The organism is Streptomyces sp. NPDC057616 (genome assembly GCF_042800575.1).
Classification (GTDB): Bacteria; Actinomycetota; Actinomycetes; order Streptomycetales; family Streptomycetaceae; genus Streptomyces.
This window is the reverse complement of the sequence record NZ_JBHVGU010000059.1, coordinates 1-48,878: the sequence shown is the minus strand read 5'-3', so window position 1 is coordinate 48,878 and position 48,878 is coordinate 1. Positions and strand designations below refer to the sequence as shown.

Sequence of the window (48,878 nt, the reverse complement as noted above, 5' to 3'; positions counted from 1 at the left end):
CCTGCTTCCGTCATGCTGCGGCTAGCGGCGGCGTCCCGCCGGGTCGTGGTCGAGCGCGTCCGCGCCCTGGCCCGCGGAGACCGGGCCGGAACCGCCCGATCCCGCACCCGCACCGGCCGGTGCCTCCGCCCGGTCGGCGTGCCCGGGCCACCAGGCCGCGTGGCCGATGAGCGCGGTGAGGCTGGGCGTGAAGAACATCGCCATCACGAACGCGGCGACCGCGATGCCGAAGGAGACGGCGAAGCCCATCTCCGTGAGCAGCGCGTTGCCGGCCAGCATCATCGTGGCGAAGGTGGCCGCCAGGATGAAGCCCGCCGCGGCCACGGTGGGGCCCGCGTGCCGCAGTGCCATGCCCGCCGCCTCGCGCGGTTCGCGGCCCTCGCGGGCCTCCTCGCGGAGCCGGGCGATCATGAGGATGTTGTAGTCGGTGCCGATGGCGACCACGAACAGATACATGATCACAGGGAGCATGAACATCAGGCCCGAGTGCCCCTGCCCCTCCTGGAAGATCCACACGGTGGCGCCGAGGGTGGCACCGAAACCGAGTCCCACCGATGCCATCAGGTACCAGGGGGCGACCACGCTGCGCAGCAGCAGGCCCAGGATCACCATGATCAGCAGGGCGGCGACGGGGAAGACGGTGCGGTAGTCGTGGTTCACCGCGGTGTCGATGTCCTTGTAGATGGAGGACATGCCCCCGACGAGGGCCTCGGTGCCGTCCGGGGCGTTGGAGTGCGCGACGTCGCGCACCCGGCCCACGGTCTCGATCGCCTTGTCCGTGGACGCCTCGTACTTGAGCGTGACGGTGAAGTCCGCGGTGGTGCCCGCCTTGTTGACCTGTGTCATACGGGCGTTCGCGACACCGTCAACGGCCCCGAGCTTCTGCGCGTAGGCGCCGAAGGCCGACTTGTCGAGCGGCTTGCCGTCACTGCTGGAGAGGTAGACGTCGGTCGGCGCGGCCGCACCCGCCGAGTACGCCTTCTGCATCTCGTCCTGGACGACCATCGACTCCTTGGTCTTGGGCATGGAGCCGGACGCCAGGTCGAAGGTGGCGTTGTAGCCGAAGATGCCCAGCGAGAGCGCGACCAGGACCAGCCCGGACACCCCCGCGGTCAGGGCGGGGCGCCGCTGCACCCCGCGGCCGAGGGCGGCGAAACGGGCGTTCTCCGGCTCCCGCTGCCAGCTCTTGGAGGGCCAGAACACCTTCGGGCCGATCAGCGAGACCACGGCCGGGATCAGGGTCAGTCCCGCGATCAGGGTCACCGTGACCGCGATGGCCAGCGCCGGACCCATCTGCTTCAGGAAGCCCAGCGTGGACAGCACCAGCGCGAGGAAGGCGATGATGACCGCGCCGGCCGCCGAGGCGATGGCCTCACCGACCCTGCCGACCGCGTTGATCATGGCCAGCTTGGGTTCGTCGCCGGCGCGCAGGCGTTCCCGATATCGGAAGATCAGGAACAGGAAGTAGTCCGTGCCCACGCCGAACAGCACGACGATCAGGATCGACGAGATCGAGCTGTTGGCCTGGAGGTCGAACAGCTTGGTGGCGTAGGCGATCAGTCCGTTGGCGATCGCCGAGACCACGCCGATCAGGATCAGCGGGAGGATGGCCAGGATCGGCGCACGGAAGATGATCAGCAGCGTGATCAGGATGATCGCGAAGGTACCGATACCGATCAGGGCCTGACCGCGCTTGGACGAATCCTGCTGGTCCAGGGCCTGGGCGGCCGATCCGCCGAGTTTGGCCTCCAGATCGGTGCCCTTGGTCAGCTGCTTGACGTCGTCGCGCAGCACCTTGGCCGCGTCGGCCTGTTTGGGCTGGCCGGCGTTCTTGCTGTCCATCTGAACCAGGGTCATGGAGTACCTGCCGTCCTTGGACGGCTGGCCGGGGACGACCTTCTGCACCTGGTCGATGTGCTTGTCGCCCAGTTCGGTGGTGATCCGGGCGATGTCCTTCTTGTCGGCGGCGGTCAGCTTTCCGCCGTCGGTGCGCTGGTAGAGCGCGATCGCGGACGGGGTGAAGGCGCTGGGGAACGCCTTCGCCTGGAGGTCGGCCGCTTTGATGGACTCGTAACTCTTGGGAAGGAAACTGCTCTCGTCGCTGTTCGAGGGCAGACTCGGAGCGGTGGCGACGATCGCCACCGCGGCGATCAGCCATGCCACGATCGTCCAGACGGGATGTCTGACGACCGTGCTGCCAATTCGTCGGAACATGCGGAAGGTCCTCCTGGGAAGGAAGATCACCGCAGCCCGGGGAGCGGACCCTGGCATCGGCGACCCCGACCGGCACGCACCGCACGTCCCGGTCGAACGGTTGTCTTGGCTCAGATGGTAGTGACCTTGAAAAAAATCGCTCAGGGGAGGTCCGGATATGGCGTGGCGCGCCTCGATCCGTCGCACCCTTGGTGCCCGGCGGCCGCGGACCTCACGTCATGACGTCATGCCGGGTGGCCGGGCGTGATGTCCATGGCGTCGTCGAGCCGCAGCAGGGGGCCGTCGGTGCGATCGCCCCATTCGACGGGGCTGAGGACGAAACCGACGTGATCACCACCGTCGACGCGGTCTTCGACGGTGCCCACGAACCAGGCGGCCGCGTCCTCCAGGACGATCGAGCCGTCGTAACCCCGTTTCCACGGCACCTCCGCGAACTTGTCGGTCCGGTCACCCGTCTCGCCGCCGAAGAGGGCCGCCAGCCCGTGCTGCTCACGGGTCAGCAGATGCACGGCCAGGCAGTCGGCTGCGCGTGCGACTCCGTACGTGTGGTTGGCCTTGGAGATCCACACCACGTACCGCACGGGGTCGATGGAGCACTGGCAGGAGAAGCCGACCAGACACCCCGACCGCTCCGGACCGGCCACGGCCGTCACCACGCACATGTCGGGGTTCAGTCGGTCCATGACCGCGTCGACGTCGTCCGTCATGTCCCCTCGCTCCGGGTCCCGCTGCTCCTCGCAGGCCGCACGAGTCCCCCTTCTGCCGCGACTCATGAGCCAAAGATGCCGCAATCGGCCCGGGGCTGCCGAGATTTATGGTCCCGCCCGGCCCGCAGGCCCGGGATCGAGGGGGCCGCGACCACCACGGCGCCGGCCCCTGCGGGCTATCGGACATGCCCGTGAAACCGGCGCCGGCCACTCAGCCACACCTCAGTCGCGCTGTGCCTCACCGCCGATGACGTCCAGTTCGGCGCGTGCGTCCGACGAGAGGTCCAGGGCCGCGCCCGTGATGTTCGCGCGCAGGTGGTCCTCCGACGACGTGCCGGGGATCAGGAGCATGTTGGGCGAGCGGTGCAGGAGCCAGGCCAGGGCCACGGACATGGGGGTGGAGTCCAAGCGGGCGGCGACCTTGGCGAGGGTGTCGGACTGGAGCGGCGACATGCCGCCCAGCGGCCAGTACGGCACATAGGCGATGCCCTGGCGGGCGGTGCTGTCGAGCAGCTCGTCGTCCTGCCGGTTGGCGATGTTGTAGAAGTTCTGCACGCACACGACCGGCGCGATCGTCTGCGCCTCGGCGAGCTGGTCCGCGCTCACCGTGCTGAGTCCAAGGTGCCGGATCAGGCCCTGCTCGCGCAGCTCGGCGAGCGCGCCGAACTGGTCGGCGATCGAGCCGGGTTCGGGTGCGTCGAGGCCGCCGACGCGGAGGTTCACCACGTCGAGCACATCAAGGCCGAGGCGCCGCAGGTTGTCGTGGACCTGCTGCACCAGCTCCGCCGGGGTGCGGGCGTGCAGCCAGTTGCCCTGGTCGTCGCGGCGGGCGCCCACCTTGGTGACGATGTGCAGACCGTCCGGGTACGGCGCGAGCGCCTCGCGGATGATCTCGTTGGTGACGTACGGGCCGTAGAAGTCGGCCGTGTCGATGTGCCGGATGCCGAGCTCGACGGCCGTGCGCAGTACGGCGATCGCGGCGTCGCGGTCCTCGGGCGGGCCGAACACTCCCGGTCCCGCCAGCTGCATGGCGCCGTAGCCGAACCGGGTGAGGGTCAGGTCGCCCACGCGGTAGGTGCCGCCGGGCAGCTCGTTGCCTGTCATGTTTCCTTTCCGCTCACCGGCGTCTCCGGGAGCTGGTCCGACCGTACGAAGCCGCCGCGGGGATAGCCTGTGCCCCGGTCATCCTGGGGGTGACAGGACCAGGCACGGGCCCGGCCGGGCTCGTAGGATCGAGGGCATGAGCAGGCCGAACGCACTCGGCGAGTACCTGCGGGCCCGCCGTGAACTGACCGATCCGGCAGACGCGGGACTGCGGGTGGTGGGCGTACGCCGCACCCCCGGGCTGCGCCGCGAGGAAGTCGCCATGCTGGCCGGCATCAGCGCCGACTACTACCTCCGCCTCGAGCAGGGCCGGGACCGCAATCCGTCGCCGCAGGTGCTGGAAGCACTGGCGCGGGTGTTCCGGCTGGACCCGATCGCCACCGAGCATCTGCTGAGCCTGTCCACCGCGCGCCCGGCCGCGCGCCGGCGGCCGCGCCGTGAGGTGGTGCCCGCCGGGATCCTCCAGCTCCTGGAGGTGATCAACCTCCCGGCGTTCGTGGAGAGCCGGACGTTCGACGTGCTCGCAGCGAACCGGCTGGCCACGGCCGTGTCGCCCAACCTCCGGCCCGGCGTCAACCGGCTGCGGACGATCTTCCTCGACCCCGCCGAGCAGGAGCTCTACCCGGACTGGGAGAAGACGGCCGGCGGCCTGGTCGCCGGGTTCCGGATCTCCGTGGGCGGCGACGTGGACGATCCGCGCATCGTGCAGCTGGTCGGCGAACTCTCCCTGGGCAGCGAGAAGTTCCGGCGGCTGTGGGCCCGGCACGACGTCACCGCACTGGCCGGAGGCTCGCTGCGGCTGCGTCACCCGCGGCTCGGCCCGCTCGAACTGGGCCGGGAGAAACTGCCGATCGCCGACTCCGGCGGCCAGATCCTGGCGATCTACCACGCCGAGCCGGGCTCGGAGTCGGCCCGTGCGCTCGACACGCTGCGGTCGTCGGTCGACGCCGAGGCGCACCGGCCGTCGGCGGCCGACGCCGGGTAGGGAGCACGGCCGTACGGGCCCCGTCCGCCGCCGGACAGGGCCCGCGCCCGGATCACAGCGCCGTCTTCTCCCTGGCCGTGCGGGCCGCCTTCGCCAGGTCCAGGTCCGTGGTCTCGGGGGCCAGGATCTGGGAGACCAGGCCGCCGACGGCGAGGACGCCTGCGCCGACCAGGAGGACGAACCGGGCGCCGTAGTGGTCCAGGCCCATCGGGAGCAGGAAGGTGCCGATCGCGGCGCCGACCCTGCTCATTGCGGTGGCGAAACCGACGCCCGTGGCCCGCAGCGAGGTCGGGAAGACCTCCAGCGGGTAGACCGCGGTGAGGGCGCTGGAGGCCGCGTTGAGGAAGATGAAGAAGAGGAAGCCGCAGACGATGACGGGCGTCGAGGACGGCCACACCGCGACCAGCGCGAGACACCCGGCCGTGATCCAGAACGGCGGGATCAGCAGCCTGCGGCGGCCGATGCGGTCCACGACCAGGCAGCCGGCCGTGACACCGGCGACCGCGGTGAAGGAGTAGACCAGGAGCGCGGCGACCGCGTTGTCCCCCATGTTCAGCGCCTCGAAGACCTGCGTCCAGTACGTGCCGATGGCGAAGTACGGCAGGACGAGCGCGGCCCAGAAGACGCTCGCGAACACCGTGCTGCGGAGGTGCTCCCGGCTGAACAGCGCACGGAATCCGCCCTGTTGGACCGCGGCGCGCTCGTCGAGCTCCGCGGTGACGTCGATCTCGATGCCGTACTTCTCGATCAGCGCCTCGGCCTCCTCGCGGCGGCCCTTGCTCAGCAGCCAGCGCGCCGACTCGGGGATGCCGCCGCGCAGGGACACGCACACGACGGCGAGGACCGCGCTGCTGGCCAGGGACCAGCGCCAGCCGCCGTCGACGTTCTCGAACAGGGCGCCGACGACCGTGGCGAGCGCGTAGCCGACGTACCAGCTGATCTCCAGGCTGGCCAGCAGCCGGCCCCGGCCCTGCTTGGGGGCGTACTCCGACAGCAGCGGGGCGCCGATGGCGTACTCGCCGCCGATCGCCACGCCCATCACCAGCCGGATGAGGAAGAGTTGGAGCCCGTCGGCGACGAAGAACTGGAGCACCGAGCCGACCAGGAAGATCACCATGTCGGCGAGGAACACCGGGCGCCGGCCGTAGCGGTCGGCGAGGCGGCCGAAGAGCGGGCCGCCGACGAAGATGCCGATGAGCGGGGACGCGCCGACCAGGCCCTCCATGAGGGTGGACAGGTGCAGGTCGGTGGTGAGGGCGGCCATGGCCATGCCGATGCCGCCGATGACGTAACCGTCGATGCCCTCGCCGATCTGGGTGGCGAGCTTCAACTTGGTGTGCAGACGGCGGCGTTCACGCACATGGTCGGGGGCTTGGATGGTGCTGGGCGGTGTCGCAGGCGTCGTTGCCATGTGCGGTCCTTGTCGTGAGCGGCGGGGCGGGTCGGGGACGGGGACGAGTATGGGGATGGGGACCCAGCTGGAGTTGGGATGCGAACGGCCAACCGGCGAAGCTCAGTTGGGCCAGTCCAGGGCGATGTACTGCGTCTCCAGGAAGGCTTCGATGCCCTCACGGCCGCCTTCCCGGCCGAGTCCGGACTGCTTGACGCCGCCGAAGGGGGCCGCGGGGTCGGACAGCAGGCCGCGGTTGACGCCGACCATGCCCGCCTCCAGGCGTTCGGCGAGGCGCAGCGCGCGGCCGACATCGCGGGAGCAGACGTACGAAGCCAGGCCGTGGACCGTGGCGTTGGCGCGGATCAGCACCTCGTCCTCGTCGGTGAAGGTGCAGATCGGCGCGACGGGGCCGAAGACCTCCTCGTGGAGGATGCGGGCGTCGTCGGGGACGTCGACGAGGACGGTCGCGGGGTGGAAGTGGCCGGGCTCGTCAGGGACCGTGCCCTGCGCGGCGATGCGTGCGCCGCGGCAGACCGCGTCGTCGACGAGGGAGCGGATCTTGTCGACGGCCGCCGCGTTGATCATGGGGCCGAGGGTCACGCCGTCCTCCAGGCCGGGCCCGGTGCGGACGGCGGACATCGCGGCGCCGAACTTCTCGGTGAACTCGGCGGCGACGTCGGCGTGGACGTAGAACCGGTTGGCGGCGACGCAGACCTCGCCGCCTCCGCGCATCTTGGCGTCCATCGCGCTCTGTACGGCCGCGTCGACGTCGGCGTCCGCGCAGACGACGAACGGGGCGTTGCCACCGAGCTCCATGGTCACGTTGACGACGTTCGCGGCGGCCTGCTCCAGCAGCAGTTTGCCGGTGGCGGTGGAGCCGGTGAAGGAGAACTTGCGGACGCGCTCGTCGCCGAGCCAGGCCGGGACGACCTCGGGTGCGCGGTCGGTGGGCAGGACGTTCAGCAGTCCCGCGGGCAGGCCGGCCTCGGTGAGCAGGACGGCGACCGCGAGAGCGGTGAGCGGGGTCTCGGGGGCGGGCTTGAGCAGGACGGGGCAGCCGGCCGCGAGCGCGGGGGCGATCTTGCGGGTGGCCATCGCGGCGGGGAAGTTCCACGGCGTCACGAAGGCGGTGACGCCGACCGGGTGCCGGCGGACGACGTGCCGGAAGCCGCCGCCCGGTGCGTCGCCGAAGGACGAGCCGATGCGGACGGCCTCCTCGGCGAACCAGCGGAAGAACTCGGCCGCGTAGCCGACCTCGGCCTGCGCGTCCCGGAGGGCCTTGCCGTTCTCCAGCACGATGAGGCGGGCGAGCGTGTCCTGGTGCCGGCGCATCAGCGCGAAGGTGTCGTGGAGGATCTCCGAACGGCGGCGGGCGGGCGTGGCCCGCCACTCGGCCGCGGCGGACTGCGCCGCCTCGATCGCCGCGCGGGCGTCCAGCGATCCAGCCGAGGAGACCTCCCGGATCGCCTCACCGGTGGCCGGGTCGTGCACGGGGTAGGTGCGTCCGTCGGCGGCCGGGAGCCAGCGGCCGCCGACGAGGAGATCGCCGTCCGCGAGCGGGGCCTTGGCCAACAGGTCGATGCCGGCGAGGTTCATGAGCTGCTCTTTTCTCCGTTCCGGACGAAGGCTCGTCCGATGCGCGGTGAATTTACGAGCGCGCCATGGGCCCGACAAGGCCACTCCTGCGGATCGCAACGCGGGTTGCTGTGAGGGCAACTCAGGGATCACGCGGGGCGTTACGGCGGTGGGGTCGGCTCGGCCCATGGCGTGTGGTCGGCAGCCCCAGCCAGCCTGGCCGCAACGTCAGGACCGGCCTGAACACCGCGCCTTCAGGTCGACCTCGCCCCCGAGATCAATCGGCCCCGCCCCCGAGACCAACGGGCGAGCGCTCACGTCATCCGTGCCCGCACCGTCGGCCGGCGTCGGGGCTCCCAGCCCAGCAGCATCGACACGCGCGCCGCCGCCCGGGCCGTCGTGCGGCCCGCCTCGTCCAGGCGGTCGCCCAGTCTCGACTTCGGGGCGGAGATGTTGATGGCGGCGACGACCCGGCCACGGAAGTCCCGTACCGGCGCGGACACGCCCACCAGGCCCTCCTCGAACTCCTCGCTCACGCGGACGTAGCCCTGCCGTCTGCCGTCCTGGATGAGGGCCCAGAGGTCCTGCACCGGCATCTCGCTGCTGGTGCCGAAGCGGACGTAGAGCTCGTCGGGGGTCGCGTCGGACAGCAGGACGCGGCCCGCGGACAGCTGCCAGGCGGGTACGCCGCGCCCCTCCCAGCCGTGGACGCGGAAGGAGTGGCCGGAGACCGACAGCAGGGTCAGCACCTCGCGGTCGCTGAGCACGCACAGGTGGCTGGTCTCCTCCAGGTCCGCCGACAGGGTGTGCATGACCGGCTCGGCGACGCGCACCAGGCGGCTCTCGGAGGTCCGGGCCACGAGGGAGAACAGACGCCAGCCGAGCCGGTACTCCAGGGTGTCCGGGTCGCGCTCGACGATGCCCTCGGCGGCCAGGGCCTTCAGCGCCCGCGAGACCTGGGTCTTCTCCCGGCCCACCAGCTGCGCGAGACGGACCACTCCGAGGCCGCCCGCCTCCTGCGCCTCGTCGGAGGCGAGGGCTTCCAGCAGGTCGATGTCACGGCGGAGGCCGTGGCCGCGCGCGGCGGCGGAGGAGTCGGTCACGGCCGTCATCGTAAGCCTCGGATCGCGACGAGGAACCACCAGGTCAGAGGGGAAGTTGTCAGCAGAGCAACCGGCATTTCGATTCCCGTGACCGCCTTGCGGGCGAGGTGCGCCAGACCTAGATTCGCCGCATCGGGCCGGATGAACTGCACCGAATGCGAGGTTCATCCCGCTCCCGCCGTACCCCCATGAATCACGCTTCCCAGGTCCAGGAGTTCCGATGCCCCCCTTTGCCGCGACCGCGCTGATCGGCGAGTCCTTCGTCGGTGACGGTGCGAACGCCGCGCACACGAACGTCGTGATCGGCCGCAAGGGCGGCCCGGTCGAGACGGCCTGGGCGACCGCGCTGGCCACGCCGAGCTCGGGGCACGTGCCGTTCATGACGGTCGTCCGGCCGTCGGTGCCGGTGAAGCCGCTGACCCTGTTCGTGAACAAGGCCGCCGCCGCGGGTGAGCTGCACGAGCGCGCCACCTGGGGGTCCGCCCAGGCCGGCCTCGCCCAGGGCGTCCTGGACGCCGTCGCCGAGGACCTGATCCCGGCCGGCCAGGCCGACGACCTGCTGATCATCGCCGCGGTGTGGGTCAACCCGGGCGTCGACGACCTCGACGTGTCCTTCCGCAACCAGCGTGAGGCGGCGTACGGCGCGATCCGGGCCGCCGTGACGGGCACGCCGTCCGTGGCCGACGCCCTGGACGCGGCGAAGGCCGGGCCCGCCAACCCCTTCTACGCCCCCTCCCCGGAGGCCCTGGTCCGATGAAGATCACCGACATCACGCTCGACCGCCTCCGCCTCGAACTGGACCCGCCGTTCCGCGCGGCCTGGGACCCCGAGCCGCGCCGCCACTTCGACGCCACGATCGTCCGCGTGCACACCGACGAGGGGATCACCGGCATCGGCTCCGGTGACCTCATGGACGGCTTCGACACCTACAAGCACCTGTTCGTCGGCGAGGACCCCCTCGACATCACGCGGCACGTCCGCGCGATCGAGACCGCCAACTTCCACGGCGCCCACTACTGGCCCCTGGAGGCGGCCCTGTGGGACGTGATCGGCAAGGTGCACGGCCGTCCGGTGGCGGAGCTGTTCGGCAACGCGGCCAAGAAGCTGCCCGCCTACGCCTCCTCCGGCGAGCTCAAGTCCCCCGAGGAGCGCGTCGCGACGGCGCTCAAGGTGCGCGAGGCGGGCTTTCGCGCGATGAAGATCCGCATCGACCGCGACCATGTCGACGAGGGCGTGGCGGCGGTGCGGGCCGTGCGCGAAGAACTCGGCGACGGCTTCGAGATCATGGTCGACCTCAACCAGTCCTGGCGGATGGCGGGCGACACCGCGCCCGCCTCCGACCTCGCCAGGACCCGCAGGACCATCGCCCGGCTCGCCGAACTCGACGTGTTCTGGGTCGAGGAGCCGCTGCCGTACGCCGATCTGGAGGGCTTCAAGCGGCTGCGCGCGGAGAACCCGGGCGTGCGCATCGCGGCCGGCGAGATGCACCACTCCCCCACCGAGCTGCTGCGCTACCTGGAGGAGGACGCGCTCGACATCTACCAGATGGACGTGGTGCTCGCGATCGGCATGCAGCGCGCCCGCACCTTGGCTGAGCTGGCACATCTGAAACACCGTCAGTTCACTCCGCACAGCTGGACCAACGGCATCGGCGTGCTCGCCAACCTGCACGTCGCCGCGGGCGTCGGCGGCGGCCCCTTCTTCGAGTTCCCCTACGACCCGCCCGGCTGGACCCCCGAGCGCCGGGACTTCATGCTCGCCGAGCCGGTCCGGGTCAACGCCGACGGCTGCCTGGAAGTGCCCGACCGGCCGGGCCTCGGCGTCGAACTGGACGAGGACGCGATCGACCGCTGGAGGATCAAGTGACGCACACCATCGACGAGTTGCTGGGGCGGTCGTACGAGGAGTGGCAGGCCGCGGCCGACAAACTCACCTTCGAGACCCGCCCGTTCGTCGACGGCGCCTTCGCCGACGCCACGTCCGGCGACAGCTTCCCCAGCGTCTCGCCGCGCGACGGCAAGGTGCTCGCCGAGGTGCAGGCGGCCTCCGCCGAGGACGTCGACCGGGCCGTACGGTCCGCCCGTGCCGCCTTCGAGGACGGGCGCTGGCGCGACCTCGCGCCCAAGGAGCGCAAGCGGATCCTGCTGCGCTGGGCCGAGTTGATCCTCGCCGACGCCGAGGAGCTGGCGCTGCTCGACACCCTGGAGATGGGCAAGCCCATCACCGAGTCGGTGCGGGTGGACGTGGCCAAGGCGGCCGAGACCATCGCCTGGTACGCGGAGGCGATCGACAAGTCCTACGACGAGATCGCGCCGACGCCGGGCGACGCGCTGGCCCTGATCACCCGGGAGCCGTTGGGGGTCGTGGGCGCGGTCGTGCCCTGGAACTACGCGCTGCTGATCGCCAGTTGGAAGCTCGGACCGGCGCTCGCCACCGGCAACAGCGTCGTGCTGAAGCCCGCCGAGCAGACCTCCCTCGCCGCGCTGCGGCTGGCCGCCCTGGCCACCGAGGCGGGACTGCCGGACGGGGTCCTGAACGTGGTGCCCGGCCGCGGCGAGGTCGCCGGGCAGGCGCTGGGCCGCCACCCGGAGGTGGACAAGATCGCCTTCACCGGCTCGGCGGAGGTCGCCCGGCTGTTCCAGGTGTACGCGGGCGAGTCCAACGGCAAGCAGGTCGCCGTCGAGGCGGGCGGCAAGTCGCCCCAACTGGTGCTGGCGGACGCCGACATCGAGGCCGCCGCCTCCGCCGTGGCGTGGGGCATCTTCTACAACGCCGGGCAGACCTGCAACGCCGGCTCCCGCGTCGTCGTGCACGCCTCCGTGAAGGACCAGCTCATGGACGCCGTACGGCGGATCACGGCCGACACCTTCCGCACCGGCGACCCGCTGGACCCCGCCACGGTGATGGGCCCGATCGTCGACGAGTCCCAACTCGCCAAGATCCTCGGTTACATCGAGCGCGGCCGGGCGGACGGCGCGACCGTGCTGTTCGGCGGCGGGCGCACCCTCGCCGGCACCGGCGGCAGCTTCGTCGAACCCACCGTCCTGGACGGCGTGGAGAACACCTCGGTCGTCGGCCAGGAGGAGATCTTCGGCCCGGTCCTCGCCGTGGTGTCGTACGACGGCGACGTCGACGAAGGCGTACGGCTGGCGAACCAGAGCGACTTCGGGCTGGTCGCCTCGGTGTGGACGCGGGACGTGACCGTCGCCCACCGCACCGCGAAGCGGCTGCGGGCGGGCACCGTATGGATCAACACCTTCGACGCCAGCGACGTCATCACGCCCTTCGGCGGCTTCAAGGCCACCGGCGCCGGCCGCGACAAGTCCCTGCACGCGCTGGACGCGTACACGGCGCTCAAGACCACCTGGATCAACCTGGGCTGAACGGCCCTTGCCCCCACCATCCACCACACCGCCACCTAGCGAGGACATTGATGAGGATCGGTTTCATCGGCCTGGGCAACATGGGACGCCACATGGCCCGCCACCTGATCCACGCGGGACACCTGGTCACCGTGCACGACACCCGGCCCGAGGCCGGCGTCGAGCATCTCGCGCTCGGCGCCCGCTGGGCGGACTCCCCCGCCGACTGCGCCCGGGACGCGGAGTTCCTGATCACGATGCTGCCCAACCCGCGCGTCGTGGAGGACGTGCTGCTGCGCGGCGGCGCCGCCGAGGCCCTTCCGGCGGGTGCGCTCTGGATCGACATGTCGACGTCCACACCGGCCGCGGCCGACCGGGTGGCGGCCGAGGTGCTCGATGCCCGCGCTGTGCGCCGCCTCGACGCGCCGGTCAGCGGCATGGCTCGGGGCGCCGACGCCGGGGCGCTGCAGATCTTCGTCGGCGGGCTCGACGACGACTTCCGGATCGCGCTGCCCGTCCTGGAGGCCATGGGTGACCCGGACCGCATCCTGCACGTCGGCCCGCTCGGCGCCGGCTACACGGTCAAGCTCATGATCAACCTGCTGTGGTTCAGCCACCTGGTCGCGTCCGCCGAGGTGCTCGCCATGGGCGTGAAGGCGGGCGTCGACCTGGGGGTGCTGCGCAGCTCGCTGCTGGCCAGCCCGGCCGCCTCCCACTTCCTGGAGAACGACATCATGTGCGTGCTCGCCGACGGCGACTACGACGACTCGTTCGCCATGGCGCTCGCCTGCAAGGACCTGGGCCTGGCCGTCGACCTCGGCCGCGACCTGGGCGTCTCCACCGAACTGTCCGCCCTGGTCGAGCAGATCTACCGCCGCTCCAAGGCCCAGCACGGCGAACTGTCGGGCGAGATGAGCCCGGTGCGGCTCTACGAGTCACTCGCCGGACAGGAGTTCCGGCTGCCCAACCCGGCCGCGGCACTGGACGACGCGGCCCTGACGGTCTGACATCCGACTTCACTGGAGCCGCACCCATGAACTCCCCCTCTCCCATGAGCATCGACGGCATCTGCCGTGTCGAATTCGGCCCCGGTCGCATCGACCGGCTCCCCGAGCTGATCGCGGCCACCGGACACGGGCGGGCCTTCGTCGTCACCGACCGCGGACTGCGCGCGGCGGGCGTCGCCGACCGCGTCCTCAAGACGCTGGACGCGGTCGGCATCGAGTACGCGGTGTACGACGACGTGGCGCCCAATCCGTCCACCGGCAACGTCGACGCGGGCGCGGCCCGGGCCCGCGCCTTCGGCCCGGCCGCGGTCGTCGCCCTCGGCGGCGGCTCGGTGCTGGACGCGGCGAAGGGCATCTCCCTGCTCGTCGGCAACCCGGACGCGGTGGCCGCCGACGCCGACCACCTCTGGGACGCGTCGGACGGACTGCCGCTCGTCGCGATCCCCACTACCTCGGGAACCGGCGCCGAGACCAACGGCTTCGGTGTCATCGAGGACGCCGAGGCCCACCGCAAGGTCTACCTCGGACACCCTTCGGTACGGCCGCAAGTGGCGCTGCTCGACCCGGAGTTGACGCTCGGGCTGCCCCCTGCCGCGACCGCCGCGACCGGGATCGACGCGCTGGTGCACGGCATCGAGTCGCTCGCCTCGCGCGGTGCGAACCCGTTCTCCGTCGCCTACGCCACGCAGGCCGTCACGCTGGTGAGCCGCGCGCTGCCGGCCGCGTACCGGGACGGTTCGGACCTCGACGCCCGCGCCGAGCTCATGATGGGCGCACATCTCGCCGGGCAGGCCCTCACCCTCTCCGGCCTGGGCCTCGTCCACGGCATCGGCCACGCCCTCACCGCACACACCGGCACTCCGCACGGAGTCGCGCTCGCCGCCGTACTGGAAGAGGTGATGGAGTTCAGCGCGCCCGCGGCCGGAGAGGCGTACGAGCAGGCGGGCCGGGCCATGCGCCTCGACCCGCCGGCCGACGGCGACTGGGCCCGCGCCACCGTGGCCGCCGTCCGGGAGATTTCGGCCGCCCTGGACATCAAGCGCCCGCTGCGCGACCTGGGCGCCGACCGCGCGCTGCTCCCGTCCATCGCGGCGGGCGCGGTCGCGGACGCGGTGACCAGGAACGCACCGCGGATTCCGGACGAGGCTCAGGTGCGGGAGATCCTCGAGCGGACGTACCAGGACGCGGCAGGCCCTTGCTGACGGACCGGCGCACGCTCTCACGCCCGACAGCCGGACGGTGGCGAACTCGTCGTCGCCGTCCGGCTGTCGGGCTTCCCGGTCACAGCAGGCCGATGTTGGTGAGTGGGAAGTTCCAGTCGCTGCTCTCCACGTCGCCGCGGCCGTCATGGGGCACGGCAGGTGCGGCGAACAGCACCAGGCCCGCGACGGCAGCGGCCAGGACGGCGACGACACGACGCTTCACGGTTCCTCCTCGACGACGACAGTCCCGATCACCCTGCGCCGAGCCGGCCGTCCCGCCGGCCCGGACACGCCGCCCGGCCTGCGGATTCAGTCGCCCGGTGGGGCGCGGCGCCGTACCGACGGCGGTCGAAAATCTCTGGCGTGCGGGCGGGCCGGAATGGAGACTCGTCCCATGTCTGACATGGGGTCGTTCCGGGACGCGGTCATCGCCTGGGCGGCCGGTGGGTCCGGCGACGCCGCACGTGAACTGGCGGCGCGGTTGCCCGTCCGGACCGCCGTCCTGCTCGAAGGGCCGAGTGATGTCGCCGCGGTCGGTGCGCTGGCAGCGCGGCGCGGCCGGGACCTGGCGGACGAGGGGGTGTGCGTCCTGCCGATGGGCGGTGCGATGAGCGTCGGGCGCTTCGTCCGGATCCTCGGACCGGCCGGACTCGGCCTCCGCCTCACGGGACTGTGCGACGAACGGGAGCGCCCCTTCTACGCCCGCGCGCTGGCCGAGGCGAGCCCGGCGCGGCAAGGGTTCTTCGTCTGCGCGGCGGACCTGGAGGACGAGCTGATCCGCGCGCTGGGCGTGACGCGGGTCAAGCAACTCGTGCGGGAGGAGGGCGACGAGCGGGCCCTGCAGACGTTCCTGCGCCAGCCGGCCCAGCAAGGCCGTACCTCGCAACAGCAGTTGAGGCGCTTCTTCGGCACGAAGAAGGGCCGCAAGATCCACTACGGCCGCGTCCTCGTCGAGGCCCTCGACGCCGACCGGGTCCCGGCGCCACTGGACGGTCTGCTCGCCGGGGTCTGACCGAAGTCCGACCCGGGCTCACCCTCGCGCCCATACCCATGCCCTTCGGGAGGCGTCGTACGGCGGTTCCGGGGCACACGATGAGGCATCACCGGGCACTGCGGGCCTTCGCGCGGCACGACGCGAGGCGAGGCGGGCCAAGTGCCCGGTGCCGCGGGCCGGCCGGGTGGAACGAGGTGCTGATCGTGAACGAACGGAACGAACCCGACGACACAATTCTCACACCGCACGAACGGCTCACGCTGCGGCACATCGAGGCCGACCTCATCAGCGACCGGCGCCTGGTCCGGCGCATGGGCCAACTGCGCGGGCCTCGCCCATGGCGCCGGCTGGCGCTGTCGGTGGCGATGCTGACCTGCGCCTCGCTGTTCCTCGCGGTGCTGGGCATCCGTACCTCGGACCCGGCCGTCATATGGAGCTTCGCCGCACTGTGGCCCTTCACGGTGCTGCAGGCCTTCCGGCTGCTGTGCCGGATGAGCAGCACCCGGGACCGATTCACCTCGTGGCTGTGAACTCGCCGATTCCGCACCCGCCGCCGTGCCCTCCCGCGGAAGGCGCCCTGCGCCTCATGACGTAGCCCCGCGTGCACCGTCGCGAGACGGGCACTCGGCGCCCATGAACGCCGAGACGAACATCCAGGGGTCGTACTGGCTCGAGACCGCGCAGTACGGCGAGGCCACTTCCCCGCCGTCGGGAGACATCCGTGTCGACGTCGCCGTCATCGGCGGCGGCATCGCGGGGCTGAGCACGGCCTGGGAGCTGGTCCGGCGGGGGCGTGCCGTGGCCGTGCTGGAGGCGGACCGGATCGCCGCCGGGGTCACCGGGCACACCACCGCCAAGCTCAGCGCTCAGCACACGCTCGTCTACGACCGCCTGCGCCGCACCCGCGGCCCCGAGGGCGCTCGGCTCTACGCCCGCTCGCAGACCGCGGCGATCGAGCACGCCGCCGAGATCGTCGACGAGCTCGGCATCGACTGCGAGTGGGAGGAGGCGGCAGCCTTCACCTATGCCGAGGACCGGCGGCACGTGGGACACCTGCGCGCCGAGGCGGAGGCGGCGCGCGAGGCGGGGCTGCCGGCCGACTTCGTCACCGCGTCGGAGCTGCCCTTCCCGATCGCCGGCGCGGTTCGCGTGAGGGACCAGGTCCAGTTCCATCCCTGCAAGTACCTGCTGGCGCTCGCGGAGGACCTGCGCCGACGTGGCGGAGCGATCTACGAGGGCACGCGCGTCGTCGGGCTCTCCGAGGGCGAGCCCTGCGTGCTGAAGACCGACGCGGGCGTGTCGGTGCGCGCCGACGACGTGGTCGTCGCCACGCACTACCCCGTCTTCGACCGCGCCCTGCTCTTCACCCGGCTCTCCCCGCGCCGCGAACTGGTCCTGGCCGGCACCATCGACGAGGAGCAGGCGCCGCGCGGCATGTACATCACGCCGGAGCGGTCCACCCGGTCCGTGCGCAGCGCGCCCTACCGGGACGGCAAGCGCCTGCTGGTCGTCACCGGGGAACACATCACCCCCGGTACGGCCGACGTGGAAGCGCACTTCGCCCGGCTGTCCGCCTGGGCCGCCGACCGGTTCACAGGGTTCACGATCACCCACCGCTGGGCCACGCAGGACAACGACTCCACCGACTCCGTGCCGCTCGTCGGGCCGATGCGCGCCGGCAGCCATCACACGTACGTGGCTACGGGGTTCGGCGGCTGGGGGCTGAGCGGCGGCATCATGGCGGGCCGCCTGATCAGTGACCTCGTCGACCAGCGCGAGGTCGAATGGGCCGGCCTCTACGATCCGCGCCGCCTTGCCCCGGTGGTCCGCGAGGGCACCACCTTCCTGAAGAACCAGGCGAAGGTGGCCCGGCACTTCGTCGGCGACCGTCTGGCGTCCCTGACGGGTCCTACCTCGCCCGAGGACATCGCGCCGGGCGACGGTGCGGTGGTGCGGGTGGGCGCGCGGCAGTGCGCCGTCCACCGGGACGAGAGCGGGGAGCTCCACGCGGTCTCGGCCTGCTGCACCCATCTCGGCTGCCTGGTGGCGTTCAACCGTGCCGAACAGGCGTGGGAGTGCCCGTGCCACGGCTCGCGGTTCGCGCCGGACGGCAGCATTCTGCAGGGCCCCGCCGTTCGGCCGCTGGAGCGGCGCGACATCTGAAGCGCGCCGTACGCACGCGCTCCATCCGTGTCTACGCGCCACCCTCAGGCGCGCCACCCGTCCCCCGCCCCCTCCGAACCCGTGACGTGGAGGATCAGCAGGGCCAGGTCGTCGGGGCAGTCGGCGGCGTGGCGGATCAGGGCGTCGGCCATGACGTCCGGGTCCTCGGGGTCGGTGCGGGCGACCAGGTCGGCGAGTGCGGCGATGGCGTCGTCCAGGTCGACGCCGGGCCGTTCGACGAGTCCGTCCGTGTAGAGCACGAGGACGCAGCCGGGGTGCAGCGGGAACTCGACCGCCGGGTAGTCCGCCTCGCGCTCGATGCCCAGGAGCAGCCCGGGCGGGGGCCGCAGGACGACGGTGCGGCCGTCGGCGTGCCGCAGCACGGCGGGCGGGTGCCCGGCGCTGGACAGACAGGCGGCCTGGCGGGCGAGGTCCAGGTGCGCGTAGAGGCAGCTGGCGAACCGGCCCGCGTCCAGCTCGACGAGCAGGCGGTTGGTCCGCGCGAGCACGTCGCCCGGGGAGGCGCCGGCGGCGGCGTGGCCGTGCACGGCGGTGCGGACCTGTCCCATGAGTGCCGCCGCGTCGATGTCGTGTCCCTGGACGTCACCGATCGCGGCCGCCATGGTGCTGTCGGTCAGGCGGATGAGGTCGTAGAAGTCCCCGCCCACCTCCACCCCGTGCCCGGCCGGCTGGTACCGGGCGGTGACGCGCAGCCCGGGCAGGGAGGGCAGGTGCCGCGGCAACAGGGCGGCCTGGAGCTGGCGGGCGACGGCGAACTGGGTGTCGTAGAGGCGGCCCCGTTCGAGGGCCTGGCCGACGAGCCCCGCCAGCGCCATGAGGGCGGCGCGCTCGGCGGGCGCGAAGTGCTGTGGCCGGTCGTAGGCGAGGACGAGCGAGCCGACGGGCCTGCCGGAGGCGATCAGCGGCAGGAACGCCCAGGACACCTTGTCGTCCAGGTGGACGGCGTCGGGGTACGAGCGCCGCAGCTCCTCGAAGCGGCTGAAGAAGTGCGGGCTGCCGCTCTCCATCACGCGCAGGGCGGGTGTGTCGGCCGTGAGCGGGAGGTTGTCGAAGCGCGCCAAGATGTCGGGGTCGTAGCCGCGGTGGCCGAGGATGCGCAGCCGGCCGTCGCGCGGCGCGTTGACGGCCATGGCCGTCGCGCCGAGGGCGGGCATGAGCTGGTCGGCGGTCTGCTCCACGACGTCCTGGACGCCGACGGCCTCGGTGAGCGTCGCGGCCAGGTGCATCAGGTGGTAGAGGAATCCCGCCCGGCCCGGTCCGCCGGCGGCGGGGGCCGCCCGCCCGGCGATGTCGGCGGTGGGCGCCGCGGAGCCGGCCGGCAGTTCGTCCCGCGGGTCGCGGTCGCTGCGGGTGATCCGCACGCTCATGCCGGAGGCGTCCGGGTAGAGCGCGAAGGCCAGCGGCGTGTCCGGCGGGCGCACGGCACGGAAGGTGGTGGGCCGCTCGCTCACCACCGCGGCCCGGTAGCGGTCCTCGATCTCTGCGACGTCCATCCACGGCAGCGCCTCCCAGGGCAGCGCGCCGAGCAGGGAGCCCGCCTCGGCGCCGAGCAGCCTGGCCGCCTCGGGCGTGACGAAGGTGAAGCGGCCGGTGTCGTCGAGCGCGCACGCGCCTCCCGGCAGCCGGGCGATGAACGCCGCCGCCTCGCCCCCTACGGCCGGCGCGGCCCGGGCGCGCGAGGGGTGGGGCAGGGTCCGCGGCTCACCCGGCGGGCGCGGACCGTCGCGAAGGCCCGCGTCCTCCAGCAGCCCGCCCAGCCGGCGGCAGCCGTTCTCGACGACCGCGCGCTCGGCGCCGCTCAGCCGGGCCGGATGCGCGGCCGGCCACAGCAGCACCAGCCCGCCGACCACCGTGTTCCGGGCGGTGATCGGCGCGGCGGCCAGCGCGAAGGCGTACGGGAGCACGAGGGACGTACGCGGATAGCGGCGGGCCATCTCCTCCATGTCGCCGACCCAGACGAGGCGCCCGGCCCGTACGGCGTCGGCCACCGGGACCGCGTCGGCGAGCCCCACGCGGGTCCAGGGAACGGCCATTTCACGCGGTGTCCCGGTCAGCGCCACCAGCCACAGGGCGTCGCCGTCCTTCGGCAGGACATAGAGCAGGCCGCGGGACGCGCCGCAGTCCCGGACGACGTCCAGCAGCGAGGTGTCGACCGGCTCCGGTGCGACATCCGGCGTGGCCTGCTTCTGGCTCACAACGCCTCCCGGCGCACTGGGGACTCCGCCTTCCGAATCACCGAGTTCCCGGGAAGTGCCACGGGAAGCAGAGAGACGGCGTGCCCCCTCACCGTTAGCTTCGCGCTTCGGCCGGGTACTCGCCAGCGCGTCGCCCGCGTTCCCCGGAACCGCGCAACGCTCCGCAGGAGGCACCGTGCACGCACTCGTCGTGATCGACATGATCAACACCTACGATCACGAGGACGCCGAGCTGCTGCTGCCCTCCGCGGAACGCGTGGTGCCCGTCGTGGCGGACCTGATCGCCCGGGCCCGGGACGCGGACGTGCCGATCGTCTACGCGAACGACAACTTCGGCTCGTGGCGCTCCCATCAGGGCGAGATCGTGGACAAGGCGCTGGCCACGTCGCACCGGCACCTCGTCGAGCCGCTGCGGCCCGACGACGACTCGATGTTCGTGCTCAAGGCGCGGCACTCCGTCTTCTACGAGACCCCGATGTCCTACCTCCTGTGGCGCCTGGGCGTCGATCACGTGGTGCTCAGCGGCCAGGTCACCGAGCAGTGCGTCCTCTACTCCGCCCTGGACGCGCACATCCGCCACCTGGAGGTCACGGTGCCCAAGGACGCCGTCGCCTCCATCCACCCCCGCCTCGGATCCGCGGCCCTGGAAATGATGGAGCGCAACATGGGCGCCCGTGTCGTCGCGGCGAAGGAGATCGACTTCGCCTGAGCACCAGGGGTCTGGGTGGCCGACCACGCGGCCCTCGGCGTCGGCGCCGAGGGTGATCATCGTCATCGCATTCAGCCCCTCACTCCGGGGCACCCGGCCCCTCTGCAAGATTTCGCGCTACTTTCCGCGACACGGAGAAGGCGGGGCCGGAACCGGATGACATGGACGTCGGAGATGACGCGGACCGCGGGCGCGCGATGGTCGGGGGCCGCAGAGGGCGTCCGCCGCGCGTGGCGAGGACCGTGCAGGGAACGGGATCTCGCCGCGCAGGCGCTGAAGGCCGCGTTCGCGGCGTGGCTGTCCTGGGCGGTGGTCGGCTGGTGGCTCCAGGCACCCATGGCCTACATGGCGCCCTGGGTGGCGATCCTGCTCGTCGAGTCGACCGTCTACCAGTCCGTCGCCCACGCGCTGCAGCAGCTGGCGGCGATCGCGGCCGGAACCATGGTGGCCACCGGCCTGATCCTGCTGATGCACAACAGGATCGGCGTCATGGGCCTCGTACTGCCCCTGGTCGTCCTGCTCAGTTCGTGGTCACGCCTCGGCCGGCAGGGGATCTACACGGCCACCGGCGCCCTCTTCGTCCTCACGGACACCCAGGTCAGCCTGTCGGCGTCCGGGTTCCGGATCGCCGAGGCCGCCTTCGGAGCGGTGGTCGGCATCGCCGTCAACGCGCTGATCCGGCCGCCCGTCTATCTGCGTGACGCCCGCGCCTCGCTCGGCGAGGCCGCCCACGAGACGGCGGAGATCCTCGACGCGCCGGCCCGGTGCCTGCTCGACGGGCGGTGGGGCGAGGACGAGGCGAACGACTGGCACCAGCGGGCCCTGCATCTCAAGCACCTGGTGGCGGAGTGCCGGTCGGCCGTCGGCTGGAGCAGGGAGAGCCTGTGGGGCAACGTGCGCCGCCGCACCCTCGCCCAGTCGCTCCCGGGCAAGGACCACGAGGAGGTGATGGTGGTGCTGGAGTACGCCGCCGTGCACACCACGGAACTCACCCGCACCCTGCTCGAGGCCGCCACCGAGGACCGGCAGGAACGGTGGTCCCGGCTGCCCCTGGTCCGCGGTTATGCCGGCTTCCTGACCCGGGCGGCGGAGCTGGTGCGGCTCTACGCGCGCAGCGGCTTCGGCGCCGAGCGGCACGACGATCTCCGGGAGGCCGCCGCGGCGATGCGTGCCGCCGTGGACGATCTGCACGGGCTGGCGCCGGACCCCCTGCGCGACCGGCCTCAGGAAGCCTCCGCGTACTTCGCCCTCCTGCTCCAGGCGCAGCGGCTGGCCGGACACCTCGAATCCGCGGCCCGGCAGGAGCCCGCCGGCGGACGTGTCTGAGCCGGCGGTGGGACACAGCCGTCCACGTCAACGCCTGGGAACGGGAACCGTCGTGGATCCGCACTACGGGTTACACCCGCAGCGCTTCGGGAACCCGGGGGGCACGACAAACGAGACCCCGGCGCCGTTCGACACGGCGGACCTCGGCCTGACCGGCCGAGTGCTTCTGCGGCAGAGAGAAGTTGAAGCGCCATGACCCCGCGCACCACGAGGAAGCAAGCCCTGGGTAGTTCCGAGATCGGCCGGGCGACGTCCCGCCATCTCCACGAGAAGGGCATCCGGACGTGTGTCGCCCGTGTCGAGGACCGCAGCGCCTCGCCCGCGGCACACACGAGCGCCGACTGGAACAGCGCCAGGGGCGAGGGCTGACCCGCCCGTGCCGGGCGATCATGTGTCCCCGCCGGGACAAGGCGCCGGGCCACGGCCGGATCACATGCCTGCGACAGGTATTCGGTCATCGGCGCACGTGAGGAGCTTCTCGTGCCAGGCGCCCGGAACAACCGCACGGCCTCGACGGCACGGTCGACGTGGCGACATCCGAAAACCGTGGGGACCTCCCGCGCGAGCGGCCGCGAAAACGGCCGGGTCCTGCGCGCCGAAGGTACTGCGCGCGACGGGGGGCCCGACGATGCGCTCTGACGTTCCCGGGCGGCCGCACGGCCGTGAGCCGTTCGAACCGGAGGACCGGCTGCGCGTCTCCCAGGCGCTGGCGACCGTGGCCAGGGGTCTCGCCCCCGACCGGATACCCGCGGCACTGTGCCGCGCGTGTGTGGCCCTGCTCCCCGTCACCGGGGCCTCCGTGTCGATCTCGGGCGGCGCGACCGTACGTGCCACCTGGTGCGCGAGCGACACGACCGCGGCGCGCCTGGCGGAAGCGCAGTACACCCTGGGCGACGGCCCCTGCCACTCCGCGATCCAGCAGGCGACGGCCATGCTCGCCGCGGACCTCACCACGGCGCCGGACTCCGGTCGCTGGCCCGTCTTCGCCCATGAGGCCGTCGCACTGGGCGTGCGGGCGGTGTTCTCGCTGCCGCTCGGCGCGGAGGGCGCCGCGATCGGCACCCTCGACCTGTACCGCCGCTCCCCCGGCGAGCTGTCGGAGCGCGAGTTGCGGATCGCGTCGTGGACACGGGACGCCGTCACGTTCGCCCTCACGAACCTGCACGCCTGCGCCCGCGCGGCCGGACAGGCGGCCGCGGAAGAGGAGCGCGCGTCATGGCTGGAGGCCTCCGAGGCCGATCACGGCGAGGTCTACCAAGCGGTCGGCATGGTGATGGTGCAGCTGAACCTGGCCCCCGAAGAGGCCCTGGACCGGTTGCGAGCGCGGGCCTTCACCCAGGGCCGGACGGTCACCGAGGTGGCGCGGGACGTCATCGCCCGCAAACTCCGCTTCGCCTCCGAGCCGGACACCGGCCTGGAGGACGCGGCCCACCGGGACGCCTGCGACGACGGCCGCGAGGACGACCGGTGAGGATCCCCGAACGCATACGGACCGCGCCCGGGCTGCTCGCCGAGAAGCACGCCGTACGGAAGGCCCGTTCCGTACGGCGTCGGCTCCGGTTTCCTGCCATCATCGACGGGAGTGGCTATGTGGAAGCGCAGGAAGAAGACCGCGAACCCCAGGCCGGCCCTCCCCCTGGAGCTCTGCGACCTCTGTGGCCAGGTCTTCCCGGAGCAGGAGGCGGTGCTCTGCCACGTCCCCGACTCCTCCGCCGTCGCCCCCGAGCGCCCCTGGTCCGACGGGCTGCGCCGCCTCACGGCCTGCGGTGAGGCCCATCTCGACACGCTCAGGGAGCGCTATCGCCGGCGCCCCTACGTCCAGGAAGAGCTCTGGGCCGCGAAGATCGACCGCGTGCTGATGCACGGGCCCTCCGCCCTCCCCCTGGAGCAGCTCGCCTGCCGGACCGGCCTGCACGCGCCGGAGATCCGCCGCGCGGTCGCCTGGCACAACGAGCACCTCCCCCCGCTTCCGTAGACAGGCACCAGGCGCGGGCCCTCGCCCGCCGTGGCGTGTCGATCGACCGGTTCTGGGCACTGGGAGACGATGAACCTCCTCGGGCAGCCGGAAACGGGTGGAGGAAGCGGGAGCCGGATGGAGCCGGAGAGCGGGTCGACGACGACGAACGCCGCGCAGCACAGCATGGATGCCGCGTCCGCCGTGCCCGATCACGACGTGCGGCGGCTGATCCCGCGCACCGACGTCCTGCTCCGCGAGCCCCGGCTGGCCGAGGCCGCTCAGCGGCTCGGTGCGCCCGTGGTCAAGGCGGCGGTGCGGGAGGCGCAGCGGCTCGCGCGGGCTGGCCGGCTCGCGCCGGAGGGCGTCGCCGACGAGGCGGTCGCGCTGCTGCCGGATTCCGCGTGCGGGCTGCGTGCGGTGATCAACGCCACCGGAGTGCTGCTGCACACCAACCTCGGCCGCGCCCCGCTCTCGGACACGGCCCGTCGCGCGGTGTGCGAGGCCGCGGGCCCGACCGACGTGGAGCTCGATCTGGCCACGGGCGTACGGGCCCGTCGCGGGCGTACGGCGCTACGGGCGCTGCACGACCGGGTGCCGGCGGCGGGGGCCGTGCACGTCGTCAACAACGGTGCCGCCGCGCTGGTTCTCGCGGCGACCGCGCTCGCGGCCGACAAGGAGATCGTCGTCAGCCGCGGGGAGATGGTGGAGATCGGGGACGGCTTCCGGCTGCCGGATCTGCTGGTCTCCACGGGCGCGCGGCTGCGCGAGGTCGGCACGACCAATCGCACGACCGTCGACGACTACGCCGCGGCGGTCGGGCCGGACACGGGCTTCGTGCTGAAGGTGCACCCGTCCAACTTCCTCATCACCGGTTTCACCCGCGCCGCGGAGGTCGCCGAACTGGCCCGGCTGGACGTGCCGGTCGTCGTCGACATCGGCTCCGGGCTGCTCGCCCCGCACCCGCTGCTCCCGGACGAGCCGGACGCCGAGACGCAGCTGCGTGCCGGCGCCTCGCTGGTCACCGCGAGCGGCGACAAGCTGCTCGGCGGCCCGCAGTGCGGGCTCGTGCTGGGCGACGAGGATCTGGTACGGGCCCTCGCCCGGCACCCCCTCGCCCGCGCCCTGCGCGTGGACAAGCTGACGCTGGCCGCCCTGGAGGCCACCCTCGCCGGTCCGCCCACCCCCACCGCGGCGGGGCTGACCGCCGACCCGGCGGACCTGCGCGCCCGGGCCGACAAGCTCGCCGCCGCGCTCGGTGCGGACGGTGTCGACGTCCGCGTGGTCGAGAGCGACGCGACCGTGGGGGGCGGCGGCGCGCCGGGGGTCACCCTACCGAGCGCCGCACTGTCGCTGCCGGAGCCCTTCGCGGCAGCTCTGCGCACCGGACGGGTCCCGGTCGTCGGGCGGTTGGAGGCGGGCCGCTGTCTGCTCGACCTGCGGGCGGTGCCGCCCGAGGACGACGAGCGGCTGGGCGCAGCGGTGCGCGCGGCGGCGAAGAGGTAGGGGGCGGACGTCATGCGGGTGCTGGCCACCGCCGGGCACGTCGACCACGGGAAGTCGGCCCTGGTCCGGGCGCTGACCGGCATGGAACCGGACCGCTTCGAGGAGGAACGGCGCCGGGGGCTCACCCTCGACTTGGGCTTCGTGTGGACCCGGCTCGGCGTGGACGGCGAGCATCTGGCCTTCGTGGACGTGCCCGGCCACGAGCGGTTCGTGGCGACCATGCTCGCGGGGGTCGGGCCGGTGCCCGCGGTGCTCTTCGCGGTCGCCGCCGACCAGGGCTGGCAGCCCCAGTCCCAGGAGCATCTGGCGATCCTCGACGCGCTCGGCGTGCGGCACGCCGTCCTCGCGGTGACCCGCAGCGATCTGGCCGACCCGGCTCCCGTGCTGGCGGATGCGCTCGAGCGGACGGCCGCCACCTCGCTCGGTGCCGTGCGCGCCGTCGCGGTCAGCTCGGTGACCGGTGCCGGTCTCGACGAACTGCGCTCCGAGCTAAGGAAGTTGGCGGCTTCCCTGCCCGTTCCGCCCGCCGATGCCGATGTACGGCTGTGGCTGGACCGGGCGTTCACGGTGCGCGGCCACGGCACCGTGGTCACCGGCACGCTCGGCTCCGGCACCCTGCGCGTCGGGGACCGGCTGGTCACCGGGGACGGTGCGGCCGTGCTGCGGGTGCGCGGGCTTCAGTCGCTGCACCAGGACCGGGACGCCGTCAGCGGCGTGGCGCGCGTGGCCGTCAATGTGCACGGGACCGGCGCCGACGCCCTCCGGCGCGGAACCGTCCTGCTGGCCCCCGAGCGCTGGCTGCGCACCGGGCTCGTCGACGTCCGGATCACCGGGGAGTCCGCGGCCGACCTGCCGCGTTCCGTCACCCTCCACATCGGCACCGCCGCCGTCCCGGTGGGCGTCCGCCCGCTGGGCGAGGACACGGCCCGGCTGACCCTGAGCCGGGAACTGCCGCTGCGGGTCGGCGACCGCGCGGTGCTGCGCGAGCCCGGAAGCGGGCGGGTGCCCAGCGCCGCGACCGTGCTCGACGTCCGTCCGCCCCGGCTCGCCCGGCGCGGCGCGGGACACGCCCGGGCGGCGGAGCTCACGACCATGACCGGCACACCGGACGGAGCGCAGGAACTGCGGCGGCGCGGGCTGATCCGGCGCTCGGAGCTGCTCGCGATGGGCGTGCCGGTGCCGGCCGCACCCGTCGCCGGTGACTGGCTGGCCGACCCCGCGCACTGGGCACGGCTCGGCGAGCGCCTCGTGGACGAGGTGGAACGGCACGCCAAGGAGCACGCCCTCGATCCCGGGCTGCCCACGGAGGCCGCCCGCCGCCTGCTGGACCTGCCCGACCGGTCGCTGGTCGACGCGCTCGCCGCGGCCACACCCGAACTCCCCGTACGACAGGGCCGGTTGTACGCGGTCGGCAGCCTGCGTCCGTCGCTGCCGCCCGCCGTCGAGGCGGCCGTGGAAGCCGTCCGCGCGGATCTGGCGAGGACGCCGTTCCGTGCGCCCGAGGCCGGCCGGCTCGCCGGTCTGGGGCTGGACCGCAAGGCGGTGGCCGCCGCGGAGGCGGCCGGAGCGCTGCTGCGGGTCGCCGACGGGATCGTGCTGCTGCCGGGCGCGGACGCGCGGGCCGCCGCGATGCTCGCCCGGCTGCCGCAGCCGTTCACGCTGAGCGAGGCGCGCAAGGCGCTGGACACCACCCGCCGGGTCGCCGTGCCGCTGCTGGAGCGTCTGGACGCGCGGGGATACACGGAGCGCGTGGACGACCGGCTGCGGCGCTGCGCCCAAGGGCCGGGGAGCGGAGGCGGACGGGAATCGAACCCGCCTGCCCGAGATCCTCGGGCACCTCGGTTTTGAAGACCGGGAGGGCCACCAGGCACCCACACGCCTCCACCGACCGCAAGGCTAGTTCCCCGGGAGATCGATGTGACACCGACGATCCGCCAAGAGGCCGTACGGCTGACCCAGTTCGCGCACGGCGGTGGGTGCGCGTGCAAGATCCCGCCGGGAGAGCTGGAGGAGGTCGTCGGCGGTCTCACGGCTCCCTCGCTCCCCGGCGCGGACAGCCCGCTGCTGGTCGGGCTCGCCACCGGTGACGACGCGGCCGTGGTCACGCTGCCCGGGCAGGAGGGCGCGGCAGTGGTGACCACCGCCGACTTCTTCACACCCGTCGTCGACGATCCGTACGACTGGGGCCGTATCGCCGCGGCCAACGCGCTGTCCGACGTGTACGCGATGGGCGGGCGGCCGCTCGTCGCCGTCAACCTCCTGGCCTGGCCCCGCGACCGGCTGCCGTTCGACCTCGCCCGCGAGGTGCTGCGCGGCGGCCTCGACGTCGCCACGGCGGCGGGCTGCCACATCGGCGGCGGGCACAGCGTCGACGACCCCGAGCCCAAGTACGGGATGGCGGTCACCGGGGTCGCCGATCCGGCGCGGCTGCTGCGCAACGACACCGGACGCGCCGGCCTGCCGCTGTCCCTGACCAAGCCGCTGGGGCTGGGCGTGCTCAACAACCGGCACAAGGCCACCGGCGAGCGGTTCGAGCAGGCGATCGCCACGATGACGGCGCTGAACCGCGACGCGTCCGCCGCGGCCCTGGCCGCGGGGGCGACCTGCGCCACCGACGTCACCGGCTTCGGCCTTCTCGGGCATCTGCACAAGCTGGCGCGCGCCTCGGGCGTGACGGCGGTGCTGGACACGGCCGCCGTGCCGTATCTGGACGGCGCACGGGAGGCCGTACGCGACGGGTATGTCAGCGGTGGCACTCGGCGCAACCTGGAGTGGGTCGCGCCGTACACCGACTTCGGGGACACGGACGCCGATACGCGGCTGCTGCTCGCCGACGCACAGACCTCCGGCGGACTGCTGGTGGCCGGGGAGGTCCCGGGGGCGCCGGTGATCGGTGAACTCGTGCCGGGCGGAGCCCACTCGATCGTGCTGAGGTGAGCGCGGCGCCCGCTGAACCGGGCCGCCGCGATCAGGGCTCCGTGCCCGTGTGCTCGTCGATGCCCGCCCGTGCCCGGTACTCGCGCACGAGGCGGAGCGACGCCTCGCCGCGTGGGCGCCGGCCGGGCCGGATGTCCACGGCGAAGGCCTTGCTCTCCTGGATGTGCGTGTTGGGGTCGAGGGAGAGGTGCAGCAGTTCGTTGGCCGCGTCGCCCGTGCTGTAGCCGTTCGGGCCCCAGTGGTAGGGCAGCCCGACCTGGTGCAGCCGGCGCCCCTGCACGGTCAGTGGGGCCATCCGGTCGGTGACCAGGACCCGTGCCTCCACCACGCCGCGCGCGCTGACGATCGTCGCCCAGCCGATGTGCTCCAGACCGCGCTCCGCCGCCAGTTCGGGCGAGACCTCGCAGAAGAACTCCGGTTGCAGTTCCGCGAGATACGGCAGCCAGCGCGACATGCCGCCGGCCGTGTGGTGCTCGGTGAGGCGGTAGGTGGTCGCCACGTACGGGAACACCTGCGAGCCCGGTTCGGTGCCGCTGGGCTGGTAGCGGTTGTCGGGGTGCGGCGGGAGCAACTGCCGTACCGGATTACGCTGTTGACGGTAGACCAGGTTGGGGAACGGCGAGTCCTGCGGTTCGTAGTGCGCCGGCAGCGGGCCGTCGGTGATCCCGGAGGGCACGTACAGCCATGCCTTGCCGTCGGCCTGCATGATGAACGGGTCCTGGCCGGACAGGGCCTCCCCGGCCGTCGCGTCCGGCGGCGGCTCGTAGTGCGGGGACTTGGTCGGCTTGAAGTCGGGGACGTCGTGGCCGACCCACTTCTCCTCGTCCTCGTCCCACCACACCAGGGCCTTGCGCTCGCTCCATGGTCTGCCGTCGGGGTCGGCGGAGGCACGGTTGTAGAGGATGCGCCGATTGGCCGGCCAGGCCCAGGCCCAGTCCTTCGCCACCCAGTTCTGCTCCTTGCCGGGCGTGCGGCGGGCCGCCTGGTTGACGCCGCCGGCGTAGACCCCGCAGTAGATCCAGCAGCCGCAGGCGGTGGAGCCGTCGTCCTTCAACTCCTCGTAGGAGGACAGGGGTTCGCCCGCGGCGTCGTGGCCGTTGATCTCGGCGAGCACGGCCTCCGCGTCGGGTTCGGCCAGCTCGCCCCTGACCGGGTAGTCCCAGGTCAGGTCGAGCAGCGGCGCGTCCATGGCGTCGGTGGAGCCGGCCAGCTTCTCGCGGATGATCCGTCCGAGGTGGTAGGTGAACCACAGGTCGCTGCGGGACTCCCCCGGCGGCGGCACGGCCTGGTGGTGCCACTGGAGCAGCCGCTGGGTGTTGGTGAAGCTGCCGTCCTTCTCGGTGTGCGCCGCGGCCGGCAGGAAGAACACCTCGGTGCCGATGTCCTCGGTGCGCATCTCGCCCGTCTCGATCTCCGGGCCGTCCTGCCACCAGGTGGCCGACTCGATCAGGGAGAAGTCCCGTACGACGAGCCAGTCCAGGTTGGCCATGCCCAGGCGCATCAGCTTGGCGTTGGCGTTGCCGACCGCCGGGTTCTCACCGAACACGAAGTAGCCCTTGCAGACACCCTCGATCTGGGCCATGGCGGTCTCGTAGGCGGAGTGTGAGCCGGTCAGGCGCGGCAGGTAGTCGAAGCGGAAGTCGTTGTCGGCGGTGGCGGCCTCGCCCCAGTACGCCTTGAGCAGGCTGACCAGGTAGGCGCGCATGTTGCCCCAGTAGCCCTTGCGGGCCGCCTCCGCCTGGACGAACGCGTCCAGGTCCTCGTTCTTGTGGGCGTGCGGCATGGGGATGTAGCCGGGCAGCAGGTTGAACAGGGTGGGGATGTCCGTCGAGCCCTGGATGGAGGCGTGGCCGCGCAGGGCGAGGATACCGCCGCCCGGCCGGCCCATGTTGCCGAGCAGGGTCTGCAGCACGGCGGCCGAGCGGATGTACTGCACGCCGACCGTGTGCTGGGTCCAGCCGACCGCGTAGGCGAAGGCCGTCGTGCGGTCGCGGCCGGAGTTGTCCGACACCAGCTCGCACACCTGGCGGAACAGGTCCCGCGGCACCCCGCAGACCTCCTCGACCAGCTCGGGGGTGTAGCGGGCGTAGTGCCGCTTGAGGACCTGGAAGACGCAGTGCGGGTGGCTGAGCGTCTCGTCCCGTTCGGGCTCCCCCTCGCCGATGTCCGCGCCGCCGGAGCCGTGGGCCTCGCCGCGCGCGGCCTCCGTCACCGAGCCGCCGTCGCCCGTGCGCTCGTCGTACTCGAGGTCGCGCTCGCCGGAGGCGGCCTGCATCTCCATGCCCTCGTACTGCCAACTGCTGTTGTCGTAGCGGCGGTTGTCGGGATCGAAACCGGAGAAGAGGCCTTCCAGGTCCTCGGTGTCACGGAAGTCCTCGCGCAGGATCACGGACGCGTTCGTGTACGCCACCACGTAGTCCCGGAAGTAACTGCCGTTCTCCAGAACGTGGTTGATGATCCCGCCCAGGAAGGCGATGTCGGAGCCCGCGCGCAGCGGCACGTGCAGGTCGGCCAGCGCGCTGGTGCGGGTGAAGCGCGGATCGACGTGGATCACCTTCGCGCCCCGGGCCTTGGCCTCCATCACCCACTGGAACCCGACCGGATGGCACTCGGCCATGTTCGAGCCCTGGATGACGATGCAGTCGGAGTTCTGCAGGTCCTGCTGGAAGGTGGTCGCGCCGCCGCGTCCGAACGAGGTTCCCAGACTGGGAACGGTGGAGGAGTGTCAAACACGCGCCTGGTTCTCGATCTGGATCGCCCCGAGCGCGGTGAACAACTTCTTGATCAGGTAGTTCTCTTCGTTGTCGAGCGTGGCACCGCCCAGGCTCGCGAAGCCCATGGTGCGCCGGGTGCGGGTGCCGTCGACCTCCCACTGCCAGCCCGCCCGCCGGGACGCGACGACCCGGTCGGCGATCATGTCCATCGCCGTGCCGAGGTCCAGGCGCTCCCACTCGGTGCCGTGCGGGCGGCGGTACAGGACCTGGTGTTCTCGGGCGTCGCCCGTGGTCAGCTGGAGACTGGCCGAGCCCTTGGGGCACAGGCGGCCGCGCGAGATCGGGGAGTCGGGGTCGCCCTCGATCTGGGTGACCTTGCCGTCCTCGACGTACACGTTCTGCCCGCAGCCCACCGCGCAGTACGGGCAGATCGACTTCACCACGCGGTCCGCGCGCGCCACGCGGGGCGTCAGGCGCTCGCTGCGCCCGCTCTTCGCCGCGGCGCCGCGGCCCAGCGGGTCCGTGCCCTTGAGCTGGCGGTAGACCGGCCAGGAGTCGATCCAGGTGCGGACGCCCATGGTTCAGTCCTCCGGTACGGTTCCCTCACGGCCGACGGGATGCCCGCCGAGCAGTACGCGGAGTACCCGTCCCGCATGCACCGAAACGGAGCAGGTGATCCCCGTGACCCGTGACCGTGTCCCGGACGTGCTCGTCTTCGACGTCAACGAGACGCTGACCGACATGTCGCCGCTCGCCGGCCGTCTGGCGGACGTCGGGCTGCCGGGGCAGATGCTGCCCGCCTGGTTCGCGGGCGTGCTGCGCGACGGTGTGGCGCTCACCCTGGCCGGTGGTCGGGCGACGTTCGCGGACGTCGCCGGGGACGTGCTGCGGACGCTGCTCGCGCGGCAGGCGCCGTCGGCCGATCCGGAGCGGGCCGTGGCGCACGTGCTGGACGCGTTGCCCGAACTGCCCGTGCATCCGGACGTCGCCGAAGGTGTACGAGGGCTGCACGCGGCCGGGCGCCGCCTGCTCACCCTCACCAACGGCTCGGCGGCGACCACGCGTGCCGTGCTCGACCGCGCCGGGCTCGCGGACTGCTTCGAGGCGCTGCTGGACGTGCAGGAGCCGGGCGCCTGGAAGCCGTCGCCCGCCGCCTACGCGCACGCCGTGCGGACGGCGGGCGTGCCCGCCGCGCAGGTGATGCTGGTCGCCGTCCACCCCTGGGACATCGACGGCGCCTCCAGGGCCGGCCTCGCCACGGCCTGGGTGCGCCGGGAACCCGCACCCTATCCGTCGACGATGCGCCCGGCGGACGTCACCGTGGCGAGTGTGGCCGACCTGGCTCGCTGATCCGCTCGTCGCTCCCGGACGCCGCCAGCCGCTCGCGCTGCGGCACGACGGTGTACTTCGGGTCCTCGGCGGACGCGACGCCCGCGTGGAACACCCCGAACCGCAGGGCCGCCGAGCCGGTCATCAGGGCCGCTCCGGCCACCGCGGCGAGAACGCGGTCGCTCCGGCGGCCGGCCAGGACCGCGAGGGCCGCGCCACCCGCCGTGAGGACTTCCGCGGTACGCAGCAGCAGCCGCGGCCGCCCCTGCTCGAACGGCTCGGCCGGCAGCCCCATCCGCCGCTTCATCGTCCGGAACGCGCCGAGTTCGAGGACGGCGCCCAGGGCGGCCATGCGGCGGGCGGGCCCCGTCTCGTCGACCGGCGCCGCCGCCAGCGCCAGTCCGGCCGCCGCGGTGGCGCCGGAGCCGGCGAAGACGAACGGCAGCTCCCGGTAGCCCTCGTGCCAGGACGGCACCGCGGTGTCCGCGATCAGGACGGCGGTGTACGTCACGACCGAGGTGCCGAGAGCGGCCGCCGCCGCGGTCGCGGCCGAGCCCACGAGGCGGTAGCGGCCGGTGACGTCACTGGCCACGGCGGCCATGGTCGCGGGGGCGTAGGCCGACAGCAGCCAGGAGCCCAGGCTCATCGGCGAGGTCGGCTTGAACACGCGCAGCATGTTCAGAAAGCGGCCCGGCCGGCCCAGGTCGTGCACGAGGGCCGCCAGTGACAGCGAGATGGCGCCCGTCGCCCCGATCTTGGCAGCCCTCGCCATCGCCGGCCGTCCGGTGACGTGCGCGCCGGCGGCGAGCAGCGAGGAGCCGCCCGCGAGCCCGCCGAGATACAGGTAGCCCGCGATGTCGAGGGCCTTCCAGGTCGGTTTCTTCAGCACCGGTTTGCCGTAGTACGAGGAGAACTCCGCGTCCGGCACCATGGACCGCTCGCCGCGGCCACGGCGCCGCCGGCGGCGCCCCGTGCCCTCCCCCGTCGTCGGGTCCCGTCCGGGCCGAGCGCTCTGGACGCCCTCACGTGTCACGTCGGATCCGGTCATCGCGGCCTCCTGGCGGCGCCCTTGACGAAGCTGGTGACGGCCAGGGCGGCGAGCGAGGCGGCGGCGAGCGCCGCGTGCCGCCACATGTCCGGCAGGTCGCGCGTGGTGACGACCGGGTCGGGCGGCAGGCCGTAGACCTCGGGCTCGTCCAGGAGCAGGAAGAACGCGCCGTCGCCGCCGACCCCGTCGCCGGGGTCCTCGCCGTACAGGCGCGCGTCGGGGACGCCGGACGCGTGCAGCTGGGCCACGCGTGCCGACGCCCGCTCCCGCAGCTCGTCCAGGGGGCCGAACCGGATGGATTCGGTCGGGCACGCCTTCGCGCAGGCCGGTTCCAAGCCGGCGCCGAGGCGGTCGTAGCAGAGGGTGCACTTCCAGACCCGGCCGTCCTCCTTGCGCTGGTCGATGACGCCGTACGGGCAGGCGGGCACGCAGTAGCCGCAGCCGTTGCAGATGTCCTCCTGGACGACGACCGTGCCGAACTCGGTGCGGAACAGCGCGCCGGTGGGGCACACGTCGAGGCAGGCGGCGTGCGTGCAGTGCTTGCACACGTCGGAGGCCATCAGCCAGCGCAGTTCGGTGCGGCCGTCGGGGGCGACCGGTGAGATCTCCCCGGCCGGTGCGCCCGCCGGCGCCGCGTCCGGTGCGGGAGCCGTGGCGCCGGGGCCGGGCGAGGCGGGGCCGGTGCCCAGCTGCCGGGCCGCGTCGAAGACGTCGACGCCCTCATGGGAGACGCCCGGCTCCTGGCCGCCCAGCGGCTTGCGCTGCTCGATGAAGGCCACATGGCGCCAGGTGTCGGCGCCGAGGCCCTGTGTGTTGTCGTAGGACATGCCGGTCAGCTGCAGGCCGTCCTCGGGAACGGCGTTCCACTCCTTGCAGGCCACCTCGCACGCCTTGCAGCCGATGCACACGGAGGTGTCGGTGAAGAAACCCGTGCGGGGCGGGCTGTCCGGATAGCCGGCGGCTCCGGCCACGTCCGGTTGCGGCCCGTACAACTGGTTGCCGTGCCCCGTGTCCGGGCGGGCGCGGAGCGCGTCGCCGGAGCCGCTGTCGGTCATGGCTCGACCTCCTTGGGGTTCAGTCCTCCTCGCGGTCCAGCAGGTCCCTGACGCCCTGGGCGGTCAGAGCCAGTTCCTCCGGCGTCCCCGCGTCGATGACCAGGGCCAGCTCCTCGGAGGGCCAGCGGTGGGCGAGTACGCCGAGCTGGACCTGACGGTGTTCCGTGACCTTCGGGAACGCGTGCTGCATGCGGGCCTCCGAGGTGAAGACCGGGACCAGCTCGGTGCCGTCCTGCTGCTCGTAGACGGGCAGGGTCACCGTCCCCGGGGTCTGCTCGCCGATGGGGCTGCCGCTGGGGATCAGCACCTCGCTGCCCGCGAGGGTGTCGAGCTCCGTCTGGTCCGCCTCGCCCGCGACCACGGCCCGCAGGGCCAGCTGGACGGCGGAGGCGGAACCGTTGGGGAAGTACTCAGTCACGGTGGATCCATTCCGTGGGTCGAACAGGCCCGGAAACGTCGAAGCGTCCCAGGCGGAACCGGCACCGAGTACCCGATCTCCCACCTGTCATGTGCCGCGCGCGGACGGTGCGCCCGTTCAGCGGCCCACGGCCGTCGCCCACAGCGCGGCCACGACGACCACGACGGCCGCGCCCACCATCACGGACCGCACCGCCGCCGGCCACGGGGTCACGTACCGCCACATCACAGAGGCGCCGTGTCCGGATTCCTGCTCACGCATGTGCAACTCCCACCCCTGGTTCGGCGAAACGGCCGGGCGGGTTCCCCTGTCGGCGCCTCCCACACCTCCTCGTTCCCGGCTACCCTCCCGCCACCAGCCCCTCCCCCAGCGCCGTCCGCTCGTACAGCACGAAGTAGCCCTGGCGCCGGGCGTCGAGCAGTCCCGCCCCGCGCAGGGCGGTCAGGTGGGCCGACACCGTGGACGGGGCCAGGCCGTGCCGGGCGGCGAGTTCCGTCGTGGAGGCCGGGACGGCCAAGCCGGTCAGCAGGGCGGCGCGCTGGTGTCCCAGGAGGCGGGCGAGGGCCTCGGGCGGGTGCGGTGCGGGTGCGGTGTGGAGACGGCCCATGCCGCGGGCGGGGTAGATGACCGTCGGCTGCCAGGGGCGGGCGAAGCCGCTGATCACGTCCGGCCACACGAACACGCTGGGCATGAGGAGGATGCCGCGCCCGTCGGGGCGCTGCATCTCCGCGTGGTCGCCGTGTCCGCGCACGGTGAGGCGGTGGCCGGCCCACTCGATGCGCGGGTGCAGGCCGGTGAGCAGTGCGTCGAGGCCGCCGTCGGCCCCCAGACGCGAGCGATGGGCGATGTCCGCCGCCAGGACGGCGCGGTGGCGCGGCCAGTCCGGCGCCAGGAGGGCGTGCCAGGCCAGTTCGGTGAGGTCGGCCAGGCGGCGGACCGTCCCGGCGGGGTCGTCGAGGGCGGCGCGGCCCTGCGGCGACTCGGCCAGGCCGGGTGTGCACGCGAGCGACCGGGCCATCTCCAGGCGGGCCAGGTCAGGGTCGGTGGCGCGCATCCGGGCCAGTTCGTCCTCGATGGCGGGGTACGGCTCGTCGGGCGGCGGGCCGAGGAAGTCCGGGGTGTAGCCGCCGACGTGCGGCACGAACAGCCACAGGGGCGAGAGGTCGAGCCCGGCGAGCGTACGGCGGAGCCGGCGCAGCCAGGCGCGGTGGTAGCCGTGCCGGGTGGGGCGGCGCAGCATGCGCAGCGCCTCGTGGGTCTGGCACAGCGGCGAGATCGCGAACCGGCAGCGCGTCAGGTCGTCGGCGCCGAGATGCAGGGTCAGCGGCAAGTCGGCCTCCTGAGCCGGATCCGATTCGGCGTGGATCGAAACAGTAGAAGCTCCGTCCCCGCCCCAGCACGCTGGCCCCGGCGCCGGCACGGCCGTTCCCCGTCGGCGGCACCGCGAGCGGCACCGTCCCCGACACCCCGGAGGATCCCTGGATGGGCAGCGTACGTCCGGCCGCCTGGCGCAGGGGCGCCGTCGTCGCGGCACTGATGCTGGCGGCGTTCACCTTCAACACCGCGGAGAACCTCCCGCTGGGCCTGCTCTCGCTCATGGCGGCCGGCCTGCGGGTGCCGCTCGGCGCCGTGGGCGCGCTGGTCACCGGGTACGGCCTCACCGTGGCCGTGGTGTCGCTGCCGGCCGCCCGCCTGACCCGCTCGGTGCCGCGCCGGTATCTGCTCGCCCTGCTGCTGGGCCTGCTGGCCGCGGCCAGTTGGGTGTCGGCGCTGCACAGCGTCTCGTACGGGACGCTGCTGGCGGCGCGGCTGGTCACCGCAGTCGCGCAGGCGTCGTTCTGGGTGCTGATGGGGCCGGTCGCGGTCGGGCTGTTCCCGCCCGAACGGCGCGGCCGCGTCATGGGGTTGCTGTCCATCGGCGGTTCCCTGGCCACGGTGCTGGGCGTCCCGGCCGGGACCTGGCTGGGCGGCCGCGGCGGCTGGCAGGCGCCCTTCGCGGTGCTCGGCGCGCTCGCGCTCGTCTCCCTCGCCGTGATCGCCGCGGCCCTGCCGACCTCCCGCCCGCAGGAGAGCCACGCGGCGTACGGCGCCGAGCCGGACCGCCGCCGGTTCCGGGTCGTCGTGGCGACCACCGCCCTGTCGGTGACCGGGGTGTTCGCGGGATACACGTACGTCGCCGTCCTGCTGGAGGACGTCGGCGGGTTCGGTGAGGACGCGGTCGGCGGCGTGCTGTTCGCGTTCGGTGTGGCCGCGCTGGCCGGCATCGCGCTCACCGGCCCCCTCCTGGACCGCTTCCCGCGCGCCACCCTCACGGTCCCCGTGGTCACGCAGGCGATCGCCCTGCTCGGCCTGTACGCGGGCGCGCGCAGCCAGGTGGCGACCGTAGCGCTGCTCATGCTGCTCGGTGCCTCGGTCGCTCCGGTGTTCATGGCGACACAGAGCCAGGTGCTCCGGGTCGCGCCCGGCCGTACGGAGTCGGCCCTCGCGGCCAACGGAGCCGCTTTCAACGTGGGCGTCGCCGCCGGCGCCCTCCTCGGCGGGAGCGTGCTGCCGCTCGTCGGCGTGCGCGGCGCGTTCCTCGTCGGCGGACTGCTCACCCTGGGCGCGCTCGCGGTGCTGACCTGGCCGGAGACCCGGATGTCGCGCGCTGTCGCGCAACCGCGGTAATCCCGTGGAACCGGAGGGCAGTTCCCCTCTACCGTCCACGCATGGAGGAGCAAGAGGACCGGGTCGACGCGCGGCAGCTCTACGAGCGGCTGCGGGACCACACCGGTCCGGACGTGTACGGCACGGTCGTGGTGCCGTGGCTCGGCCGGGCGGCGGGCGAGTACCGCACGCAACTCGTCGAGGGCGTGGGCCGCCTGGAGCGCTGGGCCGTCGACGGGCCGGACGAGCGAGGCCAGGAACTGCTCTGGGAGCTGTACGCCCTGAGCCGCGTCAGCGATGCCCTCCTGCTCGCCTTCCAGCCGCCCGGCGACCCGGACGAGCCCTGGTCGCCGGCGCTGACGGCCGCTCAGTACCTGGAGCTCTTCTGCCGCCTGGGCATGACGCCGTTCGAACGGGCCGGCGCCTTCGACCCCTTCTGGCACGAGATCGTGGAGGTCGAGCAGTCGCCGGAGCCGGACGAGCCGATCCAGGTCACGGATGTCGTCTGGCCCGGCCTGGCGCTGGGGAACATGCTGTTCGGCCGCGCAGGGGTGCGGGTGCGGGCGGGCGTCCGGCACGCCGAGCGGGGCGTGGCCGACCGGTCCCCGCTGTACTGGACCCACCGGCGCCGGCACCGGCCCACGGACGACCAGTCCAAGGGCTGGGGCCACAACTCGCAGTGGCGCACGGACTTCCGGGTGGACCTGTGCACCGGGACCGGCTACGAGCTCAACGCGTGCGCACACGGCTACCGCGACGATCTGGACGGGCTCACCTACCGGCGGCTCACACCCGGGGAGCAGCGTGAACTGCTGCGCCACCGCTGCCTGCTGCGCACACCGGCCGACGCCGCGGAACTGGACGAAACGGCGCCGGGCTGGCGGGAGGACCTCTACCCCTACCCCGCACGCCTGAGCCTCAACCGGGCGTGAATCGGATCCCGATGGGGCGGTACGGCACGGACGAGCCCTCCCGGAGGACTATCGTGTCCGCATGTCCGTCCCAGAACTGATCCGTATCGTCTCCCGCGACTCGCCCATGGCGCTCGCCCAAGTGGAGCGTGTCCGAGGCGAGCTGGCGGCCCTGCATCCCGGTGTGCGCACCGAGGTGGTGCCGGTGAAGACGACCGGCGACAAGTGGATGGGCGCGCTGTCCCAGGTCGAGGGCAAGGGGGCGTTCACCAAGGAGGTCGACGCCGCGCTGCTGTCGGGCGAGGCCGACCTCGCGGTGCACTGCGTGAAGGACGTGCCCGCCGACCGGCCGCTCCCCGCGGGCACGACGTTCGCCGCGTTCCTGAAGCGGGACGACATCCGTGACGCCCTGATCCATCCGGGCGGCCTCACCCTGGACGAACTCCCGGACGGCACCCGGCTCGGCACCTCCTCGGTGCGCCGCATCGCCCAGCTCGCGGCCACCCACCCGCATCTGGAGTGCGTGCCGTTTCGCGGGAACGCCAACCGGCGGCTGGAGAAGCTGGCGGCGGGCGAGGCGGACGCGCTGCTGCTCGCGGTCTCGGGCCTCGAGCGCATCGGGCGCGAGGACGTGATCACCGAGATCCTCTCCCCCGAGGCGATGATGCCGCCGATCGGCGCGGGCATCCTCGCCCTGCAGTGCCGCGAGGGCGACACCGCGCTCATCGACGCGGTCAGCGGCCTCGGCGACCCGGACACGCACCGGGAGGCCACCGCCGAGCGCATGTTCCTGCACGTGCTGCAGGGGCACTGCAACAGCCCGATCGCCGGGTACGCGCGCGTGGACCACGGCGGTGAACTGTCCCTGCGGGCCTGTGTCTTCACGCCGGACGGCAAGACGCGGCTGAACGCCCACGAGTGGGCCGGCCGGCTGGACCCGGCCACGCTGGGGACGTCGGTCGCCGTGGCGCTGCTGCGTCAGGGCGCCCGGGAGATCATCGACGGCATCCCGCACTGAGGACGCCGCCCGCGGCGCGGGGAACGCGGATCAGGCGGTGCCTTCCTCCGCCTGATCCCGCAGGAACTTGCTGACCTGATGGGCCAGTCGGTCGCTCACGCAGCCCGGGTGGGCGCCGACGGCCTCCTCGTGCAGGCCGATGCCGCCCGCCCACAGCCGGCGGTCGGCCCACTCGTCGTCGGCGCGCAGCTGGACCTGGACGTCGACCTGGCCGAGCGAGGCCTCCGGACCGGCCGCGTAGAGCACGGCGGTGGCCCGGCGCAGCGGGTAGACGTCGAAGCCCTCGATGAACTGCGAGTTGCGCCAGTCGATGAACGCGGCCTCGCCGTCGGGGCCGATCCGGACGTCGATCTGACCGTCCTCCAGGTGGATGGTGGAGTGCCGGTCGCCGCGGTTCTCGACGGTCACGCGGACGCTGAAGTACGTGAGCCCCTCGGCGGCGTCGTCCCGTCCGCGCGGCGGCTCGGCGGCTTCCAGCCGGTGGACGCGGACACGCAGACCGGCATGCTCGTCGTATTCCTGCCAGTCCCCGACCACGTTCGGCTCGTACACAGTCCACCTCTTCGACCTCAGAGAGTCCTACCTATCTGGGCGCTCTGTGCACTGTCAAATGAGCAGAATGCGCTGTGGCCAGCGCATTCACGCGCTTTGATCACTGATCAAGCCGTGCCCAGGAACAACGGTCGGAACAAGCCACACGAGGGTGTTCGGCCGCGTGTGGCACATCACGTTCCGCGGGCATGATCAGCGGGCCAGCCGGCCGAGGAGCGAGGAGGCGGCCGTGATGCCTACCGCGGCGGCCACGAGGAGCACCCCGAAGTCGAGCGCCAGGTGCGTGTGCGCGCCGATCAGCAGGCCGCGCAGGGCGTCGACCTCGTAGCTGAGCGGGTTGACCTTGCTGACCGCCTGGAGCCAGCCGGGCATGACGGAGACCGGGTACAGGGCGTTGGAGCCGAAGAACAGCGGCATGGTGATGGCCTGGCCGATGCCCATGAGCCGGTCGCGGCTGAGGACGACGCCGGCGATGGACATCGACAGGCAGGAGAAGAACGCGGAGCCGAGGATCACGATCGCCCCGACCCCGAGCAGTTTCAGCGGGTTCCAGGTCAGCGCGACACCGAGCAGGGCGGCGATGACCACGACGACGAGGGCCTGGATCAGCGACTTCAGACCGGCCGCGAACGCCTTGCCGGTGATCAGGGCCGAGCGTGGGGTCGGCGTGACCAGCAGCTTGTTGAGGATGCCGGCGTCGCGCTCCCAGATGATCTGGATGCCGTAGAAGATGGCGATGAACATCGCGGACTGGGCGATGATGCCGGGTGCCATGTAGTCGATGTAGGGGATGCCCCCGGTGGGTATCGCCCGTATCCGGGTGAAGGTCTGACCGAAGATCAGCAGCCACAGGGCGGGCTGGATCGCGCGGGTGTAGAGCTCGGTGCGGTCGTGGCGCAGCTTCTGCAGTTCGACGGCGCACATCGCCCCCACGCGCGCGGGCAGCAGCCGCCAGCCGGCGCGGGGCCGGGGCGGCCGCAGCAGCAGATCGATGCCGCTCGCGCGCTCAGCCGACGCGGTGGGCAGTACGGCGGGTGCTTCGGACATCGCGGAAATCTCCTGCCTTGTCGTCGAGACCGCTGCCGGCGACGTCACGGAAGACGTCCTCCAGCGTGGGCAGCGGGGCACTGTCCGGCGCGCCCTCGGCACGCCGGCGCTCGCCCAGCCCCTGCCGGAGTTCGGCGGGGGTGCCGAGGGCGCGGATGCGGCCGCGGTGCATGAGGCCGACCCGGTCGCAGTACTGGTCGGCCTCGTCCATGTAGTGGGTGGTGACCAGCACGGTCATGCCGGTGGCCGCACGTACGGCGTTGATCTGGTCCCACACGCCGGTGCGGGCGATCGGGTCGAGTCCGATGGTCGGCTCGTCGAGGATGAGCAGCCGGGGCGCGCTGACCAGGGCCTGGGCGAGTTCGAGGCGGCGGATCATGCCGCCGGAGTAGGTCTTGGCGAGGCGGTCGGCGGCGTCGATGAGGTCGACGGCGGCCAGGGCCTGGCTCACCCGTTCGGCCCTTTCGCCGCGGGAGACGTCGAAGACGCGGGCGAACAGGGCGACGTTCTCACAGCCGGTGAGGCCGGCGTCGGCGGAGAGCTGCTGCGGGACGTAGCCCAGCAGGCGGCGCACGGCCATCCGGTCCTTGGCCGCGTCGTGCCCGAAGACCCGGACCATCCCGGCGGGGACCGGCAGCAGCGTGGTGATGCAGCGGATGGCGGTCGTCTTCCCGGCGCCGTTCGGGCCGAGCAGCCCGAAGACCTCGCCCTGGCCGACCGACAGGTCGAGTCCGTCGACGGCCTTGGTCTCGCCGAAGACGTAGGACAGTCCGGTGCAGGTGACGGCCTCGGCCCGGGCGGTGTCGGCGTCGCTCGTCATGACTCCTCGGCTTCCTCGTGCAGATGGTCGGCCAGCATGCGCAGGGCCGGGATCGCCGCGGCGAGCGCCTGCCGGTCCTTCTCGTCGAGCCGGGACAGCCCGCTCCGGACGAGCTCGGAGCGCCGCCTGCGCCACTCCGCGAGCCTGGCCCCGGCGGCGGGAGTCGGCATCAGGCGGGCGGCCCGCCGGTCCGCCGGGTCGGTCTCACGGAGCAGATAGCCCTGCCGGGACAAGGCGTTCACCAGGGTCGAGACCGAGTTCCCGGCCAGGTGCAGCTCCTTGGCGGCCTCGGAGATGCCGATGCCGGGGCGGCCCACGACCAGGCGCAGCAGTTCGACCTCGGCCCCGCGCAGCTGCGGGGTGATCTGGGGGCGCAGTCGACGCCTCAGGCGCCGGTGGACGCCGACGAGGGCGTCGATCAGCTCGTCAGGGAAGGTGTCCGGTTCCACCCCCCGAGATTACCTCTGTAGCAGAGGTAATGAACCCAAGGGACGGTCAAACGGCCGACGCCGAAGGTTCTGATGTCCGTTTTGTTTCGGAAGTGCCGACTCCGGGCACGTGACCCTCAGTGCTTCGGAACAGGAGGCACGTCCATGGGAGCCGGTCGGCTCCCGGACGGCCTCTGCACTGGTCCGGGTCCGCGCCTCCCATGGTGACTGTCCCCTCAGCACCGCCCCCCACGGAGGTGCGCATCATGCGTGTCACCAGCGGCAGAACCAAGCCCCACCCGCACGACGACGCCCCCGACAGCGCCGAGGCCTTCCAGCGGCTGGCGCGGATGCCCGACGGCCCGCAGCGCCGCCGGCTGCGCGACGAACTGGTCCGGGCCTGGCTCCCCATGTCGGAGCGCATCGCCGTCCGCTTCAAGGGGCGCGGAGAATCCCTCGAGGACCTCTACCAGGTGGCGGCACTCGGCCTGGTCAAGGCCGTCGACCACTACGACCCGGCCCGCGGCCACGCCTTCGAGGCGTACGCGGTGCCGACCGTCACCGGCGAGATCAAGCGGCACTTCCGCGACCACATGTGGACGCTGCACGTGCCGCGCCGGGTCCAGGACCTGCGCAACAGGGTCAGGCAGTCCGCCAAGGAGCTCGCCCAGACGACGCCGGGGCGCCGGCCCACCGTCGCGGAGATCGCCCGGCACGCGCAGCTGAGCGAGAGCGAGGTGCGCGCGGGCATGGAGGCGCTGGAGTGCTTCTCGGCGCTGTCCCTCGACGCCGAGTTGCCCGGCTCCGACGGCTACGCACTGACGGACGCGATCGGCGCCCCGGATCCCGCCTTCGACGTCGTCGTCGACCGCGTCGCGGTCGGACCCTGCATCGCGGCGCTCCCGGAGCGCGAGCGAACCATCCTCTATCTGCGGTTCTTCCGCGGCATGACGCAGAACCGGATCGCACAGCAGCTCGGCATCTCGCAGATGCACGTCTCCCGGCTGCTCAGCGGCTGCTTCGCCCACCTCCGGGAGGAGCTGCTCGCCGAGACCGGCTGAACGGTGGCGCCGTACGGCTCCGCGCGGCCCCGTCGCCTCACCCGTCCGGCGGGACCTCGGGCAGCTGCGTGGGGCCGTAGCGGTCCAGGGCGTCCTCGAGTTCGGCCCGTATCTCCGCGGGCATCTCCCCCGAGCGTCCCCAGATGACGACCAGTTCCGCGACGTTGCGCAGCTTGACGTTCGTGTGCTGGGAGACGTCCTTGAGCACCAGCCATCCCAGATCCGGGGTCACCCGGCCCAGCGCGACCACCATCCCGATCGCCTGGTCCACGACGGCGTGCGAGGCGACGGCTTCCTTCAGCTGGTCGACTTCTTCCTGCAGTTCGAAGATGCGATCTGTCTCGTCCGCGGGTTCGTGGGGTACCTGTGCCACGCATTCCATACTGGCACTCGCCCGGCCCCCTGCCACTGGGCACGCACGGCCTGCGGGCCCCCGTTTCGGCCGTATCCGCGGGGTACTCGACAGGCACCCCGAGGGGTTCCGGTTGGACACTGGTACGGGACCGGTGGCCGCCGGTGGAACGGACCTGGACGTGACTGCCATGAACGACGACTCCTCACGCCCTCGCGCGACATCCCGCATCGTCTCCTCGCACTCCGTGTTCGGGGCGCCCTGCTGGGTGAGTCTGACCAGCCGCGACGTCGACGCGACGGAGAGCTTCTACAGCGCCGTGCTGGGCTGGGAGTGGCGCCCGGCGCAGCTCGGCGACCGCTTCCGGATGGCGCTGGCGGACGGAGTGCCCGTGGCGGGCATCGCGGCCGTCGCGGGGATGTGGCAGATGGCCGTGGCGTGGACCCCGTACTTCGCCGTGCCCAGCGCGGACGAGGCCGTGTCACGCGCGCAGGAGCGCGGCGGCACGGCCGCGGTCGGGCCGATCTCCTTCCCGCCCGGGCGTGCGGCGCTGCTGGCCGACCGCGACGGGGCGACCTTCGGGATCTGGGAGGGATCGCTGGTCTCCGACTGGGAGAAGTGGCGCCAGGCGGCACCGGCCTTCATCCGCCTGCACACGCGCGACGCCTTCGACGCGGCGATCTTCTACGGCGAGGTGCTGGACTGGGCGACGGGGCGGCCCGGCGCCTGCGAGGTCCAGTACGAGGGCGGCGAGGTGGTGCTGCGCAGCCAGGGCGACGTGGTGGCCCGTATCGAGTCCGGCGCGCTGGGCGCCGCCCCCGACCCCACCATCCGGCCCCACTGGCAGGTGCACTTCGCGGTGCGGGACGTGGCGGCCTGTGTGCGGGCCGCCGAACTGCACGGCGGCAGCGTCCTGACCAAGGGCAGCGACGAGGCCGTGCTGCGCGACGCCGACGGTGCGCAGTTCACGGTGACGTCCCGCCGCGAGCGCTGAGCACCGCCGGCGGCCCCCGCCGGCCGGGGCTCAGCGGGCCGTGCGGGAGGGGCGGGTGAGCAGGACCAGGCTGCGCGCCTCGACGGTCGTCGCGCTGCCCGCCTTGTGCTCCGTCTCGTCGGGTCCGCCCTGCGGGACGGCGGTGTCGATGAGGGTCGTCCACCGTTCGCCGTACGTGACGTCCGGCAGCCGGAACTCCACCGGTTCCCAGTAGCTGTTGAGCAGCAGCAGGAACGAGTCGTCCACCACGGGACGGCCGCACGGGTCCGGTTCGGCGATCGCGTCACCGTTGAGGAAGACCGCGACCGAGTGCCCGCGGTGCCACTCCTCCTCCGTCATCTCCCGCGCGCCCGGCGCCAGCCACACCAGGTCGGGCAGCGGCTGGTCCGCGTGGGTGGCGGTGTCGCCGCGGAAGAAGCGGCGGCGGCGCAGCACCGGATGGGCGGCGCGCAGCCCGATGACGTACCGCACGAACTCCGCGAGTTCGCGCTGGTCGTCGGTCAACCGCCAGTCGATCCAGGAGACTTCGCTGTCCTGGCAGTAGGCGTTGTTGTTGCCGCGCTGGGTGCGGCCCAGCTCGTCGCCGTGGCTCAGCATCGGGATGCCCTGCGACAGCAGGAGGGTGGCCAGGAAGTTGCGCTGCTGGCGGGCGCGCAGCTCCAGCACGGCCGGGTCGTCGCTGTCGCCCTCGGCGCCGCAGTTCCAGGACCGGTTGTGGCTCTCGCCGTCCCGGTTGCCCTCGCCGTTGGCCTCGTTGTGCTTGTCGTTGTACGACACCAGGTCGCGCAGCGTGAAACCGTCGTGCGCGGTGACGAAGTTGACGCTGGCGCGCGGGCGCCGCCGGCTGTGCTGGTACAGGTCCGCGGAACCGGTCAGCCGCGAGGCGAACTCCCCCAGCGCGCGCTCGCCGCCCCGCCAGAAGTCCCGTACGGCGTCCCGGTACTTGCCGTTCCACTCCGACCACAGCTGCGGGAAGTTGCCGACCTGGTAGCCGCCCTCCCCCACGTCCCAGGGCTCCGCGATCAGCTTGACCCGGCTGATCACCGGGTCCTGCTGGATCAGGTCGAAGAACGCCGAGAGCCGGTCCACCTCGTGGAACTGCCGCGCCAGCGTGGCCGCCAGGTCGAAGCGGAAGCCGTCGACATGCATCTCGGTGACCCAGTACCGCAGCGAGTCCATGATGAGCTGCAGCACGTACGGGTGCCGCATCAGCAGGCTGTTGCCGGTGCCGGTGGTGTCGTAGTAATGGCGCCAGTCGCCGTCCACCAGGCGGTAGTACGAGGCGTTGTCGATGCCGCGGAAGGAGAGCGTGGGGCCCTTCTCGTTTCCCTCGGCCGTGTGGTTGTAGACGACGTCGAGGATCACCTCGAGCCCGGCCGCGTGCAGCGCCTTCACCATCGACTTGAACTCGGTGACCTGCCGTCCGCGGGTGCCGCGTGCGGCGTAGGCGTTGTGCGGGGCGAAGAAGCCGATGGTGTTGTAGCCCCAGTAGTTGGACAGACCGCGGCCCTGCAGCACGCCGTCCTGCACGTACTGGTGCACCGGCATCAGCTCCACCGCCGTCACGCCGAGACCGGTCAGGTGCTCGATGACGGCGGGGTGCGCGAGGCCGGCGTAGGTGCCGCGCAGCCGCGGCGGGACGTCGGGGTGGGTGCGGGTCAGGCCCCGTACGTGGGCCTCGTAGATGACGCTGTCCGAGTACGCACGCCTGGGCGGGCGGTCGTCCCCCCAGTCGAAGGCGGGATCGGTGACCACCCCGAGCATGGTGTGCCCGGCGCTGTCGGACCGGGAGGGGCCGTTCGGCGAGCGTTCGAAGAGCGAGGCGTGGTTGTCCACCTGCCCGTCGACCGCCCGGGTGTACGGGTCGAGCAGGAGCTTCTTCGGGTTGCAGCGGTGGCCGAGGTCCGGATGCCAGGGCCCGTGCACCCGGTAGCCGTAACGCTGCCCGGGCCGTACGTCCGGCAGGAAGCAGTGCCAGACGAAGCCGTCGACCTCGGTGACCGGTACGGTGCGCCGGTGGCCGTCGTCGTCGACGAGGACCAGCTCGACACGTTCGGCGACCTCGCTGAAGAGGGCGAAGTTGGTGCCCTTGCCGTCGAAGGAGGCACCCAACGGGTAGGGGTGCCCGCTCCAGACGGGCACCCCTGCCATGCGGCGTCGCTTCGCCGTCACCGTGCGTCCTCCAGCAGGCCGTCCGTCGTGCGTACCTCACCCGCCAGTGCCGCGGCCTGTGCTTCGCGCGGTACTTGGAGCACCTCGCGCAGGCGCGGCCAGGGCGCCACGGGGACCAGGGGGACGCGTTCGCCGGCGCGGGCGCGCTGCGAGAACCAGATGACCTTGCTGCCGGTGTCCGTGGCGCAGCAGCCCCAGCCGTCGCTGATCGCGGCGATCCGTTCGAGGCAGCTGCGCAGGTCCTGGTCGGGGCGCAGGTCGCTGTCGTTCTCCCCCACTGCGGTGATCAGATGCTGCCCGTTCCACCACAGCTCGATCGAGGTGTTCTTGTCCGTCGCGTGCTCGTCGATGGCCTTGAGCAGCAGCTCGGTGGCGCTGCAGACGGGCTCGACGAGTGTCTCGAGATACCAGAGCCGGAGGTGGGCGGCCAGGATGCGCCGGACCTGTCCGACCCGTTCCGGACTGACCTCCACGTCGAGGTGGTAGTAACAGGGTGCTGCGGTCTTCATCGTCGTTGGCTCCTCACCGGCGAAGCTCCCGCCTGTCCTCGCCCCTGGCGGGACGAGCCCCGTATGCACAGCGTGAGCGGTGATCGCTCCTGAGTCACCTCAAGCGTGGGAGCGCTACGCCATTCGTGCAACACGAGCGCACAACTGGTGATCCACGCGCCGTCAGGGGTAGTTGAAGCTCCAACAAGACGCTGAGTCGTCGTCCGTGCACCATGTGTGAAGACCTCGATGCCCGTAACGGATCCGTGCGTGCCCACGTACGGCCGCCGCCCGACGGTCGGGAGACGTGCGATCGAGCCCCCGGAAAGTGAAGGGCGTCATGCTGCTACCGGCAAAAGCCGAGGTGGCCCGGCAACTGCGGCGGTACCGGGCGTGGGAACGCGTCATGCTCGCGTCCCCCGCCGACCGCACGGTGCGGGCCACTTTCGAGGACTCGGGCTACACCCTCTGCGTGCTGATGGGCAAACGCTGCGCGCGCGAGGCCGCGGACGCCGCCGAGCGCTATCTGCGGTCCACCCTCGGCGCCTACCTCCTGGAGCAGGACGACAGGCCCCGGACGGTCGCGGCGGAGCGGCGCGGACCACCGCGCGCGCATCGGCGTCTCGCCGGGGAGAGGTGACCGCTTCGGCGCAGGCCGGAGAGAGGTGCCCCGTTCGGCGCAGGCCGGGGAGATCCTTCCGGCGCGGGCCGGGGGGAAGCGATCCCTCCGGCCCCCTGTTTGTCCCCGACCGGGCCGACGGCCCGGTCTTCCAGCACGGTGGAGGTGAGACGCATGAGTTCGATTCCGGCCATCGGCCGTATCCCGGTACGGGAGGTCCACCCGGCGGTGGAGTGCGGCAGGTACCCGGCGAAGGCCGTCGCGGGCGAGACGTTCCAGGTCACCGCGACCGTGTTCCGGGAAGGCCATGACGCGGTCGCGGCCAACGTCGTCCTGACCGATCCCGAGGGCAGGCACGGCCCGTGGACCCCGATGCGGGAGCTCGAACCGGGCTCCGACCGCTGGGGCGCCGACGTCACGCCCACCTCCGAGGGCCGCTGGACGTTCCGGGTCGAGGCCTGGAGCGACCCGGTGGCCACCTGGCGGCACACCGCCCGGATCAAGATCCCGGCCGGCATCGACACCGGTCTGGTGCTGGAGGAGGGCGGCGACCTCCACGAGCGGCTGGCCGCCGGGGTTCCCGCGGGTCCCTTGCGCAATGCCGTGCTGGACGCCGTCAGAACGCTGCGCGACGACTCGCTGCCGGTCGCGACCCGGCTGGCGGCGGCGTTGACGCCGGAGGTGGATGCGGTGCTGGCGCGGCATCCGCTGCGGGAGTTCGTGACGGCCTCGCCGACGCTGCCGCTGCT

General features: G+C 72.5%; 45 protein-coding genes, 1 tRNA gene and 1 pseudogene. 25 read left to right on the top strand and 22 right to left on the bottom strand.

Annotated elements, in window-relative coordinates:
• Positions 1 to 21: 21 nt before the first annotated feature.
• The 3 genes from ACFU97_RS42935 to ACFU97_RS42925 form a co-directional block, all read right to left on the bottom strand.
• Positions 22 to 2,214 (bottom strand): MMPL family transporter, encoded by a 2,193-nt coding sequence (locus ACFU97_RS42935; RefSeq protein ID WP_384267893.1) that lies wholly within the window; start codon positions 2,212 to 2,214, stop codon positions 22 to 24.
• Between the two features lie 224 nt (positions 2,215 to 2,438).
• Entirely contained in the window at positions 2,439 to 2,921 is a 483-nt protein-coding gene (locus tag ACFU97_RS42930; RefSeq protein ID WP_384267891.1) for a flavin reductase family protein, read from the bottom strand.
• Between the two features lie 222 nt (positions 2,922 to 3,143).
• Positions 3,144 to 4,025: an oxidoreductase gene (locus ACFU97_RS42925; protein ID WP_384267888.1), complete on the bottom strand. Its 882-nt coding sequence runs from the start codon at positions 4,023 to 4,025 to the stop codon at positions 3,144 to 3,146.
• Positions 4,026 to 4,161: 136 nt separating this feature from the next.
• On the opposite strand from ACFU97_RS42925, the gene ACFU97_RS42920 reads away from it, so the two are divergent.
• A complete protein-coding gene (locus tag ACFU97_RS42920; protein ID WP_384267887.1) occupies positions 4,162 to 5,010 on the top strand; it encodes a helix-turn-helix domain-containing protein in 849 nt (282 codons plus the stop codon).
• A gap of 52 nt (positions 5,011 to 5,062) precedes the next feature.
• Here ACFU97_RS42920 and ACFU97_RS42915 read toward each other — a convergent pair whose 3' ends face one another.
• The 3 genes from ACFU97_RS42915 to ACFU97_RS42905 form a co-directional block, all read right to left on the bottom strand.
• The gene (locus ACFU97_RS42915; protein ID WP_384267885.1) at positions 5,063 to 6,421 is read right to left on the bottom strand and encodes an MFS transporter; all 1,359 of its coding nucleotides are present in this window, start codon (positions 6,419 to 6,421) and stop codon (positions 5,063 to 5,065) included.
• A 102-nt stretch (positions 6,422 to 6,523) separates the two neighbouring features.
• Complete coding sequence (locus ACFU97_RS42910; protein ID WP_384267883.1) at positions 6,524 to 7,999, bottom strand: NAD-dependent succinate-semialdehyde dehydrogenase; 1,476 nt, start codon at positions 7,997 to 7,999, stop codon at positions 6,524 to 6,526.
• A 293-nt stretch (positions 8,000 to 8,292) separates the two neighbouring features.
• Positions 8,293 to 9,090, bottom strand: coding sequence for an IclR family transcriptional regulator (locus tag ACFU97_RS42905; protein ID WP_384267880.1), 798 nt, complete (start codon positions 9,088 to 9,090; stop codon positions 8,293 to 8,295).
• 211 nt (positions 9,091 to 9,301) lie between these two features.
• On the opposite strand from ACFU97_RS42905, the gene fae reads away from it, so the two are divergent.
• Genes fae through ACFU97_RS42880 form a run of 5 tightly spaced genes read left to right on the top strand, consistent with a single transcriptional unit; the run spans position 9,302 to position 14,652 of the window.
• Positions 9,302 to 9,838 (top strand): formaldehyde-activating enzyme, encoded by a 537-nt coding sequence (gene fae, locus ACFU97_RS42900; RefSeq protein WP_384267878.1) that lies wholly within the window; start codon positions 9,302 to 9,304, stop codon positions 9,836 to 9,838.
• The gene (locus tag ACFU97_RS42895) at positions 9,835 to 10,947 is read left to right on the top strand and encodes a mandelate racemase/muconate lactonizing enzyme family protein (RefSeq protein WP_384267877.1); all 1,113 of its coding nucleotides are present in this window, start codon (positions 9,835 to 9,837) and stop codon (positions 10,945 to 10,947) included. Before fae ends, ACFU97_RS42895 begins: the two co-directional genes overlap by 4 nt.
• Entirely contained in the window at positions 10,944 to 12,464 is a 1,521-nt protein-coding gene (locus tag ACFU97_RS42890; RefSeq protein WP_384267874.1) for an aldehyde dehydrogenase, read from the top strand. Before ACFU97_RS42895 ends, ACFU97_RS42890 begins: the two co-directional genes overlap by 4 nt.
• Before the next feature lie 50 nt (positions 12,465 to 12,514).
• Positions 12,515 to 13,450, top strand: coding sequence for an NAD(P)-dependent oxidoreductase (locus ACFU97_RS42885; protein ID WP_384267872.1), 936 nt, complete (start codon positions 12,515 to 12,517; stop codon positions 13,448 to 13,450).
• Between the two features lie 26 nt (positions 13,451 to 13,476).
• A complete protein-coding gene (locus tag ACFU97_RS42880) occupies positions 13,477 to 14,652 on the top strand; it encodes an iron-containing alcohol dehydrogenase family protein (RefSeq protein WP_384267870.1) in 1,176 nt (391 codons plus the stop codon).
• A gap of 79 nt (positions 14,653 to 14,731) precedes the next feature.
• On the opposite strand, the gene ACFU97_RS42875 is transcribed toward ACFU97_RS42880, so the two are convergent.
• On the bottom strand, positions 14,732 to 14,875 hold the full coding sequence (locus ACFU97_RS42875; RefSeq protein ID WP_384267868.1) for a hypothetical protein: 144 nt from the start codon (positions 14,873 to 14,875) through the stop codon (positions 14,732 to 14,734).
• 171 nt (positions 14,876 to 15,046) lie between these two features.
• Here ACFU97_RS42875 and ACFU97_RS42870 point away from each other — a divergent pair, with 171 nt between their 5' ends.
• The 3 genes from ACFU97_RS42870 (at position 15,047) to ACFU97_RS42860 (ending at position 17,809) form a co-directional block, all read left to right on the top strand.
• The gene (locus tag ACFU97_RS42870) at positions 15,047 to 15,664 is read left to right on the top strand and encodes a TOPRIM nucleotidyl transferase/hydrolase domain-containing protein (protein ID WP_384267865.1); all 618 of its coding nucleotides are present in this window, start codon (positions 15,047 to 15,049) and stop codon (positions 15,662 to 15,664) included.
• A gap of 185 nt (positions 15,665 to 15,849) precedes the next feature.
• A complete protein-coding gene (locus tag ACFU97_RS42865; protein ID WP_384267863.1) occupies positions 15,850 to 16,176 on the top strand; it encodes a DUF3040 domain-containing protein in 327 nt (108 codons plus the stop codon).
• A 103-nt stretch (positions 16,177 to 16,279) separates the two neighbouring features.
• Complete coding sequence (locus tag ACFU97_RS42860) at positions 16,280 to 17,809, top strand: FAD-dependent oxidoreductase (RefSeq protein WP_384267860.1); 1,530 nt, start codon at positions 16,280 to 16,282, stop codon at positions 17,807 to 17,809.
• 44 nt (positions 17,810 to 17,853) lie between these two features.
• Here the strand turns inward: ACFU97_RS42860 and ACFU97_RS42855 are convergent, their stop codons facing one another.
• Positions 17,854 to 20,025, bottom strand: coding sequence for a SpoIIE family protein phosphatase (locus ACFU97_RS42855; RefSeq protein ID WP_384267858.1), 2,172 nt, complete (start codon positions 20,023 to 20,025; stop codon positions 17,854 to 17,856).
• A 175-nt stretch (positions 20,026 to 20,200) separates the two neighbouring features.
• Between ACFU97_RS42855 and ACFU97_RS42850 the strand changes: the two genes are divergently transcribed.
• The 7 genes and pseudogenes from ACFU97_RS42850 to ACFU97_RS42820 form a co-directional block, all read left to right on the top strand.
• Positions 20,201 to 20,734: a cysteine hydrolase family protein gene (locus ACFU97_RS42850; RefSeq protein WP_384267855.1), complete on the top strand. Its 534-nt coding sequence runs from the start codon at positions 20,201 to 20,203 to the stop codon at positions 20,732 to 20,734.
• A 174-nt stretch (positions 20,735 to 20,908) separates the two neighbouring features.
• Complete coding sequence (locus tag ACFU97_RS42845; protein WP_384267852.1) at positions 20,909 to 22,060, top strand: aromatic acid exporter family protein; 1,152 nt, start codon at positions 20,909 to 20,911, stop codon at positions 22,058 to 22,060.
• Positions 22,061 to 22,252: 192 nt separating this feature from the next.
• Positions 22,253 to 22,429 (top strand): hypothetical protein, encoded by a 177-nt coding sequence (locus ACFU97_RS42840; RefSeq protein ID WP_384267849.1) that lies wholly within the window; start codon positions 22,253 to 22,255, stop codon positions 22,427 to 22,429.
• Between the two features lie 259 nt (positions 22,430 to 22,688).
• Entirely contained in the window at positions 22,689 to 23,531 is an 843-nt protein-coding gene (locus tag ACFU97_RS42835; protein WP_384267846.1) for a GAF and ANTAR domain-containing protein, read from the top strand.
• Between the two features lie 117 nt (positions 23,532 to 23,648).
• Positions 23,649 to 24,035, top strand: a complete 387-nt coding sequence (locus ACFU97_RS42830; RefSeq protein WP_384267843.1) for a hypothetical protein — start codon at positions 23,649 to 23,651, stop codon at positions 24,033 to 24,035.
• Between the two features lie 165 nt (positions 24,036 to 24,200).
• Positions 24,201 to 25,520, top strand: a complete 1,320-nt coding sequence (gene selA / locus ACFU97_RS42825) for an L-seryl-tRNA(Sec) selenium transferase (protein WP_384267903.1) — start codon at positions 24,201 to 24,203, stop codon at positions 25,518 to 25,520.
• Between the two features lie 12 nt (positions 25,521 to 25,532).
• A pseudogene (locus tag ACFU97_RS42820) lies at positions 25,533 to 27,221 on the top strand (GTP-binding protein); the annotation flags it as partial.
• A gap of 89 nt (positions 27,222 to 27,310) precedes the next feature.
• Here the strand turns inward: ACFU97_RS42820 and ACFU97_RS42815 are convergent.
• Positions 27,311 to 27,403, bottom strand: a tRNA-Sec gene (locus ACFU97_RS42815).
• 46 nt (positions 27,404 to 27,449) lie between these two features.
• Between ACFU97_RS42815 and selD the strand changes: the two genes are divergently transcribed.
• Positions 27,450 to 28,457, top strand: coding sequence for a selenide, water dikinase SelD (selD, locus tag ACFU97_RS42810; RefSeq protein ID WP_384267900.1), 1,008 nt, complete (start codon positions 27,450 to 27,452; stop codon positions 28,455 to 28,457).
• Between the two features lie 31 nt (positions 28,458 to 28,488).
• Here the strand turns inward: selD and fdh are convergent, their stop codons facing one another.
• Entirely contained in the window at positions 28,489 to 31,749 is a 3,261-nt protein-coding gene (fdh, locus tag ACFU97_RS42805; protein ID WP_384267840.1) for a formate dehydrogenase, read from the bottom strand.
• Between the two features lie 103 nt (positions 31,750 to 31,852).
• On the opposite strand from fdh, the gene ACFU97_RS42800 reads away from it, so the two are divergent.
• Positions 31,853 to 32,521, top strand: a complete 669-nt coding sequence (locus ACFU97_RS42800; protein ID WP_384267838.1) for a haloacid dehalogenase type II — start codon at positions 31,853 to 31,855, stop codon at positions 32,519 to 32,521.
• Here ACFU97_RS42800 and nrfD read toward each other — a convergent pair.
• From nrfD to ACFU97_RS42775, 5 genes are all read right to left on the bottom strand, one after another.
• Positions 32,487 to 33,548 (bottom strand): NrfD/PsrC family molybdoenzyme membrane anchor subunit, encoded by a 1,062-nt coding sequence (nrfD, locus tag ACFU97_RS42795; protein ID WP_384267835.1) that lies wholly within the window; start codon positions 33,546 to 33,548, stop codon positions 32,487 to 32,489. The two genes, ACFU97_RS42800 and nrfD, sit on opposite strands and share 35 nt — an antisense overlap.
• Positions 33,545 to 34,603: a 4Fe-4S dicluster domain-containing protein gene (locus tag ACFU97_RS42790; RefSeq protein WP_384267832.1), complete on the bottom strand. Its 1,059-nt coding sequence runs from the start codon at positions 34,601 to 34,603 to the stop codon at positions 33,545 to 33,547. Before ACFU97_RS42790 ends, nrfD begins: the two co-directional genes overlap by 4 nt.
• Positions 34,604 to 34,622: 19 nt before the next feature.
• Positions 34,623 to 35,021 carry an SseB family protein gene (locus ACFU97_RS42785; RefSeq protein WP_384267830.1) on the bottom strand — a complete coding sequence of 133 codons (399 nt, stop codon included), beginning with the start codon at positions 35,019 to 35,021 and terminating at the stop codon, positions 34,623 to 34,625.
• A gap of 117 nt (positions 35,022 to 35,138) precedes the next feature.
• The gene (locus ACFU97_RS42780; protein WP_384267827.1) at positions 35,139 to 35,282 is read right to left on the bottom strand and encodes a hypothetical protein; all 144 of its coding nucleotides are present in this window, start codon (positions 35,280 to 35,282) and stop codon (positions 35,139 to 35,141) included.
• 79 nt (positions 35,283 to 35,361) lie between these two features.
• Entirely contained in the window at positions 35,362 to 36,351 is a 990-nt protein-coding gene (locus tag ACFU97_RS42775; RefSeq protein ID WP_384267824.1) for a DUF5937 family protein, read from the bottom strand.
• A gap of 152 nt (positions 36,352 to 36,503) precedes the next feature.
• Here ACFU97_RS42775 and ACFU97_RS42770 point away from each other — a divergent pair, with 152 nt between their 5' ends.
• The 3 genes from ACFU97_RS42770 (at position 36,504) to hemC (ending at position 39,596) form a co-directional block, all read left to right on the top strand.
• Positions 36,504 to 37,688 (top strand): MFS transporter, encoded by a 1,185-nt coding sequence (locus tag ACFU97_RS42770; RefSeq protein ID WP_384267821.1) that lies wholly within the window; start codon positions 36,504 to 36,506, stop codon positions 37,686 to 37,688.
• A gap of 41 nt (positions 37,689 to 37,729) precedes the next feature.
• Positions 37,730 to 38,599 carry a hypothetical protein gene (locus tag ACFU97_RS42765; RefSeq protein WP_384267818.1) on the top strand — a complete coding sequence of 290 codons (870 nt, stop codon included), beginning with the start codon at positions 37,730 to 37,732 and terminating at the stop codon, positions 38,597 to 38,599.
• A 61-nt stretch (positions 38,600 to 38,660) separates the two neighbouring features.
• The gene (gene hemC / locus ACFU97_RS42760) at positions 38,661 to 39,596 is read left to right on the top strand and encodes a hydroxymethylbilane synthase (protein WP_384267815.1); all 936 of its coding nucleotides are present in this window, start codon (positions 38,661 to 38,663) and stop codon (positions 39,594 to 39,596) included.
• Positions 39,597 to 39,626: 30 nt separating this feature from the next.
• On the opposite strand, the gene ACFU97_RS42755 is transcribed toward hemC, so the two are convergent.
• The 4 genes from ACFU97_RS42755 to ACFU97_RS42740 form a co-directional block, all read right to left on the bottom strand.
• Positions 39,627 to 40,148, bottom strand: a complete 522-nt coding sequence (locus tag ACFU97_RS42755; protein WP_384267812.1) for a hypothetical protein — start codon at positions 40,146 to 40,148, stop codon at positions 39,627 to 39,629.
• Between the two features lie 192 nt (positions 40,149 to 40,340).
• On the bottom strand, positions 40,341 to 41,195 hold the full coding sequence (locus tag ACFU97_RS42750) for an ABC transporter permease (RefSeq protein WP_384267810.1): 855 nt from the start codon (positions 41,193 to 41,195) through the stop codon (positions 40,341 to 40,343).
• Positions 41,155 to 42,015, bottom strand: coding sequence for an ABC transporter ATP-binding protein (locus tag ACFU97_RS42745; protein ID WP_384267807.1), 861 nt, complete (start codon positions 42,013 to 42,015; stop codon positions 41,155 to 41,157). Before ACFU97_RS42745 ends, ACFU97_RS42750 begins: the two co-directional genes overlap by 41 nt.
• Positions 42,012 to 42,464 carry a MarR family winged helix-turn-helix transcriptional regulator gene (locus ACFU97_RS42740; RefSeq protein WP_384267804.1) on the bottom strand — a complete coding sequence of 151 codons (453 nt, stop codon included), beginning with the start codon at positions 42,462 to 42,464 and terminating at the stop codon, positions 42,012 to 42,014. The genes ACFU97_RS42745 and ACFU97_RS42740 overlap by 4 nt, the downstream gene beginning before the upstream one ends.
• 245 nt (positions 42,465 to 42,709) lie before the next feature.
• On the opposite strand from ACFU97_RS42740, the gene ACFU97_RS42735 reads away from it, so the two are divergent.
• On the top strand, positions 42,710 to 43,504 hold the full coding sequence (locus ACFU97_RS42735) for a SigB/SigF/SigG family RNA polymerase sigma factor (protein WP_384267801.1): 795 nt from the start codon (positions 42,710 to 42,712) through the stop codon (positions 43,502 to 43,504).
• 37 nt (positions 43,505 to 43,541) lie between these two features.
• Here the strand turns inward: ACFU97_RS42735 and ACFU97_RS42730 are convergent, their stop codons facing one another.
• On the bottom strand, positions 43,542 to 43,877 hold the full coding sequence (locus ACFU97_RS42730) for an ANTAR domain-containing protein (RefSeq protein ID WP_384267798.1): 336 nt from the start codon (positions 43,875 to 43,877) through the stop codon (positions 43,542 to 43,544).
• A 169-nt stretch (positions 43,878 to 44,046) separates the two neighbouring features.
• Here ACFU97_RS42730 and ACFU97_RS42725 point away from each other — a divergent pair, with 169 nt between their 5' ends.
• A complete protein-coding gene (locus ACFU97_RS42725; RefSeq protein ID WP_384267898.1) occupies positions 44,047 to 44,850 on the top strand; it encodes a VOC family protein in 804 nt (267 codons plus the stop codon).
• 30 nt (positions 44,851 to 44,880) lie between these two features.
• Here the strand turns inward: ACFU97_RS42725 and glgX are convergent, their stop codons facing one another.
• Positions 44,881 to 47,001, bottom strand: a complete 2,121-nt coding sequence (gene glgX, locus ACFU97_RS42720; RefSeq protein ID WP_384267896.1) for a glycogen debranching protein GlgX — start codon at positions 46,999 to 47,001, stop codon at positions 44,881 to 44,883.
• Between the two features lie 17 nt (positions 47,002 to 47,018).
• Positions 47,019 to 47,531 (bottom strand): pep a2, encoded by a 513-nt coding sequence (locus ACFU97_RS42715; protein ID WP_384267795.1) that lies wholly within the window; start codon positions 47,529 to 47,531, stop codon positions 47,019 to 47,021.
• Between the two features lie 319 nt (positions 47,532 to 47,850).
• On the opposite strand from ACFU97_RS42715, the gene ACFU97_RS42710 reads away from it, so the two are divergent.
• Positions 47,851 to 48,150 carry a DUF5133 domain-containing protein gene (locus ACFU97_RS42710; RefSeq protein ID WP_384267792.1) on the top strand — a complete coding sequence of 100 codons (300 nt, stop codon included), beginning with the start codon at positions 47,851 to 47,853 and terminating at the stop codon, positions 48,148 to 48,150.
• Between the two features lie 153 nt (positions 48,151 to 48,303).
• Positions 48,304 to 48,878 (top strand): maltotransferase domain-containing protein (locus ACFU97_RS42705; protein ID WP_384267788.1); only part of this gene is annotated, 575 nt, incomplete at its 3' end.

Excerpts from the sequence above, each read along its gene's own strand:
- ACFU97_RS42845 (WP_384267852.1), top strand. The coding sequence starts at position 20,909 with ATGACGCGGACCGCGGGCGCGCGATGGTCGGGGGCCGCAGAGGGCGTC.
- ACFU97_RS42750 (WP_384267810.1), bottom strand. The coding sequence starts at position 41,195 with ATGTCCGAAGCACCCGCCGTACTGCCCACCGCGTCGGCTGAGCGCGCG.
- ACFU97_RS42780 (WP_384267827.1), bottom strand. The coding sequence starts at position 35,282 with ATGCGTGAGCAGGAATCCGGACACGGCGCCTCTGTGATGTGGCGGTAC.
- ACFU97_RS42895 (WP_384267877.1), top strand. The coding sequence starts at position 9,835 with ATGAAGATCACCGACATCACGCTCGACCGCCTCCGCCTCGAACTGGAC.
- ACFU97_RS42715 (WP_384267795.1), bottom strand. The coding sequence starts at position 47,531 with ATGAAGACCGCAGCACCCTGTTACTACCACCTCGACGTGGAGGTCAGT.
- ACFU97_RS42840 (WP_384267849.1), top strand. The coding sequence starts at position 22,253 with ATGACCCCGCGCACCACGAGGAAGCAAGCCCTGGGTAGTTCCGAGATC.
- ACFU97_RS42710 (WP_384267792.1), top strand. The coding sequence starts at position 47,851 with ATGCTGCTACCGGCAAAAGCCGAGGTGGCCCGGCAACTGCGGCGGTAC.
- ACFU97_RS42770 (WP_384267821.1), top strand. The coding sequence starts at position 36,504 with ATGGGCAGCGTACGTCCGGCCGCCTGGCGCAGGGGCGCCGTCGTCGCG.
- ACFU97_RS42925 (WP_384267888.1), bottom strand. The coding sequence starts at position 4,025 with ATGACAGGCAACGAGCTGCCCGGCGGCACCTACCGCGTGGGCGACCTG.
- ACFU97_RS42745 (WP_384267807.1), bottom strand. The coding sequence starts at position 42,015 with ATGACGAGCGACGCCGACACCGCCCGGGCCGAGGCCGTCACCTGCACC.
- ACFU97_RS42735 (WP_384267801.1), top strand. The coding sequence starts at position 42,710 with ATGCGTGTCACCAGCGGCAGAACCAAGCCCCACCCGCACGACGACGCC.
- fae (WP_384267878.1), top strand. The coding sequence starts at position 9,302 with ATGCCCCCCTTTGCCGCGACCGCGCTGATCGGCGAGTCCTTCGTCGGT.
- selA (WP_384267903.1), top strand. The coding sequence starts at position 24,201 with ATGGATGCCGCGTCCGCCGTGCCCGATCACGACGTGCGGCGGCTGATC.
- ACFU97_RS42880 (WP_384267870.1), top strand. The coding sequence starts at position 13,477 with ATGAACTCCCCCTCTCCCATGAGCATCGACGGCATCTGCCGTGTCGAA.
- ACFU97_RS42765 (WP_384267818.1), top strand. The coding sequence starts at position 37,730 with ATGGAGGAGCAAGAGGACCGGGTCGACGCGCGGCAGCTCTACGAGCGG.
- ACFU97_RS42920 (WP_384267887.1), top strand. The coding sequence starts at position 4,162 with ATGAGCAGGCCGAACGCACTCGGCGAGTACCTGCGGGCCCGCCGTGAA.
- ACFU97_RS42910 (WP_384267883.1), bottom strand. The coding sequence starts at position 7,999 with ATGAACCTCGCCGGCATCGACCTGTTGGCCAAGGCCCCGCTCGCGGAC.
- ACFU97_RS42905 (WP_384267880.1), bottom strand. The coding sequence starts at position 9,090 with ATGACGGCCGTGACCGACTCCTCCGCCGCCGCGCGCGGCCACGGCCTC.
- ACFU97_RS42860 (WP_384267860.1), top strand. The coding sequence starts at position 16,280 with ATGAACGCCGAGACGAACATCCAGGGGTCGTACTGGCTCGAGACCGCG.
- ACFU97_RS42885 (WP_384267872.1), top strand. The coding sequence starts at position 12,515 with ATGAGGATCGGTTTCATCGGCCTGGGCAACATGGGACGCCACATGGCC.
- ACFU97_RS42835 (WP_384267846.1), top strand. The coding sequence starts at position 22,689 with ATGCGCTCTGACGTTCCCGGGCGGCCGCACGGCCGTGAGCCGTTCGAA.
- ACFU97_RS42915 (WP_384267885.1), bottom strand. The coding sequence starts at position 6,421 with ATGGCAACGACGCCTGCGACACCGCCCAGCACCATCCAAGCCCCCGAC.
- ACFU97_RS42930 (WP_384267891.1), bottom strand. The coding sequence starts at position 2,921 with ATGACGGACGACGTCGACGCGGTCATGGACCGACTGAACCCCGACATG.
- ACFU97_RS42870 (WP_384267865.1), top strand. The coding sequence starts at position 15,047 with ATGTCTGACATGGGGTCGTTCCGGGACGCGGTCATCGCCTGGGCGGCC.
- ACFU97_RS42725 (WP_384267898.1), top strand. The coding sequence starts at position 44,047 with ATGAACGACGACTCCTCACGCCCTCGCGCGACATCCCGCATCGTCTCC.
- ACFU97_RS42830 (WP_384267843.1), top strand. The coding sequence starts at position 23,649 with ATGTGGAAGCGCAGGAAGAAGACCGCGAACCCCAGGCCGGCCCTCCCC.
- ACFU97_RS42935 (WP_384267893.1), bottom strand. The coding sequence starts at position 2,214 with ATGTTCCGACGAATTGGCAGCACGGTCGTCAGACATCCCGTCTGGACG.
- nrfD (WP_384267835.1), bottom strand. The coding sequence starts at position 33,548 with ATGACCGGATCCGACGTGACACGTGAGGGCGTCCAGAGCGCTCGGCCC.
- ACFU97_RS42790 (WP_384267832.1), bottom strand. The coding sequence starts at position 34,603 with ATGACCGACAGCGGCTCCGGCGACGCGCTCCGCGCCCGCCCGGACACG.
- glgX (WP_384267896.1), bottom strand. The coding sequence starts at position 47,001 with ATGGCAGGGGTGCCCGTCTGGAGCGGGCACCCCTACCCGTTGGGTGCC.
- hemC (WP_384267815.1), top strand. The coding sequence starts at position 38,661 with ATGTCCGTCCCAGAACTGATCCGTATCGTCTCCCGCGACTCGCCCATG.